A 57,671-nucleotide genomic window follows, 5' to 3' on the forward strand; every position below is an offset into this window, starting at 1 on the left:
TATAAACTTTTTCACATAGTAATTGCCTTTTTGCTATATTATATAGTATAGTTATGTTGAGAAAGTATGTAATATTCATTCACTATTTTTTAGAACAATTTTTAAAAGAACAGGAAGTGATCCTATGAAGATAGAACGTATCAATGAAAATCAGATCCGTTGTACGCTTACCAGCTTTGATCTAAGTGTCCGCAACCTTAATTTAGGCGAGCTTGCTTACGGCAGTGAAAAAGCCCGCAACCTGTTCCGCGAGATGATTCAAAAAGCCTCTAATGAAGTGGGATTTGAAGCAGAAGACATTCCTCTTATGGTAGAAGCAATTCCGTTATCTAATGAAAGCGTTATGTTAGTCATTACAAAGATTGAAGATCCGGAAGAACTGGATACAAGGTTTGCTAAGTTTTCTCCCTCGACGGATGATGACTTTAATACTGTTCCTGGGGAACTTGCCAGCGAATTGTTAGAAGGTGCTGATGGTCTGCTCAGCCTGTTGGGAATTGATAAAAAAGACGATATGGAAGAAGAGACAGCAAAAGAATCTGCCAGTGCTTCCTCCGTAAGAATTTATTGTTTTCAAAGTTTAGATCAGATCTCTGATGCCGCCAAGACCATTGGACAGGTTTACGATGGCGAAAATACATTATATAAAAAGCCGAATACCAGACAATACTATCTGGTAATTCGTAACACCCCTGACAAAAAGCTTAATTTCAGCCGTGTCTGCAACCTGCTTGCAGAATATGGCTCCAAGATCCGTCAGGATTACGCTTCTGAGGCGTACTACAGGGAACATTACGAGGTCCTGATTGAAGGTCATGCCCTTCAGTCTCTCTCCAAACTTTAATTCGTTCCTTTGTTTTCATATTACTTCATCACAGATCAAAATAAGGTTCGGATCTCTTAACGGAGGTCCGAACCTTATTTTAAAAGTTATTCTCTTCCCCTTTAAAAAACAGGGAAATCAGCTCCAGAGTCGCATCTGTTTCCTTACACGGAACCATAATCCAGTTGTGAAACATACCGGCTCCTTTTTTGTAGATGATTTCAGTTTCTTCCAGTTTGCTTGCTTTCTCTGCTAACAATTCACAATCCGGTGTCAGTATCTCTTCTGTACCGGAAAAAATCAGAATAGGACCCAGATGGTTCCAATCTCCATGAATCGGGGAAACAAAGGGATTGTCTTCTTCTAACGTGCCGCAATACCGTTTTCCTGCTACCCTTAATTCTTCTAACGGTAAGATATAATCCGTCTTCTGAGCAATCTTAATCTTAGGATTACTTAAAGTTATATCCAGCCAGGGGGACACAACTGCTGTCCTTTTCGGCATTGGCAAAGTCCCCATATCCCGCAGCTCCTGCAAAAAGGAAAGTGCAAGTCCTCCTCCCGAGAAATCTCCGAACAGATAAAACTGATCCTCGGGATACTCCAAAACCAATCTGGTATATGCCTGAACCAGACACTGGTGAGCCGTTAGTGCCGTGTATTCCGGTGAAAGGGGATATTGGAAAACGGATACCCGCATCTGTTCTTCCAAAGCAAACAGCTCTGCAATCTGCCGGATTCTCTCAGAAGGTTCCAGGGTATATGCACCGCCAGGAAGCATAAGAATATGGGAATTCTTCGGATAGCTTCCATTTACTGTAACTCCATAAAAACCATTTATATTCCAGGTCTTAACCCGGACCTTTTTTGAAAAATTCATAAGATCCAGTGCCGTGCTTCCTCGCTTTGGATGTTCTAAATCAAGCGCCATTTTCCTGTCTGCCTTGCCTGTCCTGGCAAAAAATCCAGACATTTTCACTTTTAAACTCATGGTCTAAAACTCCCCTTTCCTGCCTTTACGGCATTAAGAATCTTTACAGATTTTATTAAGCTTTTTCAATTCAAATATCACAAACTGACTGACAATTATTGCCGATGCAACATCTGCAACCGGTCCCGCATACAGAATTCCTTGCAGACCATAGCGGAGAGGCAGAAGTAAAATCAGGGGAATCAGAAGCAGTAACTGGCGCAGCATAGACAGAACAGATGCCTTCAGGGGCTGACCTGTAGACTGAAAATAGCTGGTTACAACTACTTGAAATCCTGCTGTAAAGATACCAAGCATATAAATTTTCAAACAGCGAATTGCAAAAAATGTGAACTCACCGTCCTGAGTGCCAAACATACTTAGAATCGGTCCCGGGAATAACTGGCAGGCACCCCATCCTACCACAGAAACCATCGTAGATGCAAATGCGGCAAGGAGAAACGTCTTTCTTACTCTCTTTGGCTGATTGGCACCTTTATTAAATCCAAGAATTGGCTGGGAACCGATTCCCACACCAATGCAGATGGATACAAGGGTCATGCTGATTTTACTTACAATGCCCATGGCACTTAATGCCACATCCCCGCCTACTTCTGAATGATTTCCGTAATAAACCAGGGAATTATTCATAATAACCTGTAAAATCGTAGCTGCCACCTGGGTGATTCCGCTGGAAAGTCCCAGAGGTACCGCAGAACGAAAAATCTCAAGATTCACACGCATATTCACTCTTTTAAATCTCATATTTTTTCCCTTGCGGACAAAATATAGGATCAGAAATGCGGCTGATATAAACTGAGAAGTTATGGTTGCAATTGCAGAACCACGTACTCCCCAGTCCAGTACAAAGATGTAGATAGGATTTAAAATTGTATTTAAAATTGCTCCAACAATAATGGCATACATGGACAATGCAGGACTTCCATCAGTTCTTGCCATATTGCTCAAAACAACTGCAGCCATATTAAATGGAGTACCAAGCAACATGATAGAAGTGTACTGTCTTGCATACTCCATGGTGTTTTCTGTAGCTCCAAACAGCTTTAACATCGGGTCCAGAAACAGAAATCCCAAAATCATTACCACAGCACTGAAAATAAGAGTCAGCATAAATACTGTTCCAAGTGCCTTTTCTGCCTCCTTCTCCCTTTTCTCTCCCAGCTTGATCGCTGCAAATGCACTTCCGCCTGCACCCAGTAAAGTAGAAAGTGCCAAGACAATGGTGACAATGGGAAATGCAATGGTAGTTGCTGCATTTCCCAGATAACCGATTCCCTGTCCTATGAAAATCTGGTCAACAATATTATAAATTGAATTCACCAACATAGAGACAATTGCCGGCATGGCAAACTGCAGCAAAAGCGTTCCGACTGGTTTATAGCCCAAGGGATTCTCCCCTTGTTTTATCATTTTTTGTTCCATAACTTTTGTTAATCCTTTCCTTTGCGTCCAATCATATGATTGCGGGCATTATCTGCCATTCTTTTTAGAATCTGCTCCGCATCATCACGTTCTTCTTTTGTAAATCCCTCCAATATAATATTCTCCCAGTCTTCTACACACACCCATGTCTTCTCTACTACTGGTTCTGCTTTTTCCGTAATATAAATCTTACGGACCCTGCGGTCACTAACTTCAGTTTTTGTTATAACATACCCCTGCTCTTCCAGCTTTTTGACCGCACGGGTGGCAGTCGCCTTATCAAAATGGCCAAAGGATGCCAGTTCCTGCAGACTCATTCCCGGATTTTTAAAAATCTGCAATAAAAAAAACTGTTGTCCACAGCCTATTTGATAAGAAGATAATTCATTTCCATAATATATGTTCTTAAGCCTCTGGATGATCGAGATGTTTTTCCCGATTTCCCTCTGTCGGCCCATGTATCCCACCTCCAGTTCTATCTTATTCCTTTTAATAAGTGATGAAAAATAGCATATCACAAAGTAGTTGCATACGCAACTATTTTTTTCTTTCCGCCAAATTTTTCTATAAAATGAAAAATAGGAGGCAGGTCCTACGGACCGCCTCCTTAAAAATCATCGGACTATCTGTCTGCTAACACTTCATTGATCTGGGAAACTAAAACATTACAGTCTATTCCATGAACCATACAGGCTTCTTCTAAAGACTCGCCCTGAGATGACGGACAGCCAAGGCAGTGCATTCCTGCACGCATTAAAATCGGTGCAATACAGTCATCAACCTGAAGCAAAGAACCGATTAACATATCTTTTTCGATCTGCATCTTGTATACCTCCTTAAACGTTGTACATATCTTCTTTCTAATATAATACTTTTCTATCTTTTTTTCAATAGGTAAATAATTATCCTTAAAAGGCCTTTTTATAAATTTTTCTCAATAAGAAGGATTGACATTGTATACAGTATTCATATATAATGTATTCATACAAAGATTGTAGGAATTATAATCTTTGCCGACACTTGTTTATCAATTATACTTATAAAATGAATTTCTATGGAGGTACAATACTATGAACCAAGAATGGAGAGCTTTTAACGGCGGTGCCTGGGAACGCGAAGTCAACGTCAGAGATTTTATCCAGAAGAACTACACTCCTTATGACGGCGACGATTCTTTCCTGGCTGGTCCTACAAAAGCAACCAATGAGCTTTGGGCACAGGTTCTTGAATTATCAAAGAAAGAAAGAGAAGCTGGCGGTGTATTGGATATGGATACAAAGACTGTTTCCACCCTTACTTCTCACGGACCAGGATATTTAGATAAAGAAAAAGAAACAATTACAGGATTCCAGACGGATAAGCCTTTTAAGCGTTCTCTTCAGCCTTATGGCGGAGTCCGTATGGCTGAAAAAGCCTGTGCAGACAATGGATACACCCTTGATCCTGAAATCAAGGAATTCTTTACCACTCATAGAAAGACACACAACGCCGGTGTATTTGATGCTTATACACAGGAAATGCGTGACTGCCGTTCCAGCCATATTATTACAGGACTTCCAGACGCATATGGCCGCGGACGTATCATCGGTGACTACCGCCGTGTAGCTCTTTATGGAATTGACCGTCTGATTGAAGATAAAGAAAATCAGAAAAATTCCACTCCAAGCATTATGACAGAAGAGGTGATCCGTGACAGAGAAGAACTTTCCGAGCAGATCCGTGCACTGAAAGATTTAAAGAAACTGGGTGCAATCTACGGTTATGATATCTCCAAACCAGCAACAAACGTTCAGGAAGCAATCCAGTGGACTTATCTGGGTTACTTAGCTGCTGTTAAGGATCAGAATGGTGCTGCAATGTCCTTAGGACGTACTTCAACCTTTATTGATATCTACGCAGAAAGAGATCTGGCAGAAGGAACCTTTACCGAAGAACAAATTCAGGAATTTGTAGATCACTTTGTTATGAAACTTCGTCTGGTGAAATTTGCCCGTACTCCAGAATACAATGATTTATTCTCCGGAGATCCTACCTGGGTTACAGAATCCATCGGTGGTGTTGGCATTGACGGACGTCATCTGGTATCAAAAATGTCCTTCCGTTACCTTCATACTTTAAATAACCTTGGAACTGCTCCAGAGCCAAACTTAACTGTTCTCTGGTCCACCAGACTTCCAGAAAACTTCAAACGCTTCTGTGCAAAAACCTCCATTCAGTCCTCTTCCATTCAGTATGAGAACGATGATCTGATGAGAGTTACCCACGGTGATGATTATGCCATTGCCTGCTGTGTATCTTCTATGAGAGTCGGTAAAGAAATGCAGTTCTTCGGAGCCCGTGCCAACCTTGCAAAATGTCTCTTATATGCAATCAACGGCGGTGTAGATGAGATCACAAAGAAACAGATTGGACCAAAATTCCGCCCCATCACTTCCGAATATCTGGACTATGATGAGGTTATGGATTCCTACAAGCAGATGATGAAATGGCTTGCATCTGTTTATGTAAACGCTTTAAACATCATTCACTACATGCATGATAAATACAGCTATGAGCGCATTCAGATGGCTCTTCATGATAAAGAAGTAACCCGTTGGTTTGCAACCGGTATCGCTGGACTTTCCGTTGTGGCAGACTCCCTTTCCGCTATTAAATACGCAAAGGTAAAGACAATCCGTGATGAGAATGGAATTGTTACTGACTATGAAATAGAAGGTGACTTCCCAAAATACGGCAACAACGATGATCTGGTTGATCAGATTGCCCACGATCTGGTTCACACATTTTTAACTTATGTAAAGGAAAACCACACCTATCGGAACGGTATTCCTACAACCTCCATCTTGACAATTACTTCAAACGTAGTATATGGTAAGAACACAGGAGCAACTCCTGACGGACGTAAGAAGGGCGACGCATTTGCACCTGGTGCAAATCCAATGCACCACAGAGATTCTCATGGTGCTGTTGCATCTTTGGCATCCGTTGCAAAACTTCCATTTAAAGATGCACAGGATGGAATTTCCAATACCTTCTCCATTGTTCCAGGTGCTCTTGGTAAGGAAGATCAGATTTTCACAGGAGACTTAGAGGTTGATTTAGAGCTGGCTTTAAACGAAGACCAGAAATAAGGAGTGGCTGTTATGGCAGATCCGAAAGAAAAACAAATTGATGATATTGTCTCCATGCTTGATGATTTCATGGCAGGAAACGGTGGACATATGAACATTCGTGTTGCCGGAGACGGTACCATAAATGCCGATAAAACAATGGCAAAAACAGTAACTACACTAAATTCCACTGACTGCGCAGACGGAGATCAGGCATGTAAGGTGCCGACTCTGTTCCTGGGTCTTGATGGAGAAGATTAACTAACGTGCAACAATCACATAAGGAGGAACCTACTATGGCAAATATCAGTACAGCTCAGATTGACAATCTTGTAAACTTATTAGACGGTTATGTAGCAGAAGGCGGACATCACTTAAATGTCAATGTCTTCACCCGTGAAACTCTTTTAGACGCACAGCAGCATCCAGAGAACTATCCTCAGCTTACTGTACGTGTTTCCGGTTATGCCGTTAACTTTATTAAACTGACAAAGGAACAGCAGGATGAAGTAATCTCCCGTACGTTCCACAACAATATGTAAACAAAAGCAAAGAAGGCGAATCAATCATGACAGGACGTATCCATTCCATTGAAAGTTTTGGTACCGTTGACGGACCAGGGGTACGCATGGTAGTTTTTTTCCAGGGCTGCCCCATGCGTTGCCAGTACTGCCACAATCCGGATACCTGGAAGATGGCTGGCGGTACAGAAATGACAGTTGAGGAAATTTTAAGACAATATGAGTCGTCCCGGCACTTTTACCGGGGCGGCGGCTTAACAGCCACAGGCGGTGAGCCTCTGATGCAGCTTGAGTTTGTAACTGAACTTTTTGAAGCAGCAAGAAAGAAAGACATTCATACCTGTCTGGACACCTCAGGAATTACATTCCGGCGAGACGACAAGGAACTCCTTGCTAAAATGGAGAGGCTTTTAAAGGCTACCAGTCTTGTCATGCTTGATCTCAAACACATTGATGACAAAAAGCACAGACCTCTGACAGGTCAGTCCAATGAGAACATCTTAGACTTCGCCAGATACTTAGACGAGCTGTCTGTTCCTGTCTGGGTCCGCCATGTTGTGGTTCCAGGACTGACCGATTACGAGCCTGATTTATACCGTCTCGGACGTTTTATCGGCGAATTAAAGAATGTAAAGGCTCTGGATGTCCTTCCCTATCATGACATGGGTAAGGTGAAGTATGAAAGCCTTGGAATGGACTATCCGCTTAAAGATGTCCCTCCTATGGAGAAAGAAGGCGCCATTACCGCAAAGAAAGTCATTCTAAGCGGAATCAGAGACTCACGATTAGGCATTCCTAACCCGCCTTGCTCCTAAAATTATACATGAAATGCAGTGTTTTCTACTTGATTAATTTTTATTAATAGTATAAAATATAGAAAAATGTATAGAATATAAGGAGGTAATTTATCATGGCACGTGTTATTAGTGATGCTTGTGTTAGTTGCGGAACATGCGAAGGCGAATGCCCAGTAAGTGCAATCAGCCAGGGTGATTCCCAGTTTGTTATTGATGCAGATTCCTGTATCGATTGTGGCGCTTGTGAAGGTGTATGCCCAACAGGAGCTATTTCCGAAGCTTAATTAAGAATACATAAATACCTCTTCCGTAAGGAAGAGGTATTTTGTTTTATCATAAAACGTTTGCCACGATCTAAGAAAGGATGATTCTACTATGAGAAAACCTCTCATTGGTCTGACTCCCTATCATGATACGGATAATCATGATATCAAAATGCGTCCTACTTATTTAAGGGCACTAAAAGCCGCAGGAGCGATTCCTGTGGTCATGCCTTTAGAAGCTTCCAAAGAAGATTTAGAACAGCTTGCCAAGGAACTGGATGGCTTCTTATTTGCAGGAGGTCCTGATGTACACCCTTTTTTATTTGGAGAGGAAACACAGGCACACTGTGGGAACGTATCTTACGAGAGGGATGAGATGGAACTTTCTCTGCTTCCCTTAATACTGGACCTTAAAAAACCGATTCTTGGAATCTGCCGGGGAATTCAGATTCTTAATATTGCACTGGGAGGAACGATCTGGCAGGATATCCCTTCACAGATCAGGCAGGACTTTCCCATAGCCCACACCCAGCCATTCCGCTATCAGATCCCCAGCCACACCGTCACATTGACCGCTGGAAGCCTTTTATCAAAGATTGCAGGGAAACAGACCTTAGAGGTAAACAGCATGCACCATCAGGCAGTAAAGGACCTTGCTCCTGATCTGGTGGCGACTGCTTATTCTCCAGATCATCTGACGGAAGCTCTGGAAATGCCTGGTTACCCCTTTTTTCTTGGAGTCCAGTGGCATCCGGAATATCTATGGGAAAAAGATGAAGCAGCATATGGAATATTTCAGAATTTTGTAAATGCCTGCAGAAAATCAATGATTTGAACAAAATCCGCAGTTTTCACTTTCAGTGGCAACTGCGGATTTTTTTGCCTGTGCAGGGTTATCTGCTTTTTATCTGAAAGTAGTGTGTGATTATAACTTTTTTCCATTTCTCCCGAATTTTTTCTTGCGGTTAAAAAATGGAATTTTGGAAGCAGCTGCTTCTGCACGGCCTTTATTGTCCTTTTGATAGGTTCTCATAAGCTCGTCCAACTGTTTATAGCGCTCTTCCTCTTTTTCTTCTTTTAAGTTCATTAAGTACTGCATTTCCTTAATGACCTTATCATTCACAAGACAACTCACATCCTGGCTCAACTGCTCATTGTTTACCTCTAAAGCCCGTCCAATGATGTGATTCATAATTTCCTGAAACTGTTCCATCTTCTCCTGAGCAATGGAAACCTGCGCTGTATTATGTATGTCCAGGCCCGTTTCGCCCTCCTGACCAGACAATCCCCCCTCTTTTAGTTCCTGGGTAATTTCACCTTCCAGTAAGTCATCGGGGATGATAGGGTCTTCGCTGTTCTCAATTACCTTATCAAGCGCTGTTTTAATGGCTTTTAACTGATATCCCTTTTCCTTCAAGTCCTTAATCTGCTTGAATAAACGGATGTGTGCCTCGGTGTAATACCGATGTCCCATCTCATTTCTGGGAATGTCTAATTGAAGCTCGTCCTCCCAGTATCGAAGGACATGGGATTCCACATCGACCTTTCTCGATGCATCCGATATTAAGTAATGTATCTCAGCCATAGCTATATCCTCTCCTTTGGTTCGTTTAATTTCATAACCTTACTATTTATATCTTATGCTGGTCTGATACAGATTATGAATGGAAAATGGAATTTTTTTTAGGATGGTGAGAGAAAGTTTGAATGGGGGGGCTTGAGGGAGGGAGGACCATGAGATAAGATGGACTTAAAAAAGAGGACCATGAGATAAAAGCAGGCCAGCGGCAAAAAACAAATGGATTCGTTTTTTGCCGCTGGCCTGCTTTTATTTCTATCCTGCTCATTGCCGTGCCATATTTGCAAACTTCGTATACTCCGGTCTCCAGACCAGATTGACGGTTCCTATGGGGCCGTTTCTCTGTTTGGCAATAATGACTTCTGCAATGTTGGGCATGTCTGTATCTTTGTTATAATAATCATCACGATATAAGAACATAACTACGTCGGCATCCTGCTCAATGGCTCCTGATTCCCTCAAATCGGACAACATGGGGCGATGGTCAGGTCTTGTCTCGCAGGCACGACTTAGCTGGGATAAGGCGATTACAGGGGCATTGAGTTCTCTTGCAAGGGCTTTTAAGGACCTTGATATCTCGGAGATCTCCTGCTGACGGTTCTCTCCGCCTTTTCCGCTTCCGCTCATGAGCTGTAAATAGTCAATGATCACCACGTTAAGACCGTATTCCAACTTCATCTTCCGGCATTTAGAGCGAAGCTCCATAATAGAAATACCGGGCGTATCGTCAATAATCAGCTTTGAATTGCCGATCACTCCAATTCCTTCTACCACTGCATCCCAGTCTGTATCAGACAGGGTTCCGGTTCGAAGCTTCTGGGAATCTACGTTGGACTCCATTGCTAACATACGGTTTACAAGCTGTTCCTTTGACATCTCCAGGCTGAAAACCATGGCTGGCAGACCTTTTCTTACTGCGATATGATCTACCAGATTCAATACAAATGCCGTCTTACCCATAGAGGGACGGGCGGCAATGAGCACAAAATCGGAAGGCTGTAAGCCGGAAGTCTTATAATCAAGATCAATAAATCCGGTTGGAATACCCGTAACAGTTCCCTGATTCTTTGACGCTTCTTCAATCTTTTCTAACACATTCATGGCAACCTGACGAATGGGTACAAATTCACCGGAATTCCTGTTCTGAAGAAGATCGAAAATGGTCTTCTCTGTGGTTGCCATAATGGTCTCTAAGGACTCTTTTCCCGCATAACAGGTATTGGCAATCTCTTCGTTGACTTTAATGAGGCGCCTTAAGACTGCCTTGTCCCGCACAATATTAGCATAAGACTTTACATTGGCAGAGGTTGGTACTGTAGTAATGATATCTCTTACAAACTCAAGACTGGATACTTCCGGAGGTACATCCTTTTCCTTTAAACGATTCTGAAGGGTTACCAGATCGACAGGCAGATTCTCATTAAAAAGCTCCAGCATGGCTTCAAACATGATGCCATACTGGTGCTGGTAAAAGTCTCCTGCTGTCACAATCTCGGAAGCCGCGATGATTGCATCCCTGTCCATAAGCATTGAACCGATGACAGACTGTTCTGCTTCAATACTATGGGGAAGTACCCGTTTAATCAGGGCGTCATCCATGGTTTTGCCTCCTAGCTTTCTACAACTTTAACAATTAATTTTGCAGTTACTTCTTTATGCAGTTTAATCGGTACTTCATGAGAACCAAATGTCTTTAACGGTTCTGGAAGAACCAGTTTCTTCTTATCAATTTCATATCCAAGCTGACTTTTAATAGCCAGTGCAATCTCTTTACCTGAAACGGAACCAAAAGCTTTTCCGCCCTCTCCTGCTCGAATGGATAAAGTAATGGAGGTCTCTCCAATCTTGTCTGCAAGCTGTTTTGCTGCTTCCAACTGCTCTGCCTGGAGTTTTGCTTCGTTGGCTTTCTGCAGTTTTAAATCATTTAAATTCTTACCTGTTGCTTCAATTCCAAGCTTCTTTGGGAGAATAAAGTTTCTTGCATATCCGTCGTTTACGTTAACGATTTGTCCCTTTTTTCCCAGTGCTTTTACGTCTTCTAATAATACAACTTCCATTATGATACGTCTCCCTTCTCTATCATCTCTTTGATAACCGCTTTTACACGGGTTTTGGCTTCTTCAATTGTGGCATCTGCAAGCTGTGCGCCTGCAATGGTCCGGTGACCTCCGCCTCCCAGCTTCTCCATCATAACCTGAACATTAACCTCATCAATGGAACGGGCGCTTAAATACACTGTATTGTTAAAATGTGACATCACTATGGAGGCCTTAATTCCCGAAATATCCAATAGCTCGTTAGCCGCCTGAGCCGCAACCACTGTAGGGCTTCCGACTCCTTCTGACGGACAAACACTGATTGCAAAATACCCTTCAAAAATCTCTGCCTGACGGACTGCTTCTGCTTTCGCCTTATAATCTCCCAGATCATCACGGAATAACTTTCTCACACGAACCACATCTGCGCCATTCCGCTTTAAAAATGCAGCCGCCTCAAAAGTTCTTACTCCTGTCTGATTGGTGAAATTATGGGTGTCGATTACAATTCCTGCATACAGTGCATCTGCTTCTGCAGATTTAATCTTAATTCCATCTGCAATGTACTGGAGCACTTCTGCAACCATCTCGCAGGCTGAGGAAGCATAAGGCTCTACATAGGACAGAACCGCATTGTCAATAATCTCACTGCTTTGCCGGTGATGATCTAAAACCACAATGGTCTTAACCAGACGCAAAAGCTCCGGCGCATCGGTAATGCTTGGCCGGTTCACATCCACCACTACCAAAAGTGTATTGGCATCCACCAGTTCCGCCGCTTTTGCTCCTGTTAAGAACAAATCTTCCGGATAATCCGGATTCCCCATAAACCGTTCCTGCATGGGGCGGACAGAAGTTGTGACTTCATTGATAACAATATTTGCTTTTTTATTCATGGCTGTAGCAATCCGGTAAATTCCCACGGCAGCACCGAAGGAATCCACATCTGTAAGCCGGTGTCCCATAATTAAAAGCCGGTCTTTTGTCTCCATCAGTTCCCGCAGGGCATGTGCCTTTACACGGGCTTTTACACGGGTGGTCTTCTCTACCTGAGGCGCTTTTCCTCCAAAGAACTGGATTCGTTCTCCGTCCTTGACCACCGCCTGGTCTCCGCCTCGTCCCAATGCCATATCAATGGCGATTCTGGCAAATTCATAGTTCCGATAATAGCTGTCCCCATTCATTCCAAGACCAATGCTAAGTGTAACTGCCATCTCATTGCCGATATTCACAGTCTTCACCTCTTCCAGAATGGAGAAGCGATTCTCCTTAAGTTCTGCAATATAAGACTGCTTAATGGCTATAAAATACTTATCCTTTTCCAGCTTTTTCACAATTCCGTTCATATTAGTAATGTACTTTGTGATCTTACGGTCAATTAGTGCTGTGAGAAGGGATCGGCGAACTTCTTCTACGCTCTCCAGAGCTTCATCATAATTATCCAGATAAATCAGACCAGCAACCATCTTCTGATCATCTACCATCTTCTTATAGCTTAGAATCTCTGTCTCATCAAAAAGGTAAACGGCTACCAGAACCTGTTCATCCCCATCAGTCTCCACCACCTTGGGCCCATTGTGGATGGAGTTATCCATGGAAATTGCCTTTAACCGGATCTGATAGTCTCGTTCATTGCGTGTAGTATGAAGAACAGCTGTGCCGTTCTTAAGCTTTAATGCTTCTTTTGTTACTTCCGGGAAAATGGTAATCAGGTTCTTTCTCGTCACCTTTAAGGGCTTCTCTTCCCCCAGCACTTCTGAAAATGCTGCATTCCCCCAAAGAACATGTCCATCTTCGTCTGCAATCCCATAGGGAAGTTCCAGACCGTCGATAAAGTTCTTCTGCATCCAGGAATATTCTGCCGAAAATTCTACAAGACCACTAAGCAGGCCTTTTCTTTTGTAAAGGTAGAGCCAGACTGCGACTCCAATATACAGAAGCGTAAACAGGGCCATAATAATTCCCGCTTTTGCACTGACTGCACCAATCATTACATTGGCTGCAATCCACAGTGCGCTCAGATAAAGCGGCCACTGCATATAAGTTCCCAGCTGCCCCCTTATTTTAAACTTCTCTTTCATGTCTCTTCTCCTTATGGAAAAAAAGGGTCTTTTTTCATTATCTTCTTATTATAACATAGGAAATATAGTTCGTCCATTAAAATGCAAAACACAGTCCCCACAGACCCAGGCAGATCCCCCCCCAAAAGCTGATTTTCTGTTTTATGTTCCCGTTTATACCAATCAGCCATTTTTATGATTTGTGCTTTCGTATATGGTTTTAAAATGAATCCATAAGCACGGATCTTCCATACTTCCAGAGAAAATCCAGGTATACCGGAAAGCAGAACTACTTCCGGAGGTTCCAGTAATTCATAGAGTTTTGCCGCAAGTATAATGCCGCTGATGTCCGGCATCACAACGTCTGAAAACACCAGGTCTATCCGATTCTCTTTTCTATACTACATGGCTGTGGCTGCCTCACGGAAGCTTCCGCACAGTTCTATGTCTCTTATTCCCAAAATATTTCCCTGAACCTTGTACAAACCTTCCTATTTTTCAATGAGATTACTATAATTATACTTTTATTTATGATCTGTTTCAAAGGAAATGAAACCGGCATACTTTACTTTTTTTATTATTTTATTCTGTTTATAAGGGTTAGCATTTAATTCTTTTCAAGTAACTTGTTAATGGCAAGCTTCCTTTGCTGACGCTTTAAAAGTCCCTTCGCATTTCGCTACGCATAGAATGCAAGTAGAGAACTCTATAAATTTATTTTGAATACTTAAAATAATAAAAGGGGGAACAACAATGGGCAACACCGCAATACAAATTAATTTAAATACAGCTTCAATGGTAGACAGCGGAGCAAATATTATTTTTGACACAATTTCTTATCTTTCAGGAAATATTAGCTACAACTTGTCTACTGGAGAAATATTCATTTCTAATCCGGGACAGTATATTGTTCACTGGTGGTTATCCACTCAATCAGCCTTATCATCCGACGGAGTTTCATTTGCATTAAACACATCACAGGGGAACTTTATATCTGGAGTTTCTCCCATAAAGACCGGTGAAGTTTACGGAGTTGGAATTATTGAGGTAATAACAGCTCCGCTTACACTTTCACTTGTTAATACAAGTACATCCACGGTTTATTTTTCTTTGCAGGTTCCGCTTAGGGGGATTTTGACAGTTATCGAAAATGGTGCGGAAGAGACAGGGCCGACCGGGCCGACTGGCGATACCGGACCTACCGGAAGCACCGGCCCTACCGGAGACTCCGGACCTACGGGAGACATCGGGCCTACCGGCAATACCGGACCGGCTGGCGATACCGGTGATGCCGGACCTACCGGAGACTCCGGACCCACCGGAGATACTGGACCTACAGGAGACTCCGGACCCACCGGTGACACTGGGCCTACCGGTGACGTCGGACCTACTGGAGACACTGGGCCTGCCGGTGACGTCGGACCTACTGGAGACACTGGGCCTACTGGAAACAACGGCCCTACCGGAGATACTGGGTCTACTGGAGACATCGGACCTACCGGAGACGCCGGGCCTACCGGTGATATCGGGCCTACTGGAAACAACGGCCCTACTGGACACACTGGGCCTACTGGAGACACTGGACCTACTGGAGACACTGGCACCACCGGAGACACTGGCACCACCGGAGACTCCGGACCCACCGGGGACACTGGACCCACCGGGGACACTGGACCCACAGGGGACACTGGACCTACGGGAGACACAGGCCCTACCGGTGACGATGGGCCTACTGGAGACACCGGACCCACCGGGGACACTGGGTTTACCGGAGACGATGGACCCACCGGGGACACTGGACCTACCGGGGACGCCGGGCCCACCGGGGACACTGGACCTACGGGAGACACCGGACCTACCGGAGACGATGGGTCTACTGGAGACACCGGACCCACAGGGGACGCTGGACCTACGGGGGACGATGGACCTACCGGGGACACTGGACCTACCGGGGACGATGGACCTACCGGGGACACTGGACCTACCGGAGACACTGGACCTACCGGAGATGCTGGACCCACCGGAGACACTGGCACCACTGGTGACACTGGACCCACCGGAGACATTGGGCCTACCGGGGACACTGGACCTACCGGAGATGCTGGACCCACCGGAGACACCGGACCCACCGGAGACATTGGGCCTACCGGGGACGTCGGCCCTACCGGGGACACTGGACCTACCGGGGACGCCGGACCTACGGGGGACACTGGACCTACGGGGGACGATGGACCTACCGGGGACGCCGGGGACGATGGACCTACTGGAGACACCGGACCCACTGGAGACACTGGGGCTACCGGAGACACCGGACCCACGGGAGACATCGGACCCACCGGAGACACTGGGCCTACTGGAGACACCGGACCCACCGGAGACACTGGGTCTACCGGAGACACAGGACCCACCGGAGACACTGGGTCTACTGGAGACACTGGACCTACCGGAGATGCTGGGTCTACCGGAGACACTGGACCTACCGGAGATGCTGGAGACACCGGACCTACCGGGGACACTGGACCTACCGGAGATACTGGACTCACCGGACCCACCGGAGACATTGGGCCTACCGGAGACGCCGGACCCACCGGGGACACTGGACCTACCGGCGACGCCGGGCCCACCGGGGACACTGGACCTACCGGAGATACTGGACTCACCGGAGACACCGGACCCACCGGAGACGATGGGCCTACTGGAGACACTGGACCTACCGGAGATGCCGGACCCACCGGAGACACTGGACCTACGGGAGACACTGGACCTACGGGAGACACTGGCACCACTGGGGACACTGGACCCACCGGAGACATTGGGCCTACCGGAGACGCCGGGCCCACCGGAGACACTGGCACCACTGGTGACACTGGACCCACCGGAGACACTGGACCTACCGGAGACGATGGGCCTACTGGAGACACCGGACCCACCGGAGACGATGGGCCTACCGGAGACACCGGACCCACGGGAGACATCGGACCCACCGGAGACAATGGGCCTACTGGAGACTCCGGACCTACCGGAGACACTGGACCTACCGGAGATGTCGGCCCTACGGGAGACACTGGCACCACTGGAGACACTGGACCTACCGGAGATGCCGGCCCTACGGGAGACTCCGGACCCACGGGAGACATCGGACCCACCGGAGACGATGGGCCTACTGGAGACTCCGGACCTACCGGAGACACTGGACCTACCGGAGACGCTGGAGACACCGGGGACACTGGACCTACCGGGGACGCCGGGCCCACCGGGGACACTGGACCTACCGGAGACACTGGAACTGCGGGGGACGATGGACCTACCGGAGACGATGGGCCTACCGGAGACACTGGACCTACCGGAGACGCTGGAGACACCGGGGACACTGGACCTACCGGGGACGCCGGGCCCACCGGGGACACTGGACCTACCGGAGATACTGGACTCACCGGAGACACCGGACCTACGGGAGACACTGGCACCACTGGAGACACTGGACCTACCGGAGATGCCGGCCCTACTGGAGACACCGGAGACACTGGGTCTACCGGAGACACTGGACCTACCGGAGATGCTGGGTCTACCGGAGACACCGGACCTACGGGAGACACTGGCACCACTGGAGACACCGGACCCACAGGGGACGCTGGACCTACCGGGGACGATGGACCCACCGGGGACACTGGACCTACCGGAGACACTGGACCTGCGGGGGACGATGGACCTACCGGAGACGATGGGCCTACCGGAGACACTGGACCTACCGGAGATGCTGGACCCACCGGAGACACTGGCACCACTGGGGACACTGGACCCACCGGAGACGCTGGAGACACCGGGGACACTGGACCTACCGGGGACGCCGGGCCCACCGGGGACACTGGACCTACCGGAGACGCTGGACCTACCGGGGACGATGGACCCACCGGGGACACTGGACCTACCGGGGACGCCGGGCCCACCGGGGACACTGGACCTACCGGAGATACTGGACTCACCGGAGACACCGGACCTACCGGAGACACTGGCACCACTGGGGACACTGGACCTACCGGAGATGCCGGCCCTACTGGAGACACCGGACCCACAGGGGACGCTGGACCTACCGGGGACGCCGGTGACGATGGGCCTACCGGAGACGCCGGACCCACCGGGGACACTGGACCTACGGGTGACGATGGGCCCACCGGAGACACCGGACCCACCGGAGACACCGGGCCTACCGGGGACACTGGACCTACCGGGGACACTGGACCTACGGGAGCCGTGGGACCTAATGGGGCTGATGGATTAAACGGGAACTCACCAGCCCAGGTAAGTAACTTTAATCTCTCCACGCCAGGAAGTGTTGGAGATTTCATAGTTGAAAACGTCATTTATCGTTTGAGCTATGGAGCAACTGACTATATTTCAATTTCCATACTTCCTGTATCAGATCCTGTTTTAATTGATTTAAAACGATCTAGTCAATATGACGGAGCTGTTGAAGCAAGCACATTAAACAATTACACTTTAAGTTCCCTACAATCCCTGGACGCAGTTGTTTATAATAGTTCCAGAGAGATGCACAGAGTCTGGCTGCGCCAGCAGGATCCGACTACTTTGTTGTGGTCCTTATACGAAATTGATACCTTTGCTTCAGCTTCCGGTGCAAGAACCACGGTGTGGGGATACCTTATAGAATCTAACATTACTTTTCCGTAGGTGGAAATAGATAATGCAATTTAAAATATTATTATAAATAAGGGTATCGCAAAATTACTTAAATAAAGTGATTAAGCGATACCCTCATTTCAATTTTCATATTAGTTATGTCAGTATTTTATTATCATGTACTTTAGATAAACCATAATTATAAAAGTTCTTTATAGTTATCGCTTTATCTATATTGAAATTAAGCTCTTACAGATTTTTACTTATATCATGCTACCAAATGTTTATAAATTCTTTTTTCTTATACTCATTAAGCAGACTGATAAAGGTAATATCGCATATAATATTTTTCAAATATGACTGGGAGCAAAAGGTTTGTAACCATTTCACGGCTGACAAAATCTTTGATCCCATTTAAAAATCCAAACCTTTTTCTTTGCAGGATCAAAATGTTATTGGATTCATAGCCGCTGTCAGCAATAAGAATGATTTGCTTGTTAAGTGAGAAACGTTTTATCATGACAATTAATGCATCTGCTTCATCAGGGGACAGCCTTGATTACAAGTGTTTCAGATAGATGCGATTCTGTAGATCATTTCACTTCATGGGCGGTTTTATACCAGACCGTAAGGAACTTGCTGGTAAAAAATAAGGCAGTGCCAGGATTCAACTCCAGCTCACTGCCTTACTATTATAGAAGAAACTATTTAATTGCATCTTCTCCCCGTTCTCCGGTTCTGATTCTGACTGCATCCTGTATTTCTGAAATAAAAATCTTTCCATCACCATATTCACCGGTATATGCCTTTTTAGTAATTGCTTCGATCACAGATTCTGCACGGTCATCGGTAACTACCAGCTCTACCTTTATTTTGGTCAGAAAGTTATAATCCACTTCGGCTCCCCGGACAAATTCCGTCCAGCCTTTCTGATTTCCGCAACCCATAACCTGGGTCACACTTAATCCATTTAATTTCAGTTCTTCCATAATGGATTTAATATCTTCTAATTTTTCTGGTCTGATAAATGCTTCAATCTTTTTCATCATGATTCCCCTTTCCTTTAATCCATTCCGTTAAATGCAGGATATGCCGTTTCCCCATGTTCAGAAGAATCAAGACCTGTCACTTCGGCTTTATCGGAAACTTTGATTCCCTTTGTAATGAGGGAAGCAATCTTTGCTGCCACCAGAGTGCCTATAATTGCAATGACAATGGTGATTAAAATGGCGGCAATCTGGCGGAGGAATAAAGTCACATCTCCATACACAAGACCATTCCACGGTGCTGCGGAATTAATACTTTTATTGGCAAAAATTCCGGTTGCAATTCCACCCCAGATTCCACCGATTCCGTGGCATCCAAATACGTCAAGTGCATCATCATATGCAAATTTAGGTTTTATCACATTGATAAAGAAATAGCAGATCGGACTTACCAGTGCACCGATCAGAATGGCTGCCCAGATGGGCACAAATCCCGCACCAGGAGTAATGGCAACCAGGCCAATTACCATTCCAGTGGAGGTTCCGACCAGGGTTGGTTTTCCATTCTTAATTACTTCAATGAGAATCCAGGAAAGCAGTGCGGAAGCTGCTGCTGTATTGGTTGTCATAAAGGAGTGAGCCGCCAGTTCATTCGCTGCCAGGGCGCTTCCTCCATTGAATCCAAACCAGCCAAACCACAAAAGAGCTGCACCGAGAAATACCATTGGTACATTATGAGGATGATATGGCGCCTTTCCTAAATTCCTGCGTTTTCCAAGAAGAATGGAAAGCACCAGGGCACTGACACCAGAACTGATATGAACTACGTTTCCTCCTGCAAAATCAATGGAACCGATCTGGGCAAGGTAACCGCCTCCCCAAACCATATGTGCCAATGGATAATAGACAATGAGGGACCACACTGCCAGAAAAATTAGCAGAGCGGAAAATTTCATACGCTCAGCAATTGCACCGGTAATCAGCGCAGGAGCGATGATTGCGAACATCATCTGGAAAATAGCAAAAACAAGAGTATTGGGATAAGGATGGGTCGTATCCCCAAATGTATCAAAGTTAAGACCAAACCAGTTAAGATTACCGATAACCCCGCCAATATCTCCGCTAAAAGAAAGGGAAAAACCAAAGAGAACCCACATCACTGAGCCAAGCCCCATCATAATGGCTGATGACATAATGGTATTAACAACATTTTTTCGTTTTACAAGTCCCCCGTAAAAAAATGCCAGCCCAGGGGTCATGATAAATACAAGAGTAGAACTAACAAGCATCCATGAAAAATCTCCGTGATCCATAAAAAAGCACCTCTTTCTTGATTTTTGGGTAAAAAAATTAAGCCATAACATTGTGCGACACTGCACATCGTTATGGCTTCATTGCCTTGAAAAATATTCGAAACTTCTTTTATAAAAGATATAGCTAGATTAAATCATCAGATTGAATTTGTCAAGTAAATTTTTCAAAGTCAAGACCTTACTTTTTTGACAGATTGGTGAGGACTGCCTTTTATTGGCAAAAGACAATCCCTCCGTTTTGTCTGACTTCCACAATCGGGTGTTTTTTTAGATACTCCAGTGCAAGTTCCGGAACTTCCCTGCTGATCCGCGTTACAATTTCACAGGTTTTGTATCCCTCATATCCTCCGGTGCCGCTGGCTCTGTAATCACTCATACAGAGAGTTAATCTACGCCCGTCTAATGGTTTTCCTTTGAATAAAATCCGCCTTACACGGCTTCCCACCGGTTTATGGAGATCAATCTCATAGGTAATTCCTGCGAAATAATCGTAATTGTAGTGTTCAATTTTGGGATTTAAAAATACATCGGATATTTCTACGGCTCCGTCATTTTTTATGGTGAAATACTGGGCACACCGTTCTAATGCCCGCTTTAAAATCTCCTCGTCCAGGGACAGCACCACAAGAGTATTCGAAAATGGATAAACCCTTACCAGATCTCTCATTGTAACATGGGCAGGAAGACTCATGGGCGTATTGCCAAGACCTACGCAGGAGATATCGGCACCGGAATAGGCAAGCTGGATCTGATTGAAAAGATCTGCTACCCCTGAACCATACATTGCCATGGAAAGCTTATCCTTTTCAGGAATGGGGGTCTGAAGCTGCCCGATGCTCACATCCAGCCATTTCTGCACCTTCTCTTCCAGAAAAAGCAATGACTTATAGGGTTCTTTTTCATGGAAATTCCCAGCAGGGCAGATGGCAGATTCAATAAATACATTCCCATTCTCAACTGTAATCTGAACCTTCGCATACTGTACTGCATTGGGCATCAACTGCAGGGTATGGGTTCCTGATATCTCTCTTCCAGCAACCGGCATGTGCTGATGGGCGGTTAATAAAAGATCGTAATCCAGTTCTTTTAATATACGATAACCTGCGTTTTCACTGCTGGTGCTTAATACTTCTCCTGTATTTAAGTCACATTCGTAACCTCCATGGTAGATGCAGATTGTAACATCACATTCCTTCTTTAAGGCAGAAAGTTCTTCTTTTGCCGCCTGAAATGCATCCGTAATCTGAATCTGCTTTAAATGCTCTGGCTGTTCCCAAACGTTGACATAATCTGTGACAATGCCTGCAACACCAATCCGAAGTCCATTTTCCAGGGTAAATATATGGCTCTTTTTAAGGTTTGTCTTCCCTCCAAGGTCCTTGGCATTGGCACAAAGGCACTGACCGGAAAGGGCATTGAAATACCGGGACAGGCGGTCATAACCAAAGTTAAAGTCATGATTGCCTGGAACAACAGCATCATATCCGGCAGTATTGTATACAAGGGCAAAGGGGTCCGCCTCAGAAAGTTCCGCCCCCTTTGCTTCAATATAAGATGCCATAGGAGAACCCTGAAGCGTATCTCCTCCGTCAAATATCAGTGTGTTTCCGTCTTTTTGAAATTGGGAAATACAGTTTAAAAGTCCCATGGGTTTCTCCTGTGTATCCCCATATGACGTAGGGAACAGGTATCCATGGACATCAGAGGTATAATAAATAGTTACCTGATCTTTCAATTCATTACCCCCTTGCAAGTTTTACACGAATCTTTGTGGATATAAATTCCACAATCAATACGAGAATAATCAGTCCTACCAGGATAGCTCCCGCCTCATTCCAGCGGTAAGCATTCATGGCAAAAATAAGGGGAGCGCCGATTCCGCCCGCCCCTACCAGTCCAAGAACCGTAGCGTCTCTAAGATTAATATCAAACCGGTAAATCACGGTTGACGCAAAATTAGGGATTAACTGAGGAAGAATTCCATACCGGATCTTCTGAAAAGTGGTACAGCCACAGGCATCAAGGGATTCCAGAATTCGGGTATCCAGGTCTTCGATGGCTTCAATGTACATCTTGGAAACCATACCGATGGAGCAGACAGACATGGTCAAAAGTCCCGTAAATGCTCCGGGTCCGCTGACACGGATAAACATAAGACCATAGACGAATGCCGGGATCGTCCGCACTGCCATAATTACCAGACGCCCAATATAAGCCACTGGTCCTGGCATCAGATTAGAAGCAGACAAAAAGGACAGGGGAATGGCTAAAAATGCACCTACCAGAGTCCCTAAGAATGCAATACATACCGTCTCGAGAAGCAGATAAGGAACGCCTTGGGAGGTGAAATTAAACAATAACTTTGCATCCGGATGGAAGATTCCATTTAAGATGTTGCCGGCAATGGAAAGGCCGCCTGTACCTCCCTTTGTTATCTCCACAGCAGAACCGGACCATAAGATACAAGCCACTACGATAACGGATATTACAATCTGATATACCGTATTCACCGGTCTCTCAGCATATGCTTTTTCAATTTGCTTATTCATCCAAAAGACCTCCTATACCAGTTTTTTACGGCAGTAACGGCTTACCGCTTCAATGAGAAATACAGTAACAAACAACATAATCAATATCATGCCTACGCTGGGATATTCTCTCCAGCCCAGTTTTTCATTGAGAATCAATCCAAGTCCGCCGGCTCCCACATAACCAAGAATTGCAGCATAGCGTACATTTCCCTCGAAACAGAATAACCCATTGGATATATAAGAGGGAAGAACCTGGGGAATGATGGCACTCACAAATGCCCGTACCTTAGTGGCACCGATTGCCTCCATCGCCTCAAACGCTCCCATATCTGCAGTCTCGATCTCTTCGTAAAGGATCTTACCCATATAGGCAAAGGTAAACACTGCAATCGCAGTGGTTCCTGCCAGTGTTCCCAGACCAAATACATAGGTGGCAATAAGGGCGGTAACAAGGGTTGGAAGGGTTCTTACAATGCTTAAAAACAAACGAACCACGCTCACTGCCACAGAGTTTTTAATAATATTGGTAGAAGCCGCCATTGCGAAAGGAATGACCAATACTGCCCCCACAACCGTACCAAGCAGTGACATCTTTACCGTATCAAAGAGCGGTTCCCACACCTGGGAACTATAGGAAAATGCAGGAGGAACCATCATTCCAAGAATTACAAAAAACTGTTTTCCCCGTTCTGCCAGCACTTTCATATCAAATCCTGTAATCTTCACAGAAATAATGGTAAAGAGTATGAGAATCAGAGCGACCAGGGGAAGGCGGGAAGCTGGTTTAGAGACCGTCTTTCCATTTGACAATTCCATTTTCCTGGGGGGAAATACCTTGTCATATATGCTCATTGTGCCGCCTCCTTCTGCTTCCCTTCATAAATCTCATTTAAGATCTCCTCGGTTACATTGGCAGATGGTCCGTCATAGACAATGGCTCCACCCCGGATTCCGACCACACGGCTTGCATATTGAAGTGCCAGATCAACGTGGTGAATATTTAAAAGAATGGTAATATTCATCTCCTGATTAATCTTTAAGAAATCACCCATGACCTGTTTTGCAGTTACCGGGTCAAGAGATGCCACCGGTTCATCTGCCAGAATAATCTGCGGATTCTGAGCAAGGGTTCTTGCCAGAGCAACCCTTTGCTGCTGACCACCGGAGAGCTGGTCTGCCCGGACAAATGCCTTGTCTAAAATCCCCACTTTATCAAGTGCCTCTAATGCCTCCAGCTTATTTTCCTTCGGATATATTCCAAACAAAGCGCGGAAAAAAGAGAGTTCCGGCACTTTTGACATCAATACATTATTAATGACTCTGGTTCTGGTCACCAGATTAAAGGACTGGAAGATCATACCGATTCTTCGTCTGAACCGGCGGAGTTCCTTCCCCTTTAGCTGCATTACATCGGTTCCATCAACGGTAAGGCTTCCTTCTGTAATGTCGTGCATCCGGTTAATGGTCCGCAAAAGTGTGGATTTTCCTGCTCCTGACAAGCCGATAATTGCAACAAATTCACCCTGTTCTATCTTAAGATTAATATTTTTCAAGGCTTCAAAGCCATTGGGATACTTTTTATTCACCTGATTAAATTCAATCATATTTTTCCTCGTTTCCGTGCACAAAGAGCGGAGGCGCCGCAAATGAATTACCCTTACGACGCCCCCGCCAGCCTGTATTATTTATTTCGCATTTAATTCCTTAATCATCTGCTGTGCTTTTCTTTCATTATCATAATCAGCACTGTCGGCAATCTGATAACCTTTATGGCTGTAGATTGCGATGACTGCCTGGCCTTCTTCGGTGTTGCCAATATTGATAAACGCATTCTGAATGGCTTTTTTGAAATCGTCATCCATGATTTTGGAAGTCTTGCTCACGCTTACTGTATCATTAAAGATTGGAGGAGTCACACCGATTACACTGGTCTCTTCCCAGATAGATCCACTTCTTCCGTACTCGGAATTCCATTTATCCACATAATCTCTGCGGGCATCTGCATAGGTACAAAGAACATCTACCTGACCGGAAGCAAGTCTTGCAAATGCACTTCCGTAAGAATCAGACTGAACCACGTGGGACAGATTTAAAATATTCTTCTCAAAATTATCCTGAACCCATAAAGATGGGTAGATATATCCGGCTGGAGAAGAAGATGACATCACGCTCCAGTTTGCGCCGTCTAAATCATCAAAAGTCAGTTCTTCACCGTTATTGATCTTTGCAGCCAGTTCCTGTCCTTTTTCGGAAGGTCCTGCAACAATGAGGGCACGGTAGGAAGTTGCCTGATCTTCTGTAGGATCGGTTGCTTTTCCATCATTCCAGTCTTTTGCAGTATCAGAGTTCTTACTTAAACCATCTCTGGTGGCTGTAAGAATTACATCTGCACCGTCATCATAGAGAACGTATGTTCCTCCAGGAATCATACCAACATCTGCTGTTCCTGCGGAAAGTGCTTCTCCAACTGCTTCATAGCTGGTTCCAACAGTGATCACTACTTCACCGATGTCATAACCTTCTGTTGCAAGTTCTTTCTTAAGCATGTCCTTTAATGGTTCTGTTGCAGTTACGATCTCCTGAGGTTCTCTGGAAGGTACAAAGTATACATTAAGTTTTTCAATCTTTTTGTTTTCTGCAGATTTGTTCTCTCCTGCTGCTGTGCTTTGTGCACCTGCTTGGGTTGCTGCTGTTGTTGCGTCTGTCTGTTTGCTGCCGGAACAACCGCTGATCATTGCTGCACAGAGTGCTGCTGCCATTAATACAGAAACTGTTTTTTTCATACTGCTCTCCTTTTTCGTGTGATTCCTCGGTTCTCATGTTCATGGTTCCTTACGCACTGTCACCGATTTCCAGTTTGGTTGGAAGATAAATCGTCATGTTGTCTCTTCTGCCTTCCCTGATCTGCTCTAACAGAAGCTTGATGGCAGTCTGCCAGACAATATCGGGAAACATGCGGACTTTGGTGTAAGTGGGCCATCTGGATTCCAGCGTCTCAATGTCCTTATAGATGACAACTGCCACATCTTTGGGAATCCGCAGACCTGCATCCAAAAAGGCTTCCATGGCACCTTCTGCCACTTCCTCACTTCCTAAAAGTACTGCCTCCGGCAGACAGCCGGTCGCTACTGCCATCTTCGCCTGCTCATAACCGCTCTCCTTTGAGATCTCTCCCACAAAGAAATATTTCTCTTCATAAAGTTCTCTCTGAGAGAAAGCAGTCCGGATCCCTTCCAGTCTCCGGTATCCGATCTTTACCTGACCTTCTTCGTAAAGACCGCCGATATAGCCGACGCTGCGGTACTTCTTCTGGTCCACAAGATAAGACAGCATCTCCTGAATTCCCTTATTAAAATCCATTACAATACTGTCGTATTCATAATCCTTTGGATCTGAATTAATGAATACAATGGCATAGCTCTGCATCCGCAGAAATTCCATCTCATCCTCTGTAAACACACCAAACGCTATGATTCCGTCGTACTGGGACGGCTCTCCCTTGTCCAGACGCTCAAACCGGACATCACTTCTTGCCGACATGGACTGTACAATGAAGTCCAGGGAAGAAAGCCTGATGTTGGTTCTGTCTTTTCGGATAATGTGCCAGTCAGCCACTCCTATGACAATCTCTTTTTTCTTTTGCGTATGACGCCTCCTGGGTGGGACATATTTCAACTCGTGGGCAATCTTGAATATCCTCTTTCTTACTTCCGGACTTACCACAATTGTGTCATCCTGATTCAATACCCGTGACACGGTTGTGATGGAAACACCCGCAAGCTGTGAAATCTCTTTAATTGTAGCCATAACCTATATCCTCACCTTTCAGTTTTCATTATAATTGTACACGCATGTACCGTCAATAAGCAAAGTAAAATTTTACTAAAGTTTTACCTGTCTTATATGATAAAAAGGAAATACCAGGAAGAACGAGTCCATTCTTCCCGGTATTTGCTTCTTTTATGAATCCTTTTTGTCAATTTGAAGCTTTGCAAATGCAGCAGCAAATGGAGAATTGATTGGCTCCTTTGCTTCTTTATTCTGCTGATTCAAATATTTTGCCACATCTTTTTTGGATACTCCTGCACCCTCTTTTGCTCTGCGCTCCTTGAAGTTTGACAGTTTCTCTTTGTAGCCGCACCGGCATACAAAGATCTGGGCATCCCCTTTTCCATGAAGCTCCAGCTTTTTATGGCAGACAGGGCATCTGGCGTTGCTGGTTCTTGATAAAACCTCTCGGTGTCCGCATTCCCGGTCCTGGCATACTAACATCTCACTGTTTTTCCCCTTGACAGAAAGCATACGTTTTCCACAGTCCGGGCATTTTTTATTGGTTAAATTATCATGGGTAAAACTGCCTTCCCCTGCCCGGATCTGACGGATCAGCTCGCTGGAGTAGGTTCTGATGTCCTTCATGAAAGCACCCCGTTTTCTCTTGCCCGCTGCAATTTCAGAAAGCTTCATCTCCCAGTCAGCCGTAAGTTCGGGTTTCTTTAAATCTTCAGGAACCAGCTGAAGAAGCTGTTTTGCCTTAGATGTAACAAAAATATCTTTTCCTTTTTTCTCCAGTAAAAAGCTGGAGAATAATTTCTCAATGATATCTGCTCTGGTGGCTACGGTTCCAAGACCTCCCGTCTCTCCTAAGGTCCTTGCCATATCCCTGTCTTTGGTTTCCATATAGGAAACGGGATTTTCCATGGCAGAGAGTAATGTAGCTTCATTAAACGGTGCCGGGGGCTTGGTCTTTCCTTCTGTTATGGAAACAGAAAGATTGGCAATCCGGTCTCCCTTTTTTAAAAGAGGCAGGTTCTGTTCCCTTAATTCCTGCTCTTCATCCTCTTCTGCCTGGTTTTCATAAACTTCTTTCCAGCCTATGGAGGTTACAGCTTTTCCACGTGCCGCCAGAATTTCTCCGCCTAAATCCACAGTCAGTTCGGTCTGTTGGTACTCAAACGGTGGATAAAGAACTGCAAGGAACCGTCGGACAACCAGATCATATATCTTTCTCTCATCAACCGTCATATGGTCTAATTGTACAAACTGTTCTGTGGGTATGATGGCGTGATGGTCAGTAACTTTTTTGTCATCCACAAAAGAGGGCTTTGCCTGTATGTTCTGTCGGACCAGCCTTCCTGCCAGTTTCCGGTACGGTCCGATGCTGCATGCCTCCAGTCTTTCTTTGATAGAGGGGACAATATCCGAACTTAAATATCTGGAATCGGTTCTGGGATATGTGAGTACTTTATGATTTTCATAAAGTCTCTGCATAATATTCAAGGTTTCCTTGGCGGAATAGTTAAACCGCCGGTTTGCTTCCCGCTGCAGCTCTGTCAGATCATAAAGCTGGGGAGAATAGGTCTTCTTGGGCACACTTTTTACTTCTGTAATGACCCCTTCTTTTGCTGCTTTCAGTTTTGAGAGAATGGCTTCTGCACGCTCCCGGTCAAAAGTCCGGTAACTTTTTGATTTCTCATCTCTCCAGGTAAAATTAAGAGATGGTTCCGGGCAATTTGCAGTAATACCGTAGTATGGTTTTGGCACAAAACGTCTGATCTCCTCTTCTCTGGCGGCAATGATCGCCAAGGTAGGCGTCTGTACCCTTCCGCAGCTTAACTGGGCATTATATTTGCAGGTAAGTGCGCGGGTGGCATTGATTCCCACCAGCCAGTCGGCTTCCGCACGACACATGGCGGCATCGTATAAATGGTCATACTCATGCCCGTCCTTTAAGCGTGCAAATCCTTCTTTTATTGCTTTATCCGTAACAGAAGAAATCCAAAGACGTTTGATAGGCTTTTTATTCCCTGCTTTTTCTAAGATCAGCCTTGCAACCAGCTCTCCTTCCCGTCCGGCATCGGTTGCGATAATAATCTCACCGATATCACTCCGGTGAATCTGGGATTTCACCACCCGGTACTGCTTACCAGTCTGTTTGATAACTTCTAATTTAAACTGGTCTGGCATCATGGGAAGGTCTTCCATCTTCCATTCTTTATATCTTACATCGTAATCTTCCGGGTCTGCCAGTGTGACCAGATGCCCCAGCCCCCAGGTAACTGCATATTGAGGACCTTCGATTACACCATTTTGTTTTCCGGTGCAGTGAAGCACCCGGGCAATGTCTCTGGCTACAGAAGGTTTTTCTGCTATAATTAAAGATTTCATCTGTTTCCTCCATGATAAATAATGCTTTTTAGCGATTGTTTCTTTACACATAGTATCACAGATCCTTTTAACCCACAATCCTTTTCAAAGGGCAGATACAAACGGGAACCAGACACATTTGACCTCTGTCTCTAACAGCAAAAGAGACGGAGATTCTGTCATCAACCGTCTCTTTTTATTTTTCCTCTACTCTCTCATGCCATATGCAATCAGGGAGTCGCCGGCATTTACGCCCATGGCAACAGTCTCATAAAGAACAATCCCATCATATTCCCCATGGCACTCCTGTAACTTATTTCCCCACACGTCTGTAACAATTCCCAGCAATTCTCCTTTTTTAAAGCAATCACCTGGTCTTTTCTTATAATACCAGAAACCTTGATGTTGGCAGTCCACATAGGTGGCTGTGACTATCTGGGACTGGGGAATCTCCGCTTTATCTTCCTCTCCCTCTAACACCCCTAAATGAATCAGGACATTACTGACCTCTTTTTTATAACTTGTAACCTCTTCCTGGGAATACACTCCGCCTCCGCCCCGTTCCATCAAAATGGACGGTACCCCTTGAATAGCGGCATAGTTATAGGAGCCAGTTGTAGCAGACGACCTCACCCGAACTGGCATTTTCGTAGCTTCTGCCATCTTCCTGGAGATTTCACAGACCTGTTCTTTTGCTGTTCCGGCATAGTAAACAAAAGGCATTACCTGTTCATGGGTATCTCCTGCATGTAAATCAATGTAATAATCTGCCTGACTGTGCAGCTCTTTCTCAATGGTATACGCAATTTTTTCTGACAGGGTCCCTTCCTTTTTTCCTGGAAACATCCGATTTAGATTTTTACCGTCTTCTGGTACAAAAAGGCGGGTAAAGCTATGAACTGCCTGCGGATTGGCTGCCAGAAGAAAAATCAGGGTTCCGTTTATCCTTGAAGGTTCTATCTCTCTGGACAGTTCCATAGCCGTCTGAATTCCGATGTATTCTGCACCATGAATCCCTGCGGATACGACTGCCACAGGACCTTTTTGTTCTCCGCAGATGGCACAAAAGGGCAGTTCCAATGAATGGTTATATACCGGAAGCATTGCATGAAGCTTTGTTCCTTTTTTTAACTGGTGTGTTCCGATCTGAAACATGATTACTCTCCTTCTTGGATTGCCAGAGGTTCTCCCTGCCCCATGGATTCCACATCAAAAATAGCATGCAGAAGTTTTCTGGCATAGGGATGGGTTATCTCTCCGATTGTTTTTACATGTTGTATCTCCGCAACCTTTCCTTTATATAGAAACAAAACATGGCTGCAAAGATAAGTGACAGAGGTCAGATCATGGGTGATGAACAGATAAGTCAGTTCTTTTTGTTTCTGGACTTCTTTTAATAAATCCATGATCTGCACCTGGGTATGAGCGTCCAGGGAACTGATCGCTTCGTCAAAAAGAATCACCGACGGATTTACCGCCAGAGCACGGGCAATGCAGACACGCTGCAACTGTCCTCCGCTCAGTTCATGAGGAAGCCGCTCCTTGTATTCAGGTAAAAGCCCTACCAGGCTAAGAAGATCATCGGTCTCGTTTTCCCGGTCAAGGCGGATTCCTTCCCGTCTTTCCCTTGCACGAAGCCCTTCTCCAATTAGCCCCCGCACAGTAAATCTTGGATTGGCAGATGTTGTGTAATCTTGAAACACCACGCTGATGACAGCCTTTTTCTTACCTTTTCTTCCTTTAAAATGTTGTTCTCCTTCCAGATAAACGGTTCCCCGATCCGGCTTTAAAAGCCCGCACAACACACGGCCAAGCGTGCTTTTCCCACTGCCGCTTTCTCCCAGAATTCCCAGGCACTCCCCTTTCTTCACATGAAAGGACACATCGTGTAGAATCTGCTGCCGTTCTGTTCCAAAGATGGTTGCCTGATTCTCCTTCTTAAAACTCACGTCAATATGCTCTGCCCGGATCATACAAGAACCTCCTCCTTTCCATGAATAGCTTCATGGTATTTCTTCATAACTGCCTTTTTCTTATCCACCAGTAACCGGGTATAGGAATCCTTGGGATTCTCATAAATCTGTTCAAAGGTTCCTTGATCTGCCGCCTTTCCCTGATTCAACACTAAAACCTGATCCGAGATGGCTGATATTACCCCCAGGTCATGGCTGATAAAAATCATGGCAGTCCGAAACTCCCTTTTAATCCTCACAAATTCCTTCATAATCTCATACTGGGTAATGGCATCAATGGCTGTTGTCGGCTCATCAGCAATCAAAAGATCTGGTTCCATGGACATGGCAAGACCAATCATAATTCTTTGAAGCATTCCTCCGCTTAACTGATGTGGATACTTTTTTAAAACCTCTGCCGGAGAATGAATCTTCATGGACTCTAGCATTTCTAAGGATTTTTTCAGAATCTCCCCCTTTTTCAGCCCCTGATGTTCCCGGTATGTCTCCCCAAGCTGTTCATCAATGCGGGTAAGAGGATCAAAACAGGTCATAGGATTTTGAAGAATCATCCCAATCTTTCCGCCTCTGATCCGGCGAAGCTGTTCTTTTGACTTGCCTATCAGATTTTCTCCCTGAAAAACCGCTTCACCTTTTGTCTGAAAATCCGTACCAAGAAGTCCCATTACCCCTTTTAAGCTCATACTCTTCCCGCTTCCGCTTTCTCCCAGAATCCCAAGACACTCTCCAGGCATAACCTCAAAATCAATGCCATGAACAATGGGTGTCACCTTCTTTTTCCGGTGGTGTTCCACCTGTAATCCTTTTACTTTTAAAACTGGTTCCATTAATCCTGTACCTCCTTTGGATCAAGGGCATCTCTTAACGCATCACCCAAAAGGTTAAATGCAGCCACAAGCACTACAATGGCAATACCAGGTGCAATCATCTGCACCGGATTGGTGGTCATCACGTTCTTTGCTTCATTCAGCATGGCTCCCCATTCGGGAGTCGGAGCCTGTACCCCAAGTCCCAGGAAAGAAAGGGTAGAGATATTTAAGATTGCCCAGCCAATATCCAGAGTTGCAAGCACTGCCATCTCCGCCGCAACACTGGGAAGTAAATGACGTACCATGATAAACCGTTCGCCGCTGCCGATACAACGGGAGAACAAAATGAAATTCTTGTCCCGGTATTTCATTACATTGGTCCGGATCATGCGGGCATACCATGCCCATTTAATCAGAACATTGGCAAGAATTACATTTCTCACATCAATGCCCAGAAGCGCTACCACTGCAAAGACCATGATCTGGCTGGGAAATGACATCATCACATCAACGGCACGCATAATAATTTCATCCACAGGTCCCCGGAAATACCCAGCCAAAAGTCCCATGATACAGCCAAGACCAATGGTGCCTGCCATGGTAACAAGGGATAAAAACAGGGTCGGACGAATTCCATAGATCATTCTGGATAGAATACATCTGCCTAACTGGTCCGTGCCAAGAGGATATTTCAGACTGAAACCTGCAAATTTATTTAAAATATCGTTTTCATAAGGATCATTGGGGGCAAATACCGGCGCAAATATGCCTAAAACCGCCACAAGAACAATCAGGCTCATCATGACCACAGCCATCTTATTTTTAAACAGCCGTTTCCACATATCAAGATACCTCCCTTCGAAGTCTGGGATCTGCAATACACTGAATGATATCAAACAGCAAATTAAATACCACAAATAATGTACCAATTAAAAGTACATACGTCTGGATCACAGGATAATCACGATTAAATATGGAAGTAATGCAAAGCTTTCCAAGTCCTGGCCATGCAAATACATTTTCCACTACAATAGTACCTGCCATAAGCTGGGGGACACTCATTCCGATTGCTACAATACAGGTATGCAGAGAGTTTTTTAAGATGTGCTTCACCAGTATGGTCCGCTGTTTTAACCCTCTTGCATTGGCATAAAGCACATAATCCTCTTTCATATTTTCCAGCATGTTGTTGCGGATCAGGCGGATATAGGTGGATATGTAGGTTAAAGATACGGTAAATGCCGGCAGAATCAGGTGCTTTACACTGCCGCTTCCGCTGGTGGGAAGAAGATCCCACTTAATGCTCACCAGCCAGATCAGTAACAGACCGATCCAGTAGGCGGGCATGGCGGTTGTCATAAATACAATTCCCCTCACCACCCGGTCAAACAGGCTGTCTTTATATACTGCACACAAAAAGCCAATAGGAAGGCTTAATATAATAACAAATACCAGAGATGCCATGGAAAGAGCAAAGGTTGCCGGCAGGCACCGTGTAATCTCTCCTAATACGGTTCTTGAGGGATTGGTATAGCTTACTCCAAAATCCAGCCGCAGACAGTCTGCTACCCACCGGACATACCGGATTAAGTAGGGAGCATTTAATCCCATCTCTTCCCGAACCTGCTCAATTGCCTCCTGGGTGATAACAGGAGTCTGGCGCACTCTCAATGCCACCTCTGCCGGATCTGACGGAATGAGATTGATAAATACAAAACACAAAAACGAAATCAGCAGCAGCAGCGGAATGGCTGAGAGCGTTCGTTTTACAATATAAGATTTCATCTTACTTCCTCCAAAATAAGCGGAGCAAAGAACTTTTCCCTTTAAATTCATATGAGAAAAGAGGGCGAACCAGCCTCTGGTTCCCCCTCTGCTGCTTTCCCTTAGGATTTCGGCAAAAGTCTTTCCTCTTTTGTCATTACTCGAAATACATCTGTCCAAAAGGAACTTCATACTGGGTCTGGGTAAACCCGACTTCCTTTAACTTTAATGTATAGATGGCTTTATTGCATTCATAAGTCAAGGGAATATATACAGCATCTTCATGAAGTCTGGTAAGTACAAAACTGTAAAGCTCCTGACGCTTCTCCTCATCGGTGGAAACCAGAATCTCTGTAATTGCCTCATCAATCTCTGCTTTATCCGGCAAGCCCTGCTGTGCCGCATAGTCTCCATATACCGGCTGTCTCATGGCTGACAGGGAGGACTGTGGGTCATAAGGGGTTCCCCAGCAGATATTAAATACCATATCAAAATGTCCTGCCTTCATGTTATCCCGGTAAGATTGTTCTTCTTCCCCTTTGATCTCCAGTCCAATCCCCAGCTTACCATATTCTGACTGGAGATACTCTGCAATGGTCTTTTCCGTTACACTGTCACTGTTGTATAAAAGAGAAAGTTTCATCTCTTTTCCGTCTTTTTCACGAACACCGCTGCTGTTCTTTACCCAGCCGGCTTTTTCCAGAATCTCCTCTGCTTTTGCAGTATCAAATTCATAGGCTTTTAAACCGATGTTGCTATATGGAACAGAGGTTGCAAACAGAGTATCTGCTGGCGCCTCCAGACCATAAAATACACCGTCTGAAATCGCCTGACGGTTGGTGGCATGCTGGAGTGCCTGACGGACAGCCGTATCCTTTAAGATCTCATTGGTGGTATTTAATACAATCTGTCTTGTAGAAGTCGGATTTGATAATGCAACACCAAAATCACTGCTTTCCTTGTATTTATTCACTGCATCGGCATCAATCATGTTTTTGCCGAAAATCAAATCAATCTCTCCCTTTTCAAGAGCGAGAATTCTGGTCTGGTTGTCCGGAATAACCTTTACCGTAATCTTCTTTACCTTCGGTTTTTCTCCCCAGTAATTCTCATTTGCTTCAAAAACTGCATATTCATCGGTTACAGACTCTTTTAAAATATACTGCCCGGTTCCTATGTATTCACTCACCCCATCCTTGGTGCTTCCATCTTTCATTGCCTTTGGAGAAATCATGGCAAATGGTCTGGTCACTCCAAGTTCTGTCAGCATAGGATAATAAGGTTTTGATAACTCGATGACAAAGGTTTCATCGTCGGGTGCGGAAACTCCTACTAAAAGATTCATCATCTCAAGCCAGGTATGGCGGTCTTTATTCTCTAAAATCGCATCAAAGTTTGCCTTGATCGCATTCGCATCACAGACCTCTCCATCCGAGAACGTGACACCTTTCCGGATCTTAAAGGTATAAATCTTTCCATCATCGCTAATGGTCCAGCTCTCAGCCAGACATGGGGCATACCCATCTTCTGTAATTGTGACCAGAGTCTCATAAAGCATCTCCTGGGCATACATTTCTCCAGCATACAGGTGTGGGTTTAAATCTCTGATATCCCGGTAATTAACAAATACTAGTTCTTCCTTTACGGCCTCTTTGGAACCGGCCGCCTGGCTTTCCCCTGCCTGAACCGTTCCTTCTGATGCCCCCTTTGTTCCGTCTGCTGGTTTGGAACATCCGGCTAATACAGCCGCACTCAAAAGACCTGCAAGGCAGGTATATAATAACTTTTTCTTCATAATCGTACCTCCTGATTTTATCACGCTATCTACTATATCATAGTTAGTTACAACTTACCAATATCAAAACATGGAGGCTTGGCTATAACGATTTGTTATACTCTGTTAATCGTTTCTTCAATTCACTGATATAATAACTGGCTTCCGGGGAAAGCTCTTTTTTCTTCTGCTTCACATATCCAAAGGTCAAAAACCGGTCACAGTCTTTCACTTTTAATGCCTTTATGCCCTGAGCTGCATACTCCTGTGAAACGAAATCAATACCCATACAACATACATCTGTATGCTTTAACATACTTTGAATCATGTAGTCACTGTTGGTGCACACTGCATTATTTAAATGCTCTGTGTCCAAAACCCCCACATTGATCCGTTCAATATGATGCTCCATGGCAAAGAAATCTTCGGTCCCCTCTACAAACTTCAATTGTTTTAACTCGTCAAACTCCAGATACTCTCTATCATACCAAGGGTGGCTCTCTCCCATATAAATACAGATTCCTCTATCATCAAGGGGATGGTATTCCAATTTCTTATGCCACATGATATGGCGAAAACATGGAAGCTGGGCATGTGCCAGATAAACAATTCCAATCTCTGATACATGTTCTGTCACATCGTCTGTTATTTCTTCCACCGTCCCTTCCCGATATCCAAACTGAATCTCTCTGTCCTGGTATTTATTATAAATTTCCGCCATCAGTCTGGTTAATATGCTGCTCTGATAGCCAGATACACAAAAATGATTGCCGGTCTGCTTCTGAACAAGAGCCTGAATCATATTGGAATTTTTCAAAATAGAACGTGCATAGCCATACAGAAGATTCCCCTGCTCCGTAATCTTCATTCCCCGGCTGTTTCGTTCAAATAACTGTACTCCCAGTTCCTTTTCCAGATTTGCAATCACCTTGCTCACATTAGGCTGGGAGGTGTATAACTGTTCTGCTGCCTTATTTAAACTTCCATGGTCAGCTGTTGCCACAAAGTATTCTAACTGTTTGATTTCCAACTGGAGTTCCCCTTTCTCATTGCAGTATTGGTCCTTATATCGTATAAGAATCATGCAAAAAAAGCCGATCCTGTCATGCGGTTACAGGAGCGGCTCTTTCGCAGGAGTCATGATCCCTCATGGGTCAAATGAAGGATGCGATCAGAGGATTAGTCTGATTAGAATATTCACACGCAGTTAGCTAAAACTAACTGTTAATATAGTAACACAGCCAAAGAAAAAAATCAAGGATTTATAGAGAAAAGAATTATCATCTAACGGCAAAAAAGCCGATCCTGTCATGCGGTTACAGGAGCGGCTTTTTTGTAGGAGTCATGATCCTTCACGGGTCAATGAAGGAGAATCTCAGAGGGTTAGTCTGATGTATAGAATATTCACACGTAGTTAGTATCAACTAACTGACTATATATTAGCACAGGACAAACTAAAAATCAAGGATTCCTGTTGAAATCATTTCTCATTTACCCGTTATTATCCTTTTAAGCCTGTTGTTGCAATTCCTTCCACAAAATATCTCTGTGCTGCAAAGAAGAGCAGAATCAGAGGAATCACAGAAACAAGAGCCATTGCCATGACGCTGTTCCACTGAACACTGGACTCTAAATCCAGACTCATACGAAGTGCCAGGGACAGAGGATACTTTGCAACGGTATTGATGTAAATGTTAGTATTAAAGAAATCATTCCAGGTCCATAAAAACTGGAACAAACCTGCTGAAAACAATGCCGGTTTTAACAGTGGCAAAAGAATCTGCCAGAAACACTGGAATGGTCCGCATCCATCCATATGAGCCGATTCATCAAGATCTCTTGGCAATCCTCTGAAAAACTGTACCATCATGAAGATGAAAAACGGATAACAGCCTAGTGCCGCCGGTGCAAAAAAGGTCAGATAAGAATCCAGCCAGCCAAGTTTATTAAATAAGGCATAACGTGGAATGATGATAATGGCGTTGGGAAGCATCAAAGTAGATAATAAAACCATAAACAACTGTTTATTTCCCGGAAAATCAAACCTGGCAAAGCCATAAGCCACGATGGAACAGGAGGCAAGGGTCAGCAGAGTGGTGGGCATAACCAGTTTAAAAGTATTTAAAAAGTAGGTGGTGTAGGTAAAGGTTCCCGAAGTCTTCCAGCCTTTGATAAAAGCATCCAGACTCCAGCTTTCCGGAAGAAAATTCAGACCTCCGAAGATTTCGCTGTTTGTCTTAAAGCAGGCCAGGAACAGCCACACAACAGGAAACAGCATAATGATCCCTACCAAAAATAATCCGATGTAGATCCATATGAGATTGAGCCGTTTTTTCGTCATGGTTTCCTCCTCTTAGTTATCGTAATAAACCCATTTTTTTGATGTGGCAAACAAAATCACAGTCATAACCATGATCAGGGCAAACATCATCCAGGATGTGGCACAGGCGTATCCCATTTTATAGAACTTGAATGCGTCGGTATACAGCTTCATTCCCAGTACATACGTCGCCTTGTTTGGACCGCCTCCGGTGATAACGAAAGCAGAGGTAAAGTTCTGAAGGGCTGTAATAAGCTGCATGATGATGTTAAAGAATGCAATGGATGTAATCATTGGCAAAGTAATCTTAAAGAATATCCGAAACCTGGAGGCCCCGTCAATTCTTGCTGCCTCATATAAAGACTGAGGTACCTGCTTTAACGCAGATAAGAATAATACCATGGAAGAGCCGAACTGCCAGATCTCTAACAGGCAGATGGTTATAATTGCGGTATCGGGATCACCCAGCCACTGGACGGAGGGGAGATGAAGAACATTTAAAATGCTGTTGATGAATCCGTCACTCATGAACAGAACCTTCCATAAAATGGACACTGCCACACTGCCGCTTAACAGAGACGGAATGTAGTAAATGGTACGGGTAAGGTTTATTCCCTTAATATCCCGGTTTAAAATCAGTGCGATGACCAGAGCAAGAACCACTTTGCCCGGTACGGTCACAAAGGTATATACTAATGTTACTGACACGGAATTCCAAAACTCTTTATCCTTTGTAATCAGCCTTACATAATTAGAGATTCCAACAAACTGGGGTGCATGAAATAAATCATAGTTGGTAAATGAATAGAAAAAGGAACTGACAAACGGATAAAGCTGAAAAATTAAAAATCCGGCAATCCAGATACACACATATGAAAATCCAATTTTATTTCGTTTGGTCCATCCGCCATGATTTGCCTTTTTCTTTACGACTGCTGCTGTTTTTGCCACAGGTATATCCTCCTCTCGTAAAAGCGGACAACAGGCAGCCCTTCCCTTCTGGTAAGGCTGCCCATCCCCTTATCCTTATTGCAGCACGCTTAAATAATCTTCAATTAAGTCAATGGCATTGTCTGCTGCTTCCTCCGGACTGCTCTGTCCGTATACAATGCTTTCAATCATATCTTCCTGAATGGCATATACTTCACTGCTGGTGGTCAGTCCTTTGTCGCTCTTTCCATTTAAGTCCATGGCAAGGTCAACGGCATTTACCACTGCTTCGCTTAATAAGCCTTTATCTGCGCATACCTTCCGGCTGGAAGCAACCGGAGGAATGGAACGGACATCTTTTAATGTCTCTGCTGCTTTTTCGTTATTATAGAAATAATTTAAGAAATCCAGTGCTTCATTTACATGCTTTGAATTCTTATTTACGGTCAAATACTGAGGAGTATCAGCAAAGTAGCCGTCATTAACCCGTTTCTCCATCATGGGCATCTGAACTACCGTAAAATCACCCTGGGTGTTTGCTTCTGTTAAAAGGTTGATTCCAGAGGAAGGTGCAAATCCAAATACGAACTTTCCATCAATCCATTTTGGATTGGTCTGGGTCGCTTCCTTAAAGGTGGCACTTTCACTGGCTGGCTGGAATACGCCGGAATCATAACAGTCCTTGATATAAGTAAGGACTTCCACAAGCTGTTCTTTTGTAAAGCTCATCTTCTTTTCCTCGTCAATAATAAAGGACTTTCCTGTCATCTGTCTTAAGTAAGGACGAAGAACATATTCACACATCAGTTTTGTATCTACATTAAAAAGATAATAATCCGGGTTTTCCTTATGAACTCTGGTTCCTTCTTCTAAAATGGAATCCCAGGTAAGAGGTTTTGTCAAATCCACCTTGGTAACCTCTGCTGCCTTTTTATCTGCAACAGTTGCCAGACAGGAAATTCCGGTAGGAAGTGCCAGGAGCTTGCCATCCCAGGTACCAAAGTTTGCAATAAAGTCCTGATCAAATCCGCTGGTATCAAAAACCTCCGGATAGTCAAGAATATTAACAAAGAAATCTCCTCTGGAAACATAATCCGGCATAGCATCTACATTCTGCTGCATGATATCAGGTGCTGTTCCATTGGCAAGCATGGTAGAAGTCTTGTCAATGTATCCATCCGCACTGTTCATCTCTGCCTCAATCACCACGTTGGGATGATCTTTCATATACTGGTCGATCACTGCTAATGTAGCTTCATTTCTCGTATCGCCGCCCCACCACATAAAGCGAAGGGTTACTTTCCCTCCATTGTCTGTCTTTGCATCTGAAGACTGACCTTTATCCGGTGTTTTTGTTCCCCCACTGGAACAACCTGTAAGTGCTCCAAAAACCATTACCCCTGCCAGCAAAGCTGCCATGATTTTTTTTGTCTGTTTCATCTCCCTCTCCCTTTCTCACTCAATCATTGGTTGATTACTTTATTTTAAGCCATGTTCCCTATTTTGAACAAGGGTTTCCAACTACACTTAGGTATCAAAAAGTACAAAGCTTGGAAAAATAGTATCATTTCTTACGTTATCGCTTCTTTACTTCCGATTTTTCTCAATAAATAATGAATCTTGTCCTAAAATCCTTTATAATAAAGAAAATGGAGGGGTAGCTATGTATAAAGTAATTATTGTAGACGATGAGACCAAGATCAGGAATGGTCTGGCACACATTTTCCCCTGGAAACAGTCAGGATTTGAAGTAATCGGGGATTTCTCCAATGGAAAAGCAGCCTATGACTTTGCCATGCACCATACCGTAGATCTCGTCCTCAGCGACATCCGTATGCCTGTGATGGATGGATTGGAACTTTCCGAACAATTGTTAAAGAAAAAAGAGATCAAACTAGTTCTGTTCAGTGGGTTCCAGGACTTTGATTATGCCCGGCGTGCCCTTAGAAACGGTGTGTTTGACTATCTTTTAAAACCTGTAAAATACGAGGATCTGCTTAACTGCCTGGAGCGGGTTAAGGCTTCCTTAGACTGCTTAAAACCTTGTGAGAAGCAGGAAGAAAATTTAAGCTATTACGACAAGATGATTGAGACGGTGAGAAATTATATTGAACAGGACTATCAGAATGCCACGCTGGAACGGGCAAGCCAGCTAGTAAATTTAAGTCCTAATTATCTGTCAAAGATTATGAAAGAACGGTCTGATTCCAGTTTTTCCGATTATCTGTTTGAGACAAGAATGAAGAATGCTGCAAGGATGCTGCGGGATATCCAGTTTAAGCATTACGAAATCGCTTACCGGGTGGGGTATGACAATCCAAAGAACTTTTCCAGGGCTTTTAAGCAATATTATCATATGTCTCCAAGAGAATACAGAGACTGTCAGAAGCCATGTTAAAGAAGAATTTTTACCGACGGTTTGTCTATTATTCCTGCTTAATCACCCTGCCCTTGACCCTTATTTTTCTGGCATTTATTTTGAAAGTCTCCGTAGACATGAAAACGGATATTGAAAAGAAGACCCAGAGTTCCCTCTACACCATCCGAGACAGCTATGATCTGATTCTTGACAACGCCATGGTACAGTATGACAATCTCACCAGAAACCCCCGGCTTGCCATTGCAGTAAAGAAAATGCTGGCTCATAACAGCTTTACTTATACTGATGTGCTTCTTACCAATAACGTAATGCAGAACTTCTCCACCATGGTAAACTACACGCCTTACCTGACGTCTGTTTACTATTACATGGATAACAACGAGAATTTCCTTACCTCCACCGATGGAATTCAAAGGATTCATACTTATCCGGATAAAAGCTGGCTGGATTCGTACGAAAACTCAGATAAGAACACATGGATTGAGCGGCGGACCATTAAGTTTTTCTCCTATGCCAATTCCTATCCCGTAGTGACCCTTTATAAACGCCTTACCATGTTTGACGGAGTGCTGGCACTGAATATTAACCCGGAACGTTTTCAGGAAACGCTAAATTATCAGCAGTCCGTCAATTCTGAATATCTGTATATTGTAGACAGCAAAGGCAATTTACTCTTTAACAGCAGTCAGGGCAAACGGTTTTATGAAACCTGCAAAGACCACCTGTCTCCTCTTATTTTAGAACCGGAAGAGGCAGAATACCAGAAAAGCTGGGTTACCATTGACGGAGAAAAGTACCTGATATCCCGTTTAAGCGGCAAATACGGGACTGTGCTGATCTCCTGTGTCAGCCGTCAGAGCCTGTTTTCCAAACTGTATCACAATATGGGACTGTTTTCCATTGTAATATGCCTGGTTATCGGAAGCAGTCTGTGGCTGGCTTATGACATAACTACCCAGAACTTTAAACAGATCGACTATATGGTACAGCTTTTTGCCGATGCGGAAAAGGGCATCTACCATATTAAGAAACCAAAGGATTTAAGGGATGAATATCATGTGATTTTAAATAATATCATTCAGATATTCTTGAAATCCACGGTCATAAAAAACCAACTTGCACTGAAAGAAGAAAAACAGAAACTGGCTGAATTTGCAGCTTTGCAGCTTCAGATCAATCCACATTTTCTGTTTAATACCCTTCAAACCCTGGATTTTAAGGCGCTGGAGCAGGAAAAGGATTCCACTGCCATGCACGAGATCATTACAGACCTTTCCGACATCTTAAAGTACTCCCTGGAGAATCCCAAACGCATGGTATCTCTCTCCGATGAACTGGACCACTTAAGAAAATACGACCGGATCCAGCATGTACGCTATGAAGACAAATACATTCTCTACCTGGAATATGAGGATGAGCTCCTGTCCCATCCCTTTATGCGGCTTCTCCTACAGCCTCTGGTGGAAAACAGTTTGTATCACGGAATTAAGCCCTTAGATGGAACCGGGTATATCAAGTTAAAGATTCACTCCAGACACGGGAAGATTCAGGTTGCAGTCATTGATACTGGTGTTGGAATGACAAAAGAGGAGATTGAAAATCTTTATTCCAGAATCAATGACAGTGCCGATCAAAACATCGGGCTTACCAATGTGAATCTCAGGCTGATTCTGCAGTACGGGGAAGACAGCCGGCTTCATATCCAAAGTAAACCCGGAGTGGGAACCTGCATCTCGTTTCAATTACCCATTGATTCCTGTTTCCAGGAATTCTCTAAAAATCCAGAAACAGATCAGGCGTCTGAACCCTTTTAAAAGGATTTCAGACGCCTGTATTTAAAATTCCCCTTATTTCTTAATCCAAGTTCTCTCCATTAGTCTTAATCACGTTCTTATACCAGTCAAAGGATTTCTTTTTCCTTCTGGATAAATCACCGCTCCCATCGTCATACTTTTCCACGTAAATGAATCCATAACGCTTTGCCATCTCCCCGGTGGAAGCGCTCACTAAGTCAATACAGCCCCAGGGCGTATAGCCCATTAATTCCACTCCGTCTTTCACTGCTTCTCTCATCTGTTCTATATGTTTGCTAAGATAATCAATGCGGTAATCATCTTTGATGGTGCCGTCTTCTTCGATTCTGTCGTAAGCACCCAGACCATTTTCCACTACCATCAGGGGAATCTGATAGCGTCCATAAAGTTCATTCAGCGTATAGCGCAGACCTTTGGGATCAATCTGCCAGCCCCAGTCACTGGCTTCTAAGTATGGATTTTTTAATCCACCCATGATGTTGCCGGAGATCTCCTTCTGGTCTGCTTTCACCGATGCACAATTTGACATATAGTAGCTGAACGTATAATAATCCACGCAGCCTTCCTTTAATATGATCCCGTCCTCCGGCTCTGCTGCAATCTCAATATGATGCTCTTTAAAATACCGCTTCATAAAATGAGGGTATTCACCCCGTACCTGAACATCACCGCAGAAGTAATTTAATACCTGATTCTGGTGCTGTGCCTCTAAAATATCATCTGGATTGCAGGTCAGCGGATAAGTTGTCATCTGAACAATCATGCAGCCAATCTTACAGTCAGGATCAATCTCATGACCTGCCTTTACGGCTAGTGCACTTGCCACAAACTGGTGGTGCAGCCCCTGGAAACGCAGTTGTTCCTGATCCACCTGGTGGTTAAAATCGGTTGTTCCTTCATTTAAGATACCAAGGGAAAGAAAGTTTCCTACTGGAGAGGTCCCAGAATTAATCTCATTAAAGGTCAGCCAGTATTTTACTTTTCCTTTATACCGTTTGAATAGTGTTCTGGCATAGGTTACAAATAAGTCAATGCAGGCTCTGGATGCCCAGCCATTATACTTTTCTGTTAATGCAAAAGGCATCTCATAATGAGAAATCGTAATCAGAGGCTCGATCTTGTGTTTTAAACATTCCTCAATAACCCGGTCATAAAACTCCAGCCCAGCTTCATTTGGTTCTGTCTCCATTCCTGTAGGGAATATTCTGGTCCATGCAATAGAGAAACGAAATACTTTAAATCCCATCTCTGCAAACAATGCGATATCTTCTTTATAATGGTGGTAAAAGTCAATGGCTTCATGGCTCGGATAAAAGGTATCTGGCTCTATGGTTTTTGTAATGCGCTTGGACCTGGTACTGGAACCCCCGGTACATACATCAGAAATGGAAACTCCTTTGCCCGCTTCTTTCCAGGCACCTTCACACTGGTTGGCTGCCACTGCGCCTCCCCATAAAAAGTTTTCAGCAAATACAGACATACTACACCTCTTTCTTTTTTAAACAATGGTTAACAATGTATCTCCAGCTTTTACCTGACTCTTTTGGCTGGGTTTCAAACTAACAAAGTTTGTCATATTGGATACTAATACAGGAGTTGTCAGGGAACATCCGGCTTTCTTAATCTTTTCCATGTCAAACTCCAGCAAAAGGCTTCCCTTTTTTACCGGATCACCCATCTTGCAGTGCAAAGTAAACCCGTCTCCATTGAGCTGAACCGTATCAAGTCCTACATGAATGAGCAGTTCCAATCCATGACTGGTGGTAATTCCAATGGCGTGCCTGGTATCAGTAACTGCGTCGATCACTCCGTCTGCGGGAGCAAATACTTTTCCCTCTTCCGGGATAATTGCCACACCTTCCCCAAGGACTCCACCGGAGAATACGGCATCTTCCACCTCCGTTAACGGAAGAACGGTTCCAGTAAGTGGACTGGATAATTCAATAGTTTTAATCAGAACATCTTTTTTCGGTTCCTGGACTTGCAAAACAGGTTCCGGCTCTTCTGTCTCCGGTTTATAAAGAATGAGTGTCATGATAAATGTCACAGCAAGGGAAATTACCAATGTAATAACTCCATTTATTACGTTGCCAAAACCTTCCCCGCCAATCATCTGTATCAGAGATAAGGAAGACGGGGAACCTCCCATGGAATAAGCTACCACATGGGTAATTCCTGCGTAGAAACCTGCAACACCTGCACCGATGACACTGGCAACCATGGGTGTCTTATACTTTAAGGTTACACCATACATGGATGGTTCTGTAACTCCGGCTATGATGGCAGAAATTCCTGCTGCAGAAGCCGTTGATTTTATATCTCTGTTTTTATTTTTAACTGCAACAGCCAGGGACGCGGCACCCTGTGCCAGGTTGGAACAAAACATGGTAACAACCAGCACTGCATCAAATCCAAGACTTGTAATCCCAATGGTTGCAATGGGAAGCAAGGCATAGTGCATACCTGTCATAATAATAAAAGGCATTCCTGCAGAAAGGAGCATAATGGCAAGCCAGCCAGCTTTGCTGTATAAAAGGCTGATTCCATTGGCAAGATAATTGCCAAGAACGCTTCCAATTGGTCCGACTACAACCAGTGCCAGAGGAACGGATATAAAGATTACAATCAGCGGTTTTAAAAACACTTTTACCAGACTGGGACAGATTTTATCTGCAAACCGTTCAATATAGCCCATAAGAGGAACAATTAATAAAACAGGCAGAACAGAGGAAGAATAAGTGGCAGATGTTACAGGAAGTCCAAAATAGGAAGCATTTCCTGCGCTTAACAGTCCGCCAATATCCGGATGAATTAAAAATGCGCCCACTACCATGGCAAGATAAATATTAGATCCAAGGCGTTTGGCTGTGGTCATTGCCAGCAGAACAGGCATGAAATAAAAGAACGCATCTCCTGCTGCATTTAAGATCACATAAGTACTTCCTGTGGTATCAACCAGATGGAATGTGGTCAGAAGAATCAACACCACTTTAATCATACCACACCCCAGCATGGCAGGAAGAAGAGGTGTCATACAGCCTGCAACAAAACCGGACAGCCGGGAGAATATATTTTCCTTTGGTCCGTCTCCTTTTGCTACGGTGGTTTCTTCAAACTTTCCGATCTTCACCAGTTCCCTGTATACATTTGACACTTCATTTCCGATAACGATCTGATACTGTCCACCCTGGCGGACCACCCGCAAAACTCCTGGTATTTTCTCAATTTGAGCATCTTTTGGAATTTTTTCGTCTTTTAATACAAATCTCAAACGGGTAATGCAGTGGGTAAGTCCTTCCACATTCTTTTCTCCGCCCACCTCTTCTAACACCATCTGAGCGGTTTTCGCATAATCAAATGCCATAATATTCTCCCCCTTTACAATAAGGTACTCTTATAAATCTATCTGAAAAGATACTTTTCCCAATCATAAAGCACCTTGTCATTCAATAAGAAACCCTGCAAAAAAGTAGTCTGATGTTAATAATTCAGACAACCTCTATGCAGGGTCCTGCCCGGATGCAATCTCTCTGTCCGGTAACAATCCCATCTCTCAGTTTTCATAAAAATCTCTGGTGACTTTCTCAATGTGAATCATCAGGTACATCATTTCTTCCCGGTCCATCTCATAATGGTACCGTTCATAAACATAGTCCGCAACCTTTACAATGCAGTTATAAGACTTCTTATACTTTTCCTTTAAGACCTGAAACCAGTTCTCATCGGTTGTCTCATATTGTTTGTTCTGCAGCATACGCTGTGCAAAGAAACGGATGTGGGTAACAAACCTCCGGTAATCCCAGGTCTCCGCATTCAGCTTCACCTGATAAGCCGATTCCACAATCTCTATAACATCCCGGATCATGGTTGTAATCAGCTCTAAATCTTCCGGTTCCTTTCTATTTAACTGACCATAGACAAAGTGAAAGGCGAGGAACATGGCTTCATCTTCTTCCATATCCAGATTCAACCTTCTTTTTATCAGATCAAGGGCATAAAGACCCACTTTAAACTCATTGGGGTAAAAACGCTTTCCTTCCCAAATCATGCCGTTGCGGAGTATCATTCCATTCCGGTAACGGTCTGCGGCTCCTGCAATGTGGTCGCAGACCGTTAAAATGGTTCGTTCATTTAATGGTATTCCCAGCTCCTGTTTTGCGTAGTCCACAATCTGTTCGCTGATCTCCCAGTATACCTGGGGAAGCTTTGCGAAATATTCTTCAAAATGCCTGGCATCCTTTTTATCATTCTGAATAAATACCCGTTCCACCAGCTTTCGGTCCAGTTTCTCACCTTTCTTCTTACCAAACCCAATCGCCCTGCCTTTCAGGATTACTTCTTTTCCTTCTGTATTATAGGCAAGGACCATATTATTATTTAATACCTTTTCAATCTTCATATTCCCCTTTTTTAAATCAAAAAAAGACAAGACCAGAGTACCATCACATCGTGTCATGTGATTCCATCTCTGTAGACCTTGCCTGCTTAACCAGTCACAAACTACATATCTATTTTGTATACCAAGTATAACATATTGAAATATAAAAGTCTATTTGTAATCCTGTTCAATCTTATGGCATGTTTTTGTACAAAACTTATAAATTACAGATTGAAATACCCTCGTTATCTCACGATAAGTCCTATCAAACAAATAAAACAAACGATAAAATACTTCTTTATGGAAACAAAATGATGTTGAGTGCAGTCAAATTCCAGCACAAAACTTTCTTGACAAATAACCTTGGCAGAGCTATTCTGATTAAGGAATTGCTTAATTAGATTTAATGGAATGAAGAGAAAGGAGGTTTCATGGATTATATCCAGGCACTGCATGTGATCACAGATCCTACCAGATATCAGATCCTGCATCTTTTGATGGAGCGACATTACTGCGTCCGGGCTGTATCAAAAAAACTGGGAATCAGTGAGCCTGCAGTCTCCCAGCAGATGAACATTCTGAAAAAAACCGGTATTATAACCGGATCTAAAATAGGTTATCATATGCACTATGTTGTGAATCTTGATGTGGCAGCACAGATATTCCGGCAGTTTTCAGAGGAATTCCATCTGTCTGCTCCAGAAAATTTCATGACAACGGAATGTATCTGCGAATACGAATGTGAAAGAAAAAAAGAATTACCTGAACGTTAGGAGTTTAAAATGGACAAAGAATACCTGATTCAAGACAAGCCTGCCAAAGCGCTGGCTATCTTTACCCTTCCGATGATTATCGGCAATCTGTTCCAACAGTTTTATACGATGGCGGACTCAGTCATTGTCGGCCGCTTTGTAAGTGAAGATGCGTTGGCAGCAATTGGTGCCTCCTATTCCTTTACCAATGTATTTATCTGTATCGCCATTGGCGGCGGAGTCGGTGCCACAGTTATTACAAGCCGCTATTTAGGCGCACGAAACTACAAAAAGATGATACAGTCCACGTGTACAGCTTTAATTGCGTTTCTTTTATTAAGCGTTGTTTTAGCAGCTATCGGCCTGATCTTTGGAAGAACCTTTATGATTTATCTAAACACACCGGAGAACATTCTTGATATGGCTTCGGATTACCTCGAGATTTATTTCTGGGGACTTCCATTTTTATTTATGTATAACATTGTGGCAGCTATCTTTAACGCCATTGGAAAGTCAAGAATTCCCCTATACCTTTTGATCTTTTCTTCTATATTAAACATATTGCTGGCTGTGTTTATGGTATATAACCTGGGACTTGGGGTAAAAGGAGCCGCATGGGCCACCTTTATGGCACAGGGAATCTCCGTTGTCTTATCCTTTTTCCTGCTGTTTAAAGAATTCAAAAAGTACTTTAGTTATTTAGAGAAGCCCGTTGACATGCCTGTTCTGGGTGAGATGTCCAGAGTTGCACTGCCCTCCATCCTCCAGCAGTCCACCGTGGCAATTGGTATGCTTCTCGTTCAGTCTGTGGTAAACAGCTTCGGAAGCGAGGTTCTCGCCGGATTCTCTTCTGCCATGCGTGTAGAGAGCATCTGCATCGTTCCGATGGCTGCCATCGGTAATGCCATGTCCTCCTACACGGCACAAAATCTGGGTGCCGGAAAACAGGACCGGGTCAAAAAAGGATTTCTGGCAGCTAACGGATATGTTCTTCTTTTTGCCGTTGTAACCTGTGTCATCCTGGAATTATTCTACACACCGATCGTAGGATTATTCCTTGGGGGAACCGGAACAGACCTGGCTTTTCAGACAGGAACCGGATACCTGCGTTTCATGGGATTCTTCTTTGTTATCATCGGACTGAAGATGACCACCGACGGACTGCTGCGGGGAGCCGCTGATATGAAGATGTTTACCATTGCCAACTTTGCAAACCTGGCGCTCCGGGTTATCATCGCCCTTTCCATGGCTCCCCATTATGGCATTGCCATGGTATGGTTTGCAGTTCCTGTAGGCTGGCTGGTGAATTTCATTATATCTTACCTCCAGTACCGGACCGGGAAATGGAAAACAATAAAAACCGCATAAAAACATGTTGGGAAAGAATCACATGTATGAAATCTGTGTACCCGTTAAACCATCATGTATAAGACAAAACAGCAGTAGATTATGACAATCTACTGCTGTTTTGTCTTATGGTGCTCCAGTTTCTTCTTTTCCTTCATATGAAAACCAGTCAAAATCCACAAAATTGCTGCTCTTATTTCCATTGGAAGATGCATACAGACCCAGGACTGTTCCGGTATATCCTCCTGCCGTTTCTCTGCTTAAAAATGTTCCATCCATATCAGAACCCAGCGCCGAATAGTCCTCCCCATTTTCCGAAAAGGAAAAAGAAAACTTCTGATTTTTCCCGTTCACCCTGAAAAAAAGTCGTTTTCCTATCCAGGAAACCATTCCAGATACTTCCTCCTGTCCATTGATACATTTTGTTACACGTATTTCTTTTCTTCCACCAAACTGCCCATATTCCAGGCGTATATGATACCGGTGATTCATAAGCAATGCCATACCTGCTGTTTCCCCTTCCAACGGTTCAAATTCCATAACCGTATCCATCTGAAAGCAGAAATGCTGTTGTCTGCGTCCCCAAAAGGAGGAGAACACCTCTTCTTTTATGGTATTTGGATGCAGAAACAAACGAAGGCAGCCTGCCCGCTCTGTCAGGCTATAGCTCTCATAAGTTGGTGTCCTGACTGTAATCCAGTCATTGCCCATGCTGGTATTGTTAAAATCATCACGAGCATATTTCTGTGTCCATACGAATTCTTCTAAATCCGGAGCCGGATAAGAGAATTCCACTCTTCCAGTATCGGGGCTGAACACAGGCCATTCCTCTTCCCATATGACAGGTACCGCAAATGTCTCTCTTCCAAGACTGCTGTAGCCATTTAAAGAGCGAACCCCCAGTAAAACCGCCCACCATTCTCCATTATGAAGCTGAATCAGATCCGCATGACCGGGATTGGTGATGGGATAATCCTTCCTTAGATTTCGATGCGTAATTAAGGGATTCCTTGGATTCGATTCATAAGGACCTGTAACAGACCGGCTTCGAAACACAGTCGCTGCATGATTGCGGAACGTTCCTCCCTCTGCAATCAACAGATAATACCAGTCCCCAATCTGATAAATATGGGGTCCCTCCGGAGCTGCAGCATTGACAAATGCTCCCTGTGTTAAAAGTACATGACGCTCTCCCTTTAACTCTCCTGTCTCCAGATCAAGTTCCTGCATCCAGATATGCCTGCCTCTTTCTGGCTGATCTGGATATGGACGGCAGTTTCCAAGATAGTAAGCCTTTCCCTCATCGAATACCAGCGACGGATCAATTCCCTCCGCCCCCTTTACCTCAACAGGGTTTGACCAAGGTCCTGCCGGATCCTTGGCGTAGACATAAAAATTAACATTATCCCTGTAATTTCCATTCTTCACCAGAGTTGTAATCACATAAAAACAATCATCTTCTTTTCTGTAAAAAATGGAAGAGGCATAGATTCCCTTTGAATCACTGACCCCTGATAAATCCAGTTGTTCCGGTGTGGATAATACATGACCAATCTGATGCCAATGGACAAAATCCCTGGAATGAAAAACCGGAATTCCAGGAAAATATTCAAAGGTGGAGGTCACAAGATAATAATCCTCCCCCTTCCGGCAAACGGAAGGGTCGGGATAAAAACCAGGGAGCAGCGGATTATGAAGACATTTCTCCATTACTCAACCCTCTTGGCAAGTTCCAACTGTTTGTTGATATCGCTGATTAGATAATCAGCCACAGTATCCGCATCATCCACACCATAACTTAACATCTGCATTGCCATAAAATAAGTTCCATCCGGATTTTTCAGTGCAGACCTCTCAAACACAGGATCAAATTTAAAGGAATTCCATTCCATAACCTTCTCATTGGCAATTGCCGTAATGCTTCCAGATAAGTCTAAAGCTGCCAGACCATTTTTATTTGCAGGTATGCCACGGGTATCTTTTAAAAGTTCTGCCCCTTCCGGTTCACCGAATAAGAACTGAATTAATGCAGCCGCCTCTGCCGGATGAGATGTGTTCTTTGGAATGGCAAATACCATGGCGGCTTTTGTCATACCACCTTTATGATCACCCATTTTAATGTAGTCCCCTACCTGGAATTCAAAACCTGGTGCTGCCTGAATATATTTTTTCAAGTTGCTGTCCCAGATATACATACCCGCATAGTGACCATCAATCCATCTCTGATTGGTATCCACCAGTTCTGATCCATCTCCTGCAAGAACTTCCAGAGTGGGAATTACATGACGCTCTTCTAAGAGACTGAGCCATTCCAGACCTTCTTTTATTTCTTCTTTACTGTATTGAAGCTCATTATTCTCTACCCATGGCTTTCCATAGACACTCTGCAGATAATATACCATCAGCGTCATACGATCTAAAGGATTTAAAATCAAAGGATAGTAAGTTCCATCTTCATAGGAAGCAAAGGCATCACCAACTGCGTACAGTTCCTCTAATGTGGTAGGAATCTCTACTCCCACCGCCTCCAGTCTGGTGGTATTCCAGAAGAACACCCTTCCAGTATTGCTGGCAGGCAGTGCCTGAAGCACGTTATTCGTTGTATAATAATCCAGATCAGACGAATCATAAGCAGTTAAATCAATAATATCCGATAATTTATTTAAATCATAAAACATGCTTCCATCTGGAGAGTAGTTAAATACCCAGTCCATGTTAAGCTGAATTACATCAGCCGCATTGCCTGATTTAAGGGCAAGAGCCACCTTTTCTTCATGACCAGTAAAGGACTCATATTCTGCCTCAACCTTAATGTTCGGATATTTCTTCTCAAATGCCTTGATTCCTTCCAGTGTTGCCTGATGTCTACTATCTCCGCCCCACCAGTTGATACGAAGCGTAATCGGATCTTTGGTATTGACGGTCAGTCCCTCCGCTTTTGCCGGCTCTGAACTTTCACTTTTCTCTGCCGCCTGGGTTGGTGCTGCTGTTTCTGCTTTCTGTGTAGGCATACAGCCTGCCAAAGAGCCAATCATTGCTCCTGTAAGTAATAATGCTATTCCCCTGTTCCATTTTTTCTGTTTCATTTTACCCCTCCAACATTTTTAAGAGTTTTCATTTCCCATCTGATCCTTTACCCCTTAACTCCCCCTGCTGCAATTCCATCTACAAAGGAATTCTGTGCTGCAAAGAATACCACCAAAGAAGGAATGATTGCAATCAATGACATGGCAAGAACCCGGTTCCATTCAAATCCCACATCCGCATCCATTGACATTCGCAGAAAGATGGATACCGGATATTTGGCAACTGTATTCACATAGATGAGGGGACCCATAAAGTCATTGGACGCCCACATAAACTGAAACAGTGCACAGGATACAATGGAAGGTTTCAGCATGGGTACGATCACATAACAAAGCGTCTGCATCACATTACACCCATCAATTTTTGCCGCTTCCTCCAGCTCTCTTGGAATTCCCCGAAGAAACTGGATCAGCATGTATACAAAATAGGTATCGCCCGCAAAAAGAGACGGTATAATCAACGGAAAATACGAATCCAGCCAGCCAAGCTGATCAAATAAGATATACTGAGGTACATTTAACACTACCTGAGGCAGAAACAAGGTAGACAATAACACGGCAAATGAAAAACGTTTACCAACAAAATGAAACCTTGCAAACCCATAAGCAGTAAAAACAGCCGAAGCCACAGTTACAATTACTTTTGGTATGACAAATTTATAAGTATTTGCCATAAAATGAAGAAGTGTCATTCCCTCATAACCTTTAAACCCTCTTATATACCCCTCAAAAGTAGGTGCCAGAGGAATGAATCCAATGCTTGAGAAAATCTCTGCATTAGTCTTAAAGGAAGCTCCAAACATCCAGATCAGCGGATATACCATAACAATTCCTACCGCAATCAGAATAAAATATCGGAGAAAGGTATTAATTATCAATCTGTTTTCTCTTGTCATCGCTCCTACCTCCCTTCCTCATCACTATAGTACACCCAGTACTTCTGGCTCATAAATGCAATAATTGTGAATGTCGTTATAATCAGGAACAAAAGCCAGGCAATCGCACTTGCCATACCCATCTCATAACTCTTAAACGCATTGTTGTACACCAGCAAAGATACCAGCGTAGTGGAGCGAAGCGGACCTCCCTGAGTGATGATAAAAGGACCATTAAACTCCTGAAATTTATGACATAACTGGGTTACAAAGTTATAGAATATAACCGGTGTAATCAAAGGAACTGTAATGCTCAAAAACTGTCTCCATTTCCCTGCTCCATCAATGGAAGCTGCCTCATATAATTCCTGGGAGACTCCCTTTAAGGCTGCAAGGAAGATAACCATAGGAGAACCAAACTGCCAGATTCTAAGCAAAACAATGGCAAAGAACGCTCCTGATGGATCACCCAGCCAGTTAAATGGTTCTAATCCAAATCTGGAAGAGATCATATTGATGAGACCTTCCGTCTTAAACAAGAAACGCCACAGCACTGCAATAGATACGGAACCTCCTAAAATCGAAGGAATGTAGTAAGCTGTACGAAAGAAATTAACTCCTCTGGTCTTAAAGTTTAATATGTACGCAATAAACAGGGCAAAGATCAGCTCAAACGGCACTGTAATAAATGCGTATTTAAAAGTCTGTATAAATGCTTTCACAGTCATCTTATCCTGCAGAATGGAAATATAATTTTCCAATCCAACAAAGACAGGAAGCCGGAACAAGTTGTATTCATGAAAGCTATAGATAAACGATGCCATAAATGGATAAAGCTTAAATATTGCAAAACCAATCCACCATGGAAGAATAAAGAAGAAGCCAAAATTTTTCTTTATAAAATCTTTTGGATTCTTATATCTGGGTAATTGCATTGCTTTTGATGTTTTCCGGTCATTTCCCACCGTAATACCTCCCCTTATCTTTTACTTGTCAGCTAAAAAGATCTGTTTACTTTCCAGCAGTCCGTCCTTCTCCAGTTTTTCAATATTCATCCGCTGCGGATTGCCTGGCAGATCTGGCTGGCAGTAGAATCTGCCATTTCGTTCTTCTGGCTGGAACATGGTGTAAGCTCCCACCGGACGACTGATCGGCTCATGGTATTCAATCTTTTCATCTTCATTATAAAGACAGCCAAATATGGCATTGAGATAAATTCTTCCCCCAGACGAAAAAGTAACCCCTTTCTCTCTCGCCAGATCACGAATCTTAATAATATCATCAATCCTTGTCATACGTCCGATGGAAGGCTGTAAGTGATCCACTCCTTTTTCCACATAAGTTTCATACGCATAATAGATCCGCATGGATTCCCCAAAAGCAAGTGGTGCAGATATTCCCATTTCCTTTAACTGCTTAATCCCGTTCATATCATGGGAATGAATGGGTTCTTCAAACCATGCCAGCTTATACGGTTCTGCCAGTTTTGCAAACTGAAAAGCATCGGAAACGTCCCATCTCTGATTGGCATCCACCGCAATTCCAATCTCTGTTCCAACTGCTCCTCGGACCTTCTCAAGCCGTCTGATGTCCCGTTCCATGTTGGTGCCATCATCACTTCCCACTTTAAACTTAACTGTCTTATACCCTTCTTCCACATACCTTGTCATATCTTCTACCAGTTCTTCATCAGAAAGCAGCAGTGATCCGCCTCCTTTATAAGTGGCTGCCCAGTCCTTTTCTGCCCCCAGAAACCGGTGAAGAGGCTTACCAGCCCTTTGTGCCAGAATGTCCAGCATCATCAGATCAAGCTGACCTACCTCTACTGCCTGCCCGCTTTGAAACCCTGCATTACGCACCTTCCAGTAAAGAGTGTCCCGCCACTGGTTGTAAGTCAGCTTCTCTCCGTTAAGGATCATAGGGAGGATATTCTTTACAAAACTTCTGCCTACTGTTAAGTGTGCACATGCACCTTCTGAATCGTAAAGTTCAATACAGCCCTGTTCCGGTGCATTCTTTCCCATACCTCCGGTTCCGTCTTTGAATGGCTTTGGAAGCGGAATGGGGTGGAAATTATAGTAAACCGCCTTAACAAATTGAATGGTATCCTGATAGTCAAATATGTTGTTCATGAGCTCCTCCGTTGTGCTTTTTGTAGATTTCTGCTACCTTTTATCCACAGTATAACTGGAACCTCTAAGCCATACAATTGACAGAATCACCTAGAAAAGGCATGCACAATTTACATATTATGCACGCCTTTCATTTATCACTGTATTTCTTTCATTTAATCCTCAATCCCTTTCAAAACTATTTCATTTTGAAATAATACAGCCGTTTATTCTACATCAATCCCATATTTCTTCATTTTTCGCCAAAGTGTGGTTGTACTGATATCCAGTTCCTTTGCACTTAAGGTACGATTTCCGTTATACTTCTTTAAAACCGCCTTTAACCGGAGTCGTTCCGGGTTTTCTTCTGTCACCGGCATCCTGTTTTCTTCCAGTTCCTGTTCTTCCAATGTGGATTCGTAGATGCTGGTATCCCTGTGATAAAGTTCATCCAACAAATCTCTGACATACTCCTCAGTAATTGATCTTTTTCCCACTGTCAGAATCATCCGCTCACAAAACGCCTCAAGCTGAATGCTGTTTCCCTCCCAGGGATACTCAAGGAGCACCCGCCTTGCTCCCGCCGTCATAACATGATACCGGCTGTACTGTTCCATGTATTTATGGGTAAAAAGGGTTAAAAGATATTCTACGTCTTCTCTTCTGTCTTTTAGATTGGGAATCTTGAGTTTTAAGGACTTAAAGGTAAAATAAAGATCAGAACGGAACTGGTACTTCCTGCGCAGTGCTGTTAAGTTCTTGGCTGTACAGGCAATAATCCGGGTATCAATCATCTGGGTATCCTCAATCCGGCTGCTTCTCATAAGCCTTCTGGTTCGGATTACCCGTGCCAGATTATACTGAGTTGGCAGGGTCAGCTTATCCACGCTTTGAATCACAAGGGTCCCGTGATTGGCTTCTGCAATGGCACCTGATTCCTGCTTCCCCCCTTCCTCTCCCATCGTTCCAAACAGGGTGCGCATCTGCTGATCCTGGGATAATCCCGCCATATTAATCATAATAAACGGTCCGTTTTTTCTCATACTGTAATTATGTATTCCCTGTGTGATTGCTTCCAGCTCTGGTCCTGATATGGCTTCAATCAGCATGGGGCTGGAAGACTGGGCATATAATTTTGCCAGTTCCACCACCTTCCTCATGTCTTTTAAATTCTTGCTGATGTCATCAAAGGTTCCGTAAGCTACATATCCTCGTAAATACTGCTCCTTCATCACTGCCTTATCGTTCATATCCATCCGCTTTAAGCGGCTACAGGAGATAATCGCCCCATCTACCCGTTTCCCCACCACAATGGGTTCCATGGATACCACAACCGACTGATCCTGCAAAGTAAGAAAGGTGGAGTAGTTATCCATATTTCCTGCCAGAATCTGATTCAGCTTTTCTTCATCCAGTCCATGTAAAAACTGTTTCACCGGCTTTCCCATGCACTCTTCGGTTTTACAGCCCAGAATCTGCTCCATGGCACGGTTTAAAACCAGAATCTTTCCTGTTACACTCACCTTAATGATTCCATTAAAGGCACTGTCAAGAACCGTAGAAAACTGGGCATAGTTATGCTGTTCAATCTCTGCCATATAGTAAAGAGACTCTGCATTGCCAAGCGCCACCCGCAGTGCTTCTCCTGTTGAGGACATGTAAATTCCCGGAATTCCCATCTGATACGCCCCGTCAAGAGCCGCAGTTCCTCCAATAATAATATCCAGATTATCGTTCCTGGCCCTTTCTATGCTGGTTCTCCATTCTTTAAAATCCTTTAGAATATATCTCCTTAAATCCACATGATACAACTGGTTGAAATATGTGGTATCACTAAGCATATGTCCCCACCCGAAGATACCGATTCTTGGACAGTCTTTCCCCACAATATCCTTGGCGCGGTTCACCAAAAGTCCCAGCTCCTGTGCCGTCATTACAACTTCTGCCACTGCAACATTAGTATGCCGTTTAATTTCTGCCGCCTGCCGCCCTCTGGCAATAATAATATTGACCCCTTCCGATATCGCCTTTTGGGCTTCCGTTACCGCATCTTCCGTTGTTATCTTTTTAACAATCAAAACATGATTTTCTTTCTCTTTCAATATCTGTTTTGCCTGTTCATACATCTCATCACTGGGAACAAA

Annotated in this window: 49 protein-coding genes (1 of these 49 only partly in view); 12 read left to right on the top strand and 37 right to left on the bottom strand. The window is 44.1% G+C overall.

The genetic code is table 11. The features are described 5' to 3' along the window. Positions 1 to 124 precede the first annotated feature (124 nt). Complete coding sequence (locus FAY33_RS14555; protein WP_143321963.1) at positions 125 to 844, top strand: adaptor protein MecA; 720 nt, start codon at positions 125 to 127, stop codon at positions 842 to 844. 79 nt (positions 845 to 923) lie between these two features. Here the strand turns inward: FAY33_RS14555 and FAY33_RS14560 are convergent, their stop codons facing one another. From FAY33_RS14560 to FAY33_RS14575, 4 genes are all read right to left on the bottom strand, one after another. Next, positions 924 to 1,814, bottom strand: a complete 891-nt coding sequence (locus FAY33_RS14560; RefSeq protein WP_143321964.1) for an alpha/beta hydrolase — start codon at positions 1,812 to 1,814, stop codon at positions 924 to 926. 33 nt (positions 1,815 to 1,847) lie between these two features. After that, complete coding sequence (locus FAY33_RS14565; RefSeq protein WP_143321965.1) at positions 1,848 to 3,236, bottom strand: MATE family efflux transporter; 1,389 nt, start codon at positions 3,234 to 3,236, stop codon at positions 1,848 to 1,850. Between the two features lie 8 nt (positions 3,237 to 3,244). Then, positions 3,245 to 3,694, bottom strand: coding sequence for a MarR family transcriptional regulator (locus FAY33_RS14570; RefSeq protein WP_143321966.1), 450 nt, complete (start codon positions 3,692 to 3,694; stop codon positions 3,245 to 3,247). Positions 3,695 to 3,858: 164 nt separating this feature from the next. Then, the gene (locus FAY33_RS14575) at positions 3,859 to 4,059 is read right to left on the bottom strand and encodes a DUF1858 domain-containing protein (RefSeq protein WP_143321967.1); all 201 of its coding nucleotides are present in this window, start codon (positions 4,057 to 4,059) and stop codon (positions 3,859 to 3,861) included. A gap of 247 nt (positions 4,060 to 4,306) precedes the next feature. On the opposite strand from FAY33_RS14575, the gene pflB reads away from it, so the two are divergent. From pflB to FAY33_RS14605, 6 genes are all read left to right on the top strand, one after another. Beyond that, on the top strand, positions 4,307 to 6,367 hold the full coding sequence (gene pflB / locus FAY33_RS14580) for a formate C-acetyltransferase (protein ID WP_143321968.1): 2,061 nt from the start codon (positions 4,307 to 4,309) through the stop codon (positions 6,365 to 6,367). Between the two features lie 12 nt (positions 6,368 to 6,379). Continuing rightward, positions 6,380 to 6,607 (top strand): hypothetical protein, encoded by a 228-nt coding sequence (locus FAY33_RS14585; RefSeq protein ID WP_143321969.1) that lies wholly within the window; start codon positions 6,380 to 6,382, stop codon positions 6,605 to 6,607. 35 nt (positions 6,608 to 6,642) lie between these two features. Then, positions 6,643 to 6,888: an autonomous glycyl radical cofactor GrcA3 gene (gene grcA3 / locus FAY33_RS14590; RefSeq protein WP_143321970.1), complete on the top strand. Its 246-nt coding sequence runs from the start codon at positions 6,643 to 6,645 to the stop codon at positions 6,886 to 6,888. A gap of 26 nt (positions 6,889 to 6,914) precedes the next feature. After that, positions 6,915 to 7,682: a pyruvate formate-lyase-activating protein gene (gene pflA, locus FAY33_RS14595; protein ID WP_185967649.1), complete on the top strand. Its 768-nt coding sequence runs from the start codon at positions 6,915 to 6,917 to the stop codon at positions 7,680 to 7,682. A 95-nt stretch (positions 7,683 to 7,777) separates the two neighbouring features. Then, positions 7,778 to 7,948, top strand: a complete 171-nt coding sequence (locus FAY33_RS14600; RefSeq protein WP_077613191.1) for a 4Fe-4S binding protein — start codon at positions 7,778 to 7,780, stop codon at positions 7,946 to 7,948. 91 nt (positions 7,949 to 8,039) lie between these two features. Continuing rightward, positions 8,040 to 8,762, top strand: a complete 723-nt coding sequence (locus FAY33_RS14605; protein WP_143321972.1) for a gamma-glutamyl-gamma-aminobutyrate hydrolase family protein — start codon at positions 8,040 to 8,042, stop codon at positions 8,760 to 8,762. Positions 8,763 to 8,852: 90 nt separating this feature from the next. On the opposite strand, the gene FAY33_RS14610 is transcribed toward FAY33_RS14605, so the two are convergent. The 5 genes from FAY33_RS14610 to FAY33_RS14630 all read right to left on the bottom strand — a co-directional run bounded on the left by FAY33_RS14610 (position 8,853) and on the right by FAY33_RS14630 (position 13,985). Then, on the bottom strand, positions 8,853 to 9,512 hold the full coding sequence (locus FAY33_RS14610) for a helix-turn-helix domain-containing protein (protein ID WP_143321973.1): 660 nt from the start codon (positions 9,510 to 9,512) through the stop codon (positions 8,853 to 8,855). Positions 9,513 to 9,770: 258 nt separating this feature from the next. After that, on the bottom strand, positions 9,771 to 11,105 hold the full coding sequence (dnaB, locus tag FAY33_RS14615; RefSeq protein WP_143321974.1) for a replicative DNA helicase: 1,335 nt from the start codon (positions 11,103 to 11,105) through the stop codon (positions 9,771 to 9,773). An 11-nt stretch (positions 11,106 to 11,116) separates the two neighbouring features. Continuing rightward, positions 11,117 to 11,563 (bottom strand): 50S ribosomal protein L9, encoded by a 447-nt coding sequence (gene rplI / locus FAY33_RS14620; RefSeq protein WP_143321975.1) that lies wholly within the window; start codon positions 11,561 to 11,563, stop codon positions 11,117 to 11,119. Next, a complete protein-coding gene (locus FAY33_RS14625) occupies positions 11,563 to 13,623 on the bottom strand; it encodes a DHH family phosphoesterase (protein WP_143321976.1) in 2,061 nt (686 codons plus the stop codon). Before FAY33_RS14625 ends, rplI begins: the two co-directional genes overlap by 1 nt. A gap of 11 nt (positions 13,624 to 13,634) precedes the next feature. Then, positions 13,635 to 13,985 carry a response regulator gene (locus tag FAY33_RS14630; RefSeq protein ID WP_279231874.1) on the bottom strand — a complete coding sequence of 117 codons (351 nt, stop codon included), beginning with the start codon at positions 13,983 to 13,985 and terminating at the stop codon, positions 13,635 to 13,637. Positions 13,986 to 14,481: 496 nt separating this feature from the next. Here FAY33_RS14630 and FAY33_RS14635 point away from each other — a divergent pair, with 496 nt between their 5' ends. Further along, a complete protein-coding gene (locus FAY33_RS14635) occupies positions 14,482 to 18,291 on the top strand; it encodes a collagen-like protein (RefSeq protein WP_243126773.1) in 3,810 nt (1,269 codons plus the stop codon). A 653-nt stretch (positions 18,292 to 18,944) separates the two neighbouring features. On the opposite strand, the gene FAY33_RS14640 is transcribed toward FAY33_RS14635, so the two are convergent. The 19 genes from FAY33_RS14640 to FAY33_RS14730 form a co-directional block, all read right to left on the bottom strand. Beyond that, positions 18,945 to 19,286 (bottom strand): P-II family nitrogen regulator, encoded by a 342-nt coding sequence (locus FAY33_RS14640; RefSeq protein ID WP_143322058.1) that lies wholly within the window; start codon positions 19,284 to 19,286, stop codon positions 18,945 to 18,947. 17 nt (positions 19,287 to 19,303) lie between these two features. Next, positions 19,304 to 20,539 carry an ammonium transporter gene (locus FAY33_RS14645; RefSeq protein ID WP_143321977.1) on the bottom strand — a complete coding sequence of 412 codons (1,236 nt, stop codon included), beginning with the start codon at positions 20,537 to 20,539 and terminating at the stop codon, positions 19,304 to 19,306. A 211-nt stretch (positions 20,540 to 20,750) separates the two neighbouring features. Continuing rightward, on the bottom strand, positions 20,751 to 22,274 hold the full coding sequence (locus FAY33_RS14650; RefSeq protein ID WP_143321978.1) for a bifunctional UDP-sugar hydrolase/5'-nucleotidase: 1,524 nt from the start codon (positions 22,272 to 22,274) through the stop codon (positions 20,751 to 20,753). A 4-nt stretch (positions 22,275 to 22,278) separates the two neighbouring features. Then, a complete protein-coding gene (phnE, locus tag FAY33_RS14655) occupies positions 22,279 to 23,088 on the bottom strand; it encodes a phosphonate ABC transporter, permease protein PhnE (protein WP_143321979.1) in 810 nt (269 codons plus the stop codon). Positions 23,089 to 23,100: 12 nt separating this feature from the next. Further along, the gene (phnE, locus tag FAY33_RS14660; RefSeq protein WP_143321980.1) at positions 23,101 to 23,922 is read right to left on the bottom strand and encodes a phosphonate ABC transporter, permease protein PhnE; all 822 of its coding nucleotides are present in this window, start codon (positions 23,920 to 23,922) and stop codon (positions 23,101 to 23,103) included. Continuing rightward, positions 23,919 to 24,674 carry a phosphonate ABC transporter ATP-binding protein gene (gene phnC / locus FAY33_RS14665; RefSeq protein ID WP_143321981.1) on the bottom strand — a complete coding sequence of 252 codons (756 nt, stop codon included), beginning with the start codon at positions 24,672 to 24,674 and terminating at the stop codon, positions 23,919 to 23,921. The genes phnE (FAY33_RS14660) and phnC overlap by 4 nt, the downstream gene beginning before the upstream one ends. Positions 24,675 to 24,755: 81 nt before the next feature. Then, the gene (locus FAY33_RS14670) at positions 24,756 to 25,853 is read right to left on the bottom strand and encodes a phosphate/phosphite/phosphonate ABC transporter substrate-binding protein (protein ID WP_143321982.1); all 1,098 of its coding nucleotides are present in this window, start codon (positions 25,851 to 25,853) and stop codon (positions 24,756 to 24,758) included. Between the two features lie 49 nt (positions 25,854 to 25,902). Then, positions 25,903 to 26,877, bottom strand: a complete 975-nt coding sequence (locus FAY33_RS14675) for a LacI family DNA-binding transcriptional regulator (RefSeq protein ID WP_143321983.1) — start codon at positions 26,875 to 26,877, stop codon at positions 25,903 to 25,905. A gap of 153 nt (positions 26,878 to 27,030) precedes the next feature. Next, a complete protein-coding gene (locus FAY33_RS14680) occupies positions 27,031 to 29,235 on the bottom strand; it encodes a DNA topoisomerase III (RefSeq protein WP_143321984.1) in 2,205 nt (734 codons plus the stop codon). Positions 29,236 to 29,421: 186 nt separating this feature from the next. Beyond that, positions 29,422 to 30,369, bottom strand: a complete 948-nt coding sequence (locus tag FAY33_RS14685) for a M14 family metallopeptidase (RefSeq protein WP_143321985.1) — start codon at positions 30,367 to 30,369, stop codon at positions 29,422 to 29,424. 2 nt (positions 30,370 to 30,371) lie between these two features. Then, complete coding sequence (locus FAY33_RS14690) at positions 30,372 to 31,187, bottom strand: ABC transporter ATP-binding protein (protein ID WP_143321986.1); 816 nt, start codon at positions 31,185 to 31,187, stop codon at positions 30,372 to 30,374. Next, entirely contained in the window at positions 31,184 to 32,014 is an 831-nt protein-coding gene (locus tag FAY33_RS14695) for an ABC transporter ATP-binding protein (protein WP_143321987.1), read from the bottom strand. Before FAY33_RS14695 ends, FAY33_RS14690 begins: the two co-directional genes overlap by 4 nt. Then, positions 32,014 to 32,838, bottom strand: coding sequence for a nickel/cobalt ABC transporter permease (gene opp1C / locus FAY33_RS14700; protein ID WP_143321988.1), 825 nt, complete (start codon positions 32,836 to 32,838; stop codon positions 32,014 to 32,016). Before opp1C ends, FAY33_RS14695 begins: the two co-directional genes overlap by 1 nt. A gap of 1 nt (position 32,839) precedes the next feature. Next, positions 32,840 to 33,781 carry a nickel/cobalt ABC transporter permease gene (gene opp1B, locus FAY33_RS14705; protein WP_143321989.1) on the bottom strand — a complete coding sequence of 314 codons (942 nt, stop codon included), beginning with the start codon at positions 33,779 to 33,781 and terminating at the stop codon, positions 32,840 to 32,842. Positions 33,782 to 33,917: 136 nt separating this feature from the next. Continuing rightward, entirely contained in the window at positions 33,918 to 35,555 is a 1,638-nt protein-coding gene (nikA, locus tag FAY33_RS14710; protein ID WP_143321990.1) for a nickel ABC transporter substrate-binding protein, read from the bottom strand. An 82-nt stretch (positions 35,556 to 35,637) separates the two neighbouring features. Next, positions 35,638 to 36,564 carry a LysR family transcriptional regulator gene (locus tag FAY33_RS14715; RefSeq protein WP_207706029.1) on the bottom strand — a complete coding sequence of 309 codons (927 nt, stop codon included), beginning with the start codon at positions 36,562 to 36,564 and terminating at the stop codon, positions 35,638 to 35,640. A 471-nt stretch (positions 36,565 to 37,035) separates the two neighbouring features. Beyond that, positions 37,036 to 37,875 carry a carbohydrate ABC transporter permease gene (locus FAY33_RS14720; RefSeq protein ID WP_143321992.1) on the bottom strand — a complete coding sequence of 280 codons (840 nt, stop codon included), beginning with the start codon at positions 37,873 to 37,875 and terminating at the stop codon, positions 37,036 to 37,038. A gap of 12 nt (positions 37,876 to 37,887) precedes the next feature. After that, complete coding sequence (locus FAY33_RS14725; protein WP_143321993.1) at positions 37,888 to 38,805, bottom strand: sugar ABC transporter permease; 918 nt, start codon at positions 38,803 to 38,805, stop codon at positions 37,888 to 37,890. 75 nt (positions 38,806 to 38,880) lie between these two features. Next, complete coding sequence (locus FAY33_RS14730; RefSeq protein WP_143321994.1) at positions 38,881 to 40,224, bottom strand: extracellular solute-binding protein; 1,344 nt, start codon at positions 40,222 to 40,224, stop codon at positions 38,881 to 38,883. Between the two features lie 223 nt (positions 40,225 to 40,447). Here FAY33_RS14730 and FAY33_RS14735 point away from each other — a divergent pair, with 223 nt between their 5' ends. Both FAY33_RS14735 and FAY33_RS14740 read left to right on the top strand, forming a co-directional pair. Next, positions 40,448 to 41,182, top strand: coding sequence for a response regulator (locus FAY33_RS14735; RefSeq protein WP_143321995.1), 735 nt, complete (start codon positions 40,448 to 40,450; stop codon positions 41,180 to 41,182). Continuing rightward, the gene (locus FAY33_RS14740; protein WP_143321996.1) at positions 41,176 to 42,978 is read left to right on the top strand and encodes a sensor histidine kinase; all 1,803 of its coding nucleotides are present in this window, start codon (positions 41,176 to 41,178) and stop codon (positions 42,976 to 42,978) included. The genes FAY33_RS14735 and FAY33_RS14740 overlap by 7 nt, the downstream gene beginning before the upstream one ends. Positions 42,979 to 43,018: 40 nt before the next feature. Here FAY33_RS14740 and FAY33_RS14745 read toward each other — a convergent pair whose 3' ends face one another. The 3 genes from FAY33_RS14745 to FAY33_RS14755 all read right to left on the bottom strand — a co-directional run bounded on the left by FAY33_RS14745 (position 43,019) and on the right by FAY33_RS14755 (position 47,434). Further along, entirely contained in the window at positions 43,019 to 44,458 is a 1,440-nt protein-coding gene (locus FAY33_RS14745) for a 6-phospho-beta-glucosidase (protein WP_143321997.1), read from the bottom strand. 18 nt (positions 44,459 to 44,476) lie between these two features. Beyond that, on the bottom strand, positions 44,477 to 46,342 hold the full coding sequence (locus tag FAY33_RS14750) for a beta-glucoside-specific PTS transporter subunit IIABC (RefSeq protein WP_143321998.1): 1,866 nt from the start codon (positions 46,340 to 46,342) through the stop codon (positions 44,477 to 44,479). Between the two features lie 189 nt (positions 46,343 to 46,531). Beyond that, on the bottom strand, positions 46,532 to 47,434 hold the full coding sequence (locus FAY33_RS14755) for a PRD domain-containing protein (RefSeq protein WP_243126767.1): 903 nt from the start codon (positions 47,432 to 47,434) through the stop codon (positions 46,532 to 46,534). Between the two features lie 353 nt (positions 47,435 to 47,787). Between FAY33_RS14755 and FAY33_RS14760 the strand changes: the two genes are divergently transcribed. Beyond that, positions 47,788 to 48,129 (top strand): metalloregulator ArsR/SmtB family transcription factor, encoded by a 342-nt coding sequence (locus FAY33_RS14760; RefSeq protein ID WP_143321999.1) that lies wholly within the window; start codon positions 47,788 to 47,790, stop codon positions 48,127 to 48,129. A 9-nt stretch (positions 48,130 to 48,138) separates the two neighbouring features. Continuing rightward, entirely contained in the window at positions 48,139 to 49,476 is a 1,338-nt protein-coding gene (locus tag FAY33_RS14765; protein ID WP_143322000.1) for an MATE family efflux transporter, read from the top strand. A gap of 105 nt (positions 49,477 to 49,581) precedes the next feature. Here the strand turns inward: FAY33_RS14765 and FAY33_RS14770 are convergent, their stop codons facing one another. The 6 genes from FAY33_RS14770 to FAY33_RS14795 form a co-directional block, all read right to left on the bottom strand. After that, positions 49,582 to 51,165 carry a glycoside hydrolase family 43 protein gene (locus FAY33_RS14770; RefSeq protein WP_143322001.1) on the bottom strand — a complete coding sequence of 528 codons (1,584 nt, stop codon included), beginning with the start codon at positions 51,163 to 51,165 and terminating at the stop codon, positions 49,582 to 49,584. After that, positions 51,165 to 52,541 carry an ABC transporter substrate-binding protein gene (locus FAY33_RS14775; RefSeq protein ID WP_143322002.1) on the bottom strand — a complete coding sequence of 459 codons (1,377 nt, stop codon included), beginning with the start codon at positions 52,539 to 52,541 and terminating at the stop codon, positions 51,165 to 51,167. The genes FAY33_RS14770 and FAY33_RS14775 overlap by 1 nt, the downstream gene beginning before the upstream one ends. 47 nt (positions 52,542 to 52,588) lie before the next feature. Beyond that, entirely contained in the window at positions 52,589 to 53,437 is an 849-nt protein-coding gene (locus FAY33_RS14780; protein ID WP_143322003.1) for a carbohydrate ABC transporter permease, read from the bottom strand. A 5-nt stretch (positions 53,438 to 53,442) separates the two neighbouring features. Continuing rightward, the gene (locus FAY33_RS14785; protein WP_143322060.1) at positions 53,443 to 54,351 is read right to left on the bottom strand and encodes a sugar ABC transporter permease; all 909 of its coding nucleotides are present in this window, start codon (positions 54,349 to 54,351) and stop codon (positions 53,443 to 53,445) included. Between the two features lie 51 nt (positions 54,352 to 54,402). After that, complete coding sequence (locus FAY33_RS14790; RefSeq protein WP_143322004.1) at positions 54,403 to 55,548, bottom strand: enolase C-terminal domain-like protein; 1,146 nt, start codon at positions 55,546 to 55,548, stop codon at positions 54,403 to 54,405. 206 nt (positions 55,549 to 55,754) lie between these two features. Beyond that, positions 55,755 to 57,671, bottom strand: the 3' portion of a protein-coding gene (locus tag FAY33_RS14795) for a PrpR N-terminal domain-containing protein (RefSeq protein WP_143322005.1). It continues 18 nt past the right edge of the window; the window shows 1,917 of its 1,935 coding nt (coding positions 19-1,935); the start codon falls outside the window, past its right edge — the gene reads right to left on this strand; it ends in the stop codon at positions 55,755 to 55,757.

Origin of the sequence: Clostridium sp. HBUAS56010, from assembly GCF_007115105.1 — a bacterium.
Taxonomy (GTDB): domain Bacteria; phylum Bacillota; class Clostridia; order Lachnospirales; family Lachnospiraceae; genus Lacrimispora.

Coding starts and splice junctions, on each gene's coding strand:
- FAY33_RS14555 (WP_143321963.1), top strand. CDS start 125: ATGAAGATAGAACGTATCAATGAAAATCAGATCCGTTGTACGCTTACC.
- FAY33_RS14560 (WP_143321964.1), bottom strand. CDS start 1,814: ATGAGTTTAAAAGTGAAAATGTCTGGATTTTTTGCCAGGACAGGCAAG.
- FAY33_RS14565 (WP_143321965.1), bottom strand. CDS start 3,236: ATGGAACAAAAAATGATAAAACAAGGGGAGAATCCCTTGGGCTATAAA.
- FAY33_RS14570 (WP_143321966.1), bottom strand. CDS start 3,694: ATGGGCCGACAGAGGGAAATCGGGAAAAACATCTCGATCATCCAGAGG.
- FAY33_RS14575 (WP_143321967.1), bottom strand. CDS start 4,059: ATGCAGATCGAAAAAGATATGTTAATCGGTTCTTTGCTTCAGGTTGAT.
- pflB (WP_143321968.1), top strand. CDS start 4,307: ATGAACCAAGAATGGAGAGCTTTTAACGGCGGTGCCTGGGAACGCGAA.
- FAY33_RS14585 (WP_143321969.1), top strand. CDS start 6,380: ATGGCAGATCCGAAAGAAAAACAAATTGATGATATTGTCTCCATGCTT.
- grcA3 (WP_143321970.1), top strand. CDS start 6,643: ATGGCAAATATCAGTACAGCTCAGATTGACAATCTTGTAAACTTATTA.
- pflA (WP_185967649.1), top strand. CDS start 6,915: ATGACAGGACGTATCCATTCCATTGAAAGTTTTGGTACCGTTGACGGA.
- FAY33_RS14600 (WP_077613191.1), top strand. CDS start 7,778: ATGGCACGTGTTATTAGTGATGCTTGTGTTAGTTGCGGAACATGCGAA.
- FAY33_RS14605 (WP_143321972.1), top strand. CDS start 8,040: ATGAGAAAACCTCTCATTGGTCTGACTCCCTATCATGATACGGATAAT.
- FAY33_RS14610 (WP_143321973.1), bottom strand. CDS start 9,512: ATGGCTGAGATACATTACTTAATATCGGATGCATCGAGAAAGGTCGAT.
- dnaB (WP_143321974.1), bottom strand. CDS start 11,105: ATGGATGACGCCCTGATTAAACGGGTACTTCCCCATAGTATTGAAGCA.
- rplI (WP_143321975.1), bottom strand. CDS start 11,563: ATGGAAGTTGTATTATTAGAAGACGTAAAAGCACTGGGAAAAAAGGGA.
- FAY33_RS14625 (WP_143321976.1), bottom strand. CDS start 13,623: ATGAAAGAGAAGTTTAAAATAAGGGGGCAGCTGGGAACTTATATGCAG.
- FAY33_RS14640 (WP_143322058.1), bottom strand. CDS start 19,286: ATGAAAAAGATTGAAGCATTTATCAGACCAGAAAAATTAGAAGATATT.
- FAY33_RS14645 (WP_143321977.1), bottom strand. CDS start 20,539: ATGGATCACGGAGATTTTTCATGGATGCTTGTTAGTTCTACTCTTGTA.
- phnE (WP_143321979.1), bottom strand. CDS start 23,088: ATGAATAAGCAAATTGAAAAAGCATATGCTGAGAGACCGGTGAATACG.
- phnE (WP_143321980.1), bottom strand. CDS start 23,922: ATGAGCATATATGACAAGGTATTTCCCCCCAGGAAAATGGAATTGTCA.
- phnC (WP_143321981.1), bottom strand. CDS start 24,674: ATGATTGAATTTAATCAGGTGAATAAAAAGTATCCCAATGGCTTTGAA.
- FAY33_RS14670 (WP_143321982.1), bottom strand. CDS start 25,853: ATGAAAAAAACAGTTTCTGTATTAATGGCAGCAGCACTCTGTGCAGCA.
- FAY33_RS14675 (WP_143321983.1), bottom strand. CDS start 26,877: ATGGCTACAATTAAAGAGATTTCACAGCTTGCGGGTGTTTCCATCACA.
- FAY33_RS14680 (WP_143321984.1), bottom strand. CDS start 29,235: ATGAAATCTTTAATTATAGCAGAAAAACCTTCTGTAGCCAGAGACATT.
- FAY33_RS14685 (WP_143321985.1), bottom strand. CDS start 30,369: ATGTTTCAGATCGGAACACACCAGTTAAAAAAAGGAACAAAGCTTCAT.
- FAY33_RS14690 (WP_143321986.1), bottom strand. CDS start 31,187: ATGATCCGGGCAGAGCATATTGACGTGAGTTTTAAGAAGGAGAATCAG.
- FAY33_RS14695 (WP_143321987.1), bottom strand. CDS start 32,014: ATGGAACCAGTTTTAAAAGTAAAAGGATTACAGGTGGAACACCACCGG.
- opp1C (WP_143321988.1), bottom strand. CDS start 32,838: ATGTGGAAACGGCTGTTTAAAAATAAGATGGCTGTGGTCATGATGAGC.
- opp1B (WP_143321989.1), bottom strand. CDS start 33,781: ATGAAATCTTATATTGTAAAACGAACGCTCTCAGCCATTCCGCTGCTG.
- nikA (WP_143321990.1), bottom strand. CDS start 35,555: ATGAAGAAAAAGTTATTATATACCTGCCTTGCAGGTCTTTTGAGTGCG.
- FAY33_RS14720 (WP_143321992.1), bottom strand. CDS start 37,875: ATGACGAAAAAACGGCTCAATCTCATATGGATCTACATCGGATTATTT.
- FAY33_RS14730 (WP_143321994.1), bottom strand. CDS start 40,224: ATGAAACAGACAAAAAAAATCATGGCAGCTTTGCTGGCAGGGGTAATG.
- FAY33_RS14735 (WP_143321995.1), top strand. CDS start 40,448: ATGTATAAAGTAATTATTGTAGACGATGAGACCAAGATCAGGAATGGT.
- FAY33_RS14740 (WP_143321996.1), top strand. CDS start 41,176: ATGTTAAAGAAGAATTTTTACCGACGGTTTGTCTATTATTCCTGCTTA.
- FAY33_RS14745 (WP_143321997.1), bottom strand. CDS start 44,458: ATGTCTGTATTTGCTGAAAACTTTTTATGGGGAGGCGCAGTGGCAGCC.
- FAY33_RS14750 (WP_143321998.1), bottom strand. CDS start 46,342: ATGGCATTTGATTATGCGAAAACCGCTCAGATGGTGTTAGAAGAGGTG.
- FAY33_RS14755 (WP_243126767.1), bottom strand. CDS start 47,434: ATGACACGATGTGATGGTACTCTGGTCTTGTCTTTTTTTGATTTAAAA.
- FAY33_RS14760 (WP_143321999.1), top strand. CDS start 47,788: ATGGATTATATCCAGGCACTGCATGTGATCACAGATCCTACCAGATAT.
- FAY33_RS14765 (WP_143322000.1), top strand. CDS start 48,139: ATGGACAAAGAATACCTGATTCAAGACAAGCCTGCCAAAGCGCTGGCT.
- FAY33_RS14770 (WP_143322001.1), bottom strand. CDS start 51,165: ATGGAGAAATGTCTTCATAATCCGCTGCTCCCTGGTTTTTATCCCGAC.
- FAY33_RS14775 (WP_143322002.1), bottom strand. CDS start 52,541: ATGAAACAGAAAAAATGGAACAGGGGAATAGCATTATTACTTACAGGA.
- FAY33_RS14780 (WP_143322003.1), bottom strand. CDS start 53,437: ATGACAAGAGAAAACAGATTGATAATTAATACCTTTCTCCGATATTTT.
- FAY33_RS14785 (WP_143322060.1), bottom strand. CDS start 54,351: ATGCAATTACCCAGATATAAGAATCCAAAAGATTTTATAAAGAAAAAT.
- FAY33_RS14790 (WP_143322004.1), bottom strand. CDS start 55,548: ATGAACAACATATTTGACTATCAGGATACCATTCAATTTGTTAAGGCG.